Annotated in this window: 42 protein-coding genes and 1 pseudogene (1 of these 43 only partly in view); 16 read left to right on the plus strand and 27 right to left on the minus strand. The window is 70.2% G+C overall.

What is annotated here, in order from left to right:
* Positions 1 to 309, minus strand: partial view of a MurR/RpiR family transcriptional regulator gene (locus ACZ5VQ_RS25740; RefSeq protein WP_469106961.1) — the 5' end (the start) only. The gene continues 576 nt to the left of window position 1, outside the view; 309 of the gene's 885 nt are visible here — the first part of the coding sequence; it begins with the start codon at positions 307 to 309; the stop codon falls past the left edge of the window.
* A gap of 258 nt (positions 310 to 567) precedes the next feature.
* Here ACZ5VQ_RS25740 and ACZ5VQ_RS25745 point away from each other — a divergent pair, with 258 nt between their 5' ends.
* On the plus strand, positions 568 to 1,341 hold the full coding sequence (locus ACZ5VQ_RS25745; RefSeq protein WP_469106921.1) for a sugar isomerase domain-containing protein: 774 nt from the start codon (positions 568 to 570) through the stop codon (positions 1,339 to 1,341).
* 93 nt (positions 1,342 to 1,434) lie between these two features.
* Here ACZ5VQ_RS25745 and ACZ5VQ_RS25750 read toward each other — a convergent pair whose 3' ends face one another.
* The 4 genes from ACZ5VQ_RS25750 to ACZ5VQ_RS25765 are packed head-to-tail and all read right to left on the minus strand — an operon-like array spanning position 1,435 to position 7,119.
* The gene (locus ACZ5VQ_RS25750; RefSeq protein ID WP_469106922.1) at positions 1,435 to 2,436 is read right to left on the minus strand and encodes an ABC transporter ATP-binding protein; all 1,002 of its coding nucleotides are present in this window, start codon (positions 2,434 to 2,436) and stop codon (positions 1,435 to 1,437) included.
* Positions 2,429 to 4,591 carry a dipeptide/oligopeptide/nickel ABC transporter permease/ATP-binding protein gene (locus ACZ5VQ_RS25755; RefSeq protein WP_469106923.1) on the minus strand — a complete coding sequence of 721 codons (2,163 nt, stop codon included), beginning with the start codon at positions 4,589 to 4,591 and terminating at the stop codon, positions 2,429 to 2,431. The genes ACZ5VQ_RS25750 and ACZ5VQ_RS25755 overlap by 8 nt, the downstream gene beginning before the upstream one ends.
* A gap of 14 nt (positions 4,592 to 4,605) precedes the next feature.
* Entirely contained in the window at positions 4,606 to 5,532 is a 927-nt protein-coding gene (locus ACZ5VQ_RS25760) for an ABC transporter permease (protein ID WP_469106924.1), read from the minus strand.
* Positions 5,533 to 5,535: 3 nt separating this feature from the next.
* Entirely contained in the window at positions 5,536 to 7,119 is a 1,584-nt protein-coding gene (locus ACZ5VQ_RS25765) for an ABC transporter substrate-binding protein (protein WP_469106925.1), read from the minus strand.
* Positions 7,120 to 7,342: 223 nt separating this feature from the next.
* Between ACZ5VQ_RS25765 and ACZ5VQ_RS25770 the strand changes: the two genes are divergently transcribed.
* A complete protein-coding gene (locus ACZ5VQ_RS25770) occupies positions 7,343 to 8,281 on the plus strand; it encodes a phosphotransferase (protein ID WP_469106926.1) in 939 nt (312 codons plus the stop codon).
* Positions 8,282 to 8,468: 187 nt separating this feature from the next.
* On the opposite strand, the gene ACZ5VQ_RS25775 is transcribed toward ACZ5VQ_RS25770, so the two are convergent.
* From ACZ5VQ_RS25775 to ACZ5VQ_RS25790, 4 genes are all read right to left on the minus strand, one after another.
* Entirely contained in the window at positions 8,469 to 9,236 is a 768-nt protein-coding gene (locus tag ACZ5VQ_RS25775; protein ID WP_469106927.1) for an NPP1 family protein, read from the minus strand.
* A 31-nt stretch (positions 9,237 to 9,267) separates the two neighbouring features.
* Entirely contained in the window at positions 9,268 to 10,383 is a 1,116-nt protein-coding gene (locus ACZ5VQ_RS25780; protein WP_469106928.1) for a glycoside hydrolase family 19 protein, read from the minus strand.
* Between the two features lie 81 nt (positions 10,384 to 10,464).
* Complete coding sequence (locus ACZ5VQ_RS25785) at positions 10,465 to 12,621, minus strand: RICIN domain-containing protein (RefSeq protein WP_469106962.1); 2,157 nt, start codon at positions 12,619 to 12,621, stop codon at positions 10,465 to 10,467.
* 141 nt (positions 12,622 to 12,762) lie between these two features.
* The gene (locus tag ACZ5VQ_RS25790) at positions 12,763 to 14,121 is read right to left on the minus strand and encodes a lectin (protein WP_469106929.1); all 1,359 of its coding nucleotides are present in this window, start codon (positions 14,119 to 14,121) and stop codon (positions 12,763 to 12,765) included.
* A gap of 366 nt (positions 14,122 to 14,487) precedes the next feature.
* On the opposite strand from ACZ5VQ_RS25790, the gene ACZ5VQ_RS25795 reads away from it, so the two are divergent.
* Positions 14,488 to 15,141 (plus strand): TMEM175 family protein, encoded by a 654-nt coding sequence (locus ACZ5VQ_RS25795; protein WP_469106930.1) that lies wholly within the window; start codon positions 14,488 to 14,490, stop codon positions 15,139 to 15,141.
* Between the two features lie 223 nt (positions 15,142 to 15,364).
* On the opposite strand, the gene exaC is transcribed toward ACZ5VQ_RS25795, so the two are convergent.
* The 6 genes from exaC to xylB all read right to left on the minus strand — a co-directional run bounded on the left by exaC (position 15,365) and on the right by xylB (position 23,569).
* Positions 15,365 to 16,888, minus strand: coding sequence for an acetaldehyde dehydrogenase ExaC (exaC, locus tag ACZ5VQ_RS25800; protein WP_469106931.1), 1,524 nt, complete (start codon positions 16,886 to 16,888; stop codon positions 15,365 to 15,367).
* A gap of 264 nt (positions 16,889 to 17,152) precedes the next feature.
* Positions 17,153 to 18,457 (minus strand): GAF domain-containing protein, encoded by a 1,305-nt coding sequence (locus ACZ5VQ_RS25805; protein WP_469106932.1) that lies wholly within the window; start codon positions 18,455 to 18,457, stop codon positions 17,153 to 17,155.
* Positions 18,458 to 18,629: 172 nt separating this feature from the next.
* Positions 18,630 to 19,241, minus strand: a complete 612-nt coding sequence (locus ACZ5VQ_RS25810) for an N-acetylmuramoyl-L-alanine amidase (protein WP_469106933.1) — start codon at positions 19,239 to 19,241, stop codon at positions 18,630 to 18,632.
* Between the two features lie 119 nt (positions 19,242 to 19,360).
* On the minus strand, positions 19,361 to 20,374 hold the full coding sequence (locus ACZ5VQ_RS25815; protein ID WP_469106934.1) for an acetamidase/formamidase family protein: 1,014 nt from the start codon (positions 20,372 to 20,374) through the stop codon (positions 19,361 to 19,363).
* Between the two features lie 389 nt (positions 20,375 to 20,763).
* The gene (locus tag ACZ5VQ_RS25820) at positions 20,764 to 21,975 is read right to left on the minus strand and encodes an ROK family protein (protein WP_469106935.1); all 1,212 of its coding nucleotides are present in this window, start codon (positions 21,973 to 21,975) and stop codon (positions 20,764 to 20,766) included.
* A 148-nt stretch (positions 21,976 to 22,123) separates the two neighbouring features.
* On the minus strand, positions 22,124 to 23,569 hold the full coding sequence (gene xylB, locus ACZ5VQ_RS25825) for a xylulokinase (RefSeq protein ID WP_469106936.1): 1,446 nt from the start codon (positions 23,567 to 23,569) through the stop codon (positions 22,124 to 22,126).
* Between the two features lie 189 nt (positions 23,570 to 23,758).
* Between xylB and xylA the strand changes: the two genes are divergently transcribed.
* Together xylA and ACZ5VQ_RS25835 are read left to right on the plus strand one after the other, a co-directional pair.
* On the plus strand, positions 23,759 to 24,925 hold the full coding sequence (xylA, locus tag ACZ5VQ_RS25830; RefSeq protein WP_469106937.1) for a xylose isomerase: 1,167 nt from the start codon (positions 23,759 to 23,761) through the stop codon (positions 24,923 to 24,925).
* 441 nt (positions 24,926 to 25,366) lie between these two features.
* Positions 25,367 to 25,981 carry a hypothetical protein gene (locus ACZ5VQ_RS25835; RefSeq protein WP_469106938.1) on the plus strand — a complete coding sequence of 205 codons (615 nt, stop codon included), beginning with the start codon at positions 25,367 to 25,369 and terminating at the stop codon, positions 25,979 to 25,981.
* A gap of 46 nt (positions 25,982 to 26,027) precedes the next feature.
* Here ACZ5VQ_RS25835 and ACZ5VQ_RS25840 read toward each other — a convergent pair whose 3' ends face one another.
* From ACZ5VQ_RS25840 to ACZ5VQ_RS25850, 3 genes are all read right to left on the minus strand, one after another.
* Complete coding sequence (locus ACZ5VQ_RS25840; protein ID WP_469106939.1) at positions 26,028 to 27,368, minus strand: esterase-like activity of phytase family protein; 1,341 nt, start codon at positions 27,366 to 27,368, stop codon at positions 26,028 to 26,030.
* A 194-nt stretch (positions 27,369 to 27,562) separates the two neighbouring features.
* Entirely contained in the window at positions 27,563 to 28,834 is a 1,272-nt protein-coding gene (locus ACZ5VQ_RS25845) for an SWIM zinc finger family protein (RefSeq protein WP_469106940.1), read from the minus strand.
* Positions 28,831 to 31,686: a DEAD/DEAH box helicase gene (locus ACZ5VQ_RS25850; protein ID WP_469106941.1), complete on the minus strand. Its 2,856-nt coding sequence runs from the start codon at positions 31,684 to 31,686 to the stop codon at positions 28,831 to 28,833. The genes ACZ5VQ_RS25845 and ACZ5VQ_RS25850 overlap by 4 nt, the downstream gene beginning before the upstream one ends.
* 294 nt (positions 31,687 to 31,980) lie before the next feature.
* Between ACZ5VQ_RS25850 and ACZ5VQ_RS25855 the strand changes: the two are divergent.
* Together ACZ5VQ_RS25855 and ACZ5VQ_RS25860 are read left to right on the plus strand one after the other, a co-directional pair.
* Positions 31,981 to 33,024, plus strand: a pseudogene (locus ACZ5VQ_RS25855) (acyl-CoA desaturase).
* Between the two features lie 105 nt (positions 33,025 to 33,129).
* Complete coding sequence (locus ACZ5VQ_RS25860) at positions 33,130 to 33,312, plus strand: hypothetical protein (protein ID WP_055611783.1); 183 nt, start codon at positions 33,130 to 33,132, stop codon at positions 33,310 to 33,312.
* A 210-nt stretch (positions 33,313 to 33,522) separates the two neighbouring features.
* On the opposite strand, the gene ACZ5VQ_RS25865 is transcribed toward ACZ5VQ_RS25860, so the two are convergent.
* From ACZ5VQ_RS25865 to ACZ5VQ_RS25875, 3 genes are all read right to left on the minus strand, one after another.
* Positions 33,523 to 34,389, minus strand: a complete 867-nt coding sequence (locus ACZ5VQ_RS25865; RefSeq protein ID WP_362068212.1) for a hypothetical protein — start codon at positions 34,387 to 34,389, stop codon at positions 33,523 to 33,525.
* 215 nt (positions 34,390 to 34,604) lie between these two features.
* Entirely contained in the window at positions 34,605 to 34,922 is a 318-nt protein-coding gene (locus tag ACZ5VQ_RS25870) for a hypothetical protein (RefSeq protein WP_362068215.1), read from the minus strand.
* A 107-nt stretch (positions 34,923 to 35,029) separates the two neighbouring features.
* On the minus strand, positions 35,030 to 35,563 hold the full coding sequence (locus tag ACZ5VQ_RS25875) for a PadR family transcriptional regulator (protein WP_469106942.1): 534 nt from the start codon (positions 35,561 to 35,563) through the stop codon (positions 35,030 to 35,032).
* A gap of 99 nt (positions 35,564 to 35,662) precedes the next feature.
* On the opposite strand from ACZ5VQ_RS25875, the gene ACZ5VQ_RS25880 reads away from it, so the two are divergent.
* On the plus strand, positions 35,663 to 36,418 hold the full coding sequence (locus ACZ5VQ_RS25880) for an alpha/beta fold hydrolase (RefSeq protein ID WP_469106943.1): 756 nt from the start codon (positions 35,663 to 35,665) through the stop codon (positions 36,416 to 36,418).
* An 89-nt stretch (positions 36,419 to 36,507) separates the two neighbouring features.
* On the opposite strand, the gene ACZ5VQ_RS25885 is transcribed toward ACZ5VQ_RS25880, so the two are convergent.
* Entirely contained in the window at positions 36,508 to 37,107 is a 600-nt protein-coding gene (locus ACZ5VQ_RS25885) for a class I SAM-dependent methyltransferase (protein WP_469106944.1), read from the minus strand.
* A gap of 179 nt (positions 37,108 to 37,286) precedes the next feature.
* Here ACZ5VQ_RS25885 and ACZ5VQ_RS25890 point away from each other — a divergent pair, with 179 nt between their 5' ends.
* The 5 genes from ACZ5VQ_RS25890 (at position 37,287) to ACZ5VQ_RS25910 (ending at position 42,231) form a co-directional block, all read left to right on the plus strand.
* A complete protein-coding gene (locus ACZ5VQ_RS25890; RefSeq protein WP_362068227.1) occupies positions 37,287 to 38,060 on the plus strand; it encodes an MHYT domain-containing protein in 774 nt (257 codons plus the stop codon).
* Between the two features lie 62 nt (positions 38,061 to 38,122).
* Positions 38,123 to 40,690: a sensor histidine kinase gene (locus tag ACZ5VQ_RS25895; protein WP_469106945.1), complete on the plus strand. Its 2,568-nt coding sequence runs from the start codon at positions 38,123 to 38,125 to the stop codon at positions 40,688 to 40,690.
* A complete protein-coding gene (locus ACZ5VQ_RS25900; protein ID WP_469106946.1) occupies positions 40,687 to 41,124 on the plus strand; it encodes a roadblock/LC7 domain-containing protein in 438 nt (145 codons plus the stop codon). The genes ACZ5VQ_RS25895 and ACZ5VQ_RS25900 overlap by 4 nt, the downstream gene beginning before the upstream one ends.
* 18 nt (positions 41,125 to 41,142) lie before the next feature.
* Entirely contained in the window at positions 41,143 to 41,556 is a 414-nt protein-coding gene (locus ACZ5VQ_RS25905) for a DUF742 domain-containing protein (protein WP_469106947.1), read from the plus strand.
* Between the two features lie 72 nt (positions 41,557 to 41,628).
* Positions 41,629 to 42,231 carry a GTP-binding protein gene (locus tag ACZ5VQ_RS25910; protein WP_469106948.1) on the plus strand — a complete coding sequence of 201 codons (603 nt, stop codon included), beginning with the start codon at positions 41,629 to 41,631 and terminating at the stop codon, positions 42,229 to 42,231.
* Positions 42,232 to 42,357: 126 nt separating this feature from the next.
* Here ACZ5VQ_RS25910 and ACZ5VQ_RS25915 read toward each other — a convergent pair whose 3' ends face one another.
* On the minus strand, positions 42,358 to 42,786 hold the full coding sequence (locus ACZ5VQ_RS25915; protein WP_469106949.1) for a PPOX class F420-dependent oxidoreductase: 429 nt from the start codon (positions 42,784 to 42,786) through the stop codon (positions 42,358 to 42,360).
* Positions 42,787 to 42,882: 96 nt separating this feature from the next.
* Between ACZ5VQ_RS25915 and ACZ5VQ_RS25920 the strand changes: the two genes are divergently transcribed.
* On the plus strand, positions 42,883 to 43,296 hold the full coding sequence (locus tag ACZ5VQ_RS25920) for a roadblock/LC7 domain-containing protein (RefSeq protein WP_200399907.1): 414 nt from the start codon (positions 42,883 to 42,885) through the stop codon (positions 43,294 to 43,296).
* Between the two features lie 124 nt (positions 43,297 to 43,420).
* On the plus strand, positions 43,421 to 44,443 hold the full coding sequence (locus tag ACZ5VQ_RS25925) for a DUF6397 family protein (protein ID WP_469106950.1): 1,023 nt from the start codon (positions 43,421 to 43,423) through the stop codon (positions 44,441 to 44,443).
* Between the two features lie 15 nt (positions 44,444 to 44,458).
* Here the strand turns inward: ACZ5VQ_RS25925 and ACZ5VQ_RS25930 are convergent, their stop codons facing one another.
* Together ACZ5VQ_RS25930 and ACZ5VQ_RS25935 are read right to left on the minus strand one after the other, a co-directional pair.
* Positions 44,459 to 45,331, minus strand: coding sequence for an acyl-CoA thioesterase (locus ACZ5VQ_RS25930; protein ID WP_143633072.1), 873 nt, complete (start codon positions 45,329 to 45,331; stop codon positions 44,459 to 44,461).
* 19 nt (positions 45,332 to 45,350) lie between these two features.
* The gene (locus tag ACZ5VQ_RS25935; protein WP_469106951.1) at positions 45,351 to 47,864 is read right to left on the minus strand and encodes a DEAD/DEAH box helicase; all 2,514 of its coding nucleotides are present in this window, start codon (positions 47,862 to 47,864) and stop codon (positions 45,351 to 45,353) included.
* 145 nt (positions 47,865 to 48,009) lie between these two features.
* Between ACZ5VQ_RS25935 and ACZ5VQ_RS25940 the strand changes: the two genes are divergently transcribed.
* Positions 48,010 to 48,804, plus strand: coding sequence for a metal-dependent hydrolase (locus ACZ5VQ_RS25940; protein ID WP_362068248.1), 795 nt, complete (start codon positions 48,010 to 48,012; stop codon positions 48,802 to 48,804).
* Positions 48,805 to 48,968: 164 nt separating this feature from the next.
* On the opposite strand, the gene ACZ5VQ_RS25945 is transcribed toward ACZ5VQ_RS25940, so the two are convergent.
* Together ACZ5VQ_RS25945 and ACZ5VQ_RS25950 are read right to left on the minus strand one after the other, a co-directional pair.
* Positions 48,969 to 49,250: a type B 50S ribosomal protein L31 gene (locus ACZ5VQ_RS25945; RefSeq protein ID WP_200400059.1), complete on the minus strand. Its 282-nt coding sequence runs from the start codon at positions 49,248 to 49,250 to the stop codon at positions 48,969 to 48,971.
* A 64-nt stretch (positions 49,251 to 49,314) separates the two neighbouring features.
* Positions 49,315 to 49,785: a DUF5709 domain-containing protein gene (locus ACZ5VQ_RS25950; RefSeq protein WP_328846868.1), complete on the minus strand. Its 471-nt coding sequence runs from the start codon at positions 49,783 to 49,785 to the stop codon at positions 49,315 to 49,317.
* Positions 49,786 to 50,250: the final 465 nt, after the last annotated feature.

Here is a 50,250-nt window from a genome sequence, read left to right on the forward strand (position 1 = left end):
GACGCGTTCGAGATCGTCGTCCGGGGAGATCTCGGGACCGATCTCCGCGCTGCCCCAGTCGGACACCTCGCCGCGACCGCGCTCCTGGGCCAGCTCGATCAGCAGGTGCTGGTACGAGTCGAGGCCGATGGCACGGCAGAACCGGGTCACCGTGGCCTGTGACGTGCCCGTACGGCGGCCCAGCTCGGCGGCGGAGGAGTGGGTGACCGCCGCGGGATCCGCCAGGATCAGCTCGCCCACCTTCCGGAGCGAGCCGGCCAGCCGGGGCAGCTCGGTGCGGATCAGTGAGGTGACGTCCGTCGGGGGCATTCCGTTGCCGGCGCCGGTCCGTTCCATGGGGTACCCGATCTCCTCGGTGGTGCCTGCTGTGCAGCTGAGAATGTATCAGCCACCCACCATCTCGCAGATTGAATCTCAGGACCAAGGGGACCTCCGGTCCGGGTCCGGCCCGGGGCGCGGTGACGGCGCCGGTGGACAGGGCGTTGCCCGCCGCTCGTGACCTATGGTTTATTCATTCAAGTAAGCTCGTAAGGGATGGTGGTTTCATCCACCGGTGGGGAGTGCCGCGTGTCCGTCGACTCTGTGAACGCCAGCGGGTTTGCGCGTGAAGGCCTGGACGCCCTGAACCGCATCGCCGAGTCCGCGGGGTCCGCCCAGGGCGAAGTGCGGCGCGCCGCCGAGCTGATCGCTCACTGTGTGCGGAACGACGGCGTCGTCCAGGCGTTCGGCACCGGGCACTCCCAGGCCCTCGTCCTGGAACTCGCCGGACGCGCCGGGGGGCTCGTGCCCACGAACCGGCTGAGCATCGCCGACCTCGTCCTGTACGGCGGCGACGACCCGAGCGTCCTCGACGACCCGCTCCTGGAGCGCGAGCCGGGCGTCGCCGAGCGCATCTACGACCTCGCCGAACCGCGGCCCGAGGACCTGTTCGTCATCATCTCCAACTCGGGTGTCAACAGCGTGATCGTGGAGATGGCTCTGCGGGCCAAGGAACGCGGCCACCGCGTCCTGGCCATCACCTCGCTGAGCCACACCCGGGCCGTCCCCGCCTCCCACCCCAGCGGCCGGAAGCTCGCCGACATCGCCGACGTCGTCCTGGACAACGCGGCGCCACGGGGGGACGCCCTCCTTCCCCTCCCCGGCGGCGGCTCCGTCTGCGCCCTGTCGACCCTGACCGGCGTGATGCTCGTCCAGATGGCCGTCGCCGAAGCGGCCTCACTGCTGCTCGCGGCGGGGGTGCGACCGCCGGTGTACGTGTCCGCCAACGTGCCGGGCGGATTCGAGGGGAACCTCGACCTTGAGCGGCGGTATGCGGGACGGATTCGGCGTACGGCGAGCTGAAGCTCCGCTTGGTGGGGCTATGAACCTGCGGGTTTGTTGTGGCTGGTCGCGCCCAGGCGGCGGAGCCGCGTATCGATACGCGGCTCCGCGTCCCTAACGGGGCGCGAGCGCCTCCTCCAGTGGGAAGTGGCAGGCCGCTCTGTGATGGGCAGCATCGGGCGTCGGCGTGGGGGAGGTCTCGGCGCAGATGTCCTCGGCGCGCCAGCAGCGGGTCCTGAACCTGCAGCCGGACGGCGGGTCCGCCGGTGAGGGGATCTCGCCGGTGAGCAGGATGCGCTCCCTCTTCGCCCCGCCCCCGGTCGCCAGGGACGGGGCAGCCGACAGAAGTGCTGCCGTATAGGGGTGCCGCGGCTGCTCGAACAACTCCTCCGCCGGCCCCGTCTCCACGATCCTGCCGAGGTACATCACGGCGACCCGGTCGGCGACGTGCCGCACCACGGACAGGTCGTGCGAGATGAACACGTACGACAGCCCCAGCTCGTCCCGCAGATCACCCAGGAGGTTGAGCACCTGCGCCTGCACCGACAGGTCGAGCGCGGAGACGGGCTCGTCGCACACGATGACGTCGGGCTCCAGCGCCAGGGCGCGGGCGATCCCGATCCGCTGCCGCTGCCCTCCGGAGAACTCCTGCGGGTGGCGACGCGCGTCGGACGCGCGCAGCCCGACCATCTCCAGCAGCTCACCCACGCGCGCCGCCCGCTTCGAGGCGGGCACGAGATCGCGGTGGGTGAGCCACGGCTCGCTGATCAGATCCGCCGCACAGAGCCGGGGGTTGAGCGAGCCGAACGGGTCCTGGAAGACCATCTGCACCTTGCGGCGCCAGGCGAGCAGCTTCGCCCCCGACAACGAGAACGGGTCCACTCCGTCGAACCGTACGGTGCCCGCGTCGGGCCGCTCCAACATCAGCAGCACCCTGGCCAGCGTGGTCTTGCCGCACCCGGACTCGCCGACCAGGCCGAGCGTCTCTCCGCGCTCCAGCCGCAGATCGACCCCTTCGAGCGCGCGCAGCCTGGTGCTGCCCTTCGCGGTACGCGGAACCGCGAAGCTCTTCGTCAGGCCGGTGGCCTCAAGCAGTGTCGTCCCGGGCTCAGGCATCGGCCAGTTCCTTCCCGAAGTGGCAGGCGGCGGCGCGGTCGGCTCCCGTCGCGGCCAGCACCGGCCGGTGCGTGGCGCAGAGGTCGCGGGCCATGGGGCACCGCATACGGAAAGCGCAGCCGGAGGGCACGTTGCGGGGATCGGGCGGGCTCCCGGGGATGGAGTTCAGCCGGGTGCCCTTGTGCTGCTCGGCCGGCACCGACTCCAACAGGCCCCGCGTGTACGGGTGGTTGGGCTTGCCGAACACCTCGGCAACCGGGCCGGTCTCCACGACCGTACCCGCGTACATGACGGCGACCCGGTCCGCGTGTTCGGCGACCAGGCCGAGGTCGTGGGTGATGAGGACCAGGGCCATCCGCTGCTCGCTCCGCAGTTCGCGCAGCAGGTCCATGATCTGGGCCTGCACGGTGACGTCGAGCGCTGTGGTGGGCTCGTCGGCGAGCAGGACCTTCGGCCGGAGTGCGACCGCCATCGCGATCAGCAGCCGCTGGCGCATGCCTCCGGAGAACTGGTGTGGGTAGGCGCCCGCGCGGGAGCGCGCCTCCGGGATGCCGACGCGTTCCATCAGCTCGACGGCCTTCGCTCGCGCGGCGCGCCGGGAGATCCGCTCGTGGATACGGAACGGCTCCGCGAGCTGCGCCCCCACCGTCTGGACGGGGTTGAGCGCGCTGAGCGCGTCCTGGAAGACGATGGCGAGGCCCGGTCCGGCGAGCCGACGCCGGGCCCGTGCGCCGAGCCCGAGCAGGTCCTCGCCCTCCAACAGCGCCTGCCCGCCCACGACTTCGGCGGCCGGATCGAGCAGCCCGGCCACCGCGTGTGCCGTCATGCTCTTGCCGCACCCGGACTCGCCCAGCAGGGCCAGCGTCTCGCCCGAACGCACGGAGAAACTCACGCCGCGTACGACGGGGACGGGGCCGGCGGCGGTACGGATGTCGACCGACAGGCTGTCGACGGTCAGGGTGTCGGCTCTGGTCGAGGCATGGTCGGCAGAGGCCTCTACGGCTTTCGACACCGCCGGGGCGGGCTCGGCTGCTGCCTCGGGTGAGACCGGGGCGGGCTCGGGCTTCGCTCCCGACGGGGCCGGACCGGGCTCGGGCTCGGACCCCGCCACGACCGTGGCCGTCTCGGCCGCCGAAACCCGACGGGCCCCCGTCCCCACGGCCGCCGACCGGCGGAGCCGGCCGCGGCGCAGGCCGTGCCGCCACCGCTGGCCCGGGTCGGTCGCCAGGCGGGCCCAGGCTGCGAGGACGGTCGCCGACACAGTGGTGACGACGATGGCGAGCCCGGGGAAGACCGCGATCCACCACGAGCTCTGCAACTCCTGACGCCCCTGAGCCACCATCAGGCCCCAGCTCACGTCCGGTGGTTGGATGCCGATGCCGAGGAAGCTCAGCGACGACTCGGTCAGCATCACGAAGCAGAAGTCGAGCGCGGCGACGGTGAGCAGGGTGGGCAGCACCGTGGGAGCGACATGGCGTCGGATGCTCGCCCAGCTGCTGGTGCCGAAGGTGCGGGCCGCGTCCATGAACAGGCGACTGCGCAGTTCCGCGGACTCGGCCCGCGAGGTGCGCAGGTACACGGGGATCCGGGCAACGGCGAGAACCAGCACGATCCCGGAGGCGCTCGGCGAGAAGACGTACAGCACGACCACGGCCAGCAGAAGAGACGGGAAGCTGAGGATCACGTCGGCGATCCGAAGGGACACGTTCTCGCGCCAACCGCCGTGGTAACCCGCCCACATGCCCCAGAGCGAGCCCACGACGAGCGAACACAGCACGGCGGGCACGGCCACGGACAGGGTGGTCCCGGCCGCGGCTATCAGCCGTGCGGCGACCGGTCGGCCAAGGGAGTCGCTCCCGAGGACGAAGGCCCAGCCGTGGTCGAGACTGAAGGGCGACCGCCCGGGATCGCGCAGATTCTGACGTGTCGCCAGGTCCCCGATGAGCATCGGACCCAGTACGGCGCACAGCGCGACGCCGAGCAGGATCAGGGCTGCCGCGCAGGCGAACCGGTCCTGGAGGAGCAGGGCGAGCCACTTCCGCCGAGCCGTCACCACCTGGTCGACCGCAGGAGTTGCGCCGCTGCCGTCGTCCGCGTCTTCCGGGACGTCGCCGCTCCCGGCGCTGTCGCTCTGACCGTTGTTCTTCTGGAGCATGTCACTTCCTTGACTCACGCCGCCGCCCGCTGCCGGACACGCGGGTCGAGGATCGCGTGGCAGATGTCCACGAGGATGTTGAGCGCGAAGATCACCAGGGCGGTGAGCAGTACAGCGGCCTGCAACACCGCGAAGTCGCGCTGAAGAACCGAGTCGATCATGAGCTTGCCGATGCCGGGCCAGCCGAAGATGGTCTCGACGACGACGGCACCGTTGACCAGTCCGACGGCGAGGTCGCCCGCGACGGTGAGCGCGGGTGCGGCCGCGTTGCGCAGGGCGTGCCCGAAGACCACCCGCACTTCGTTGGCACCCTTGCTGCGCGCCACTTTGACGTACGGGGCGGAGAGCGCGGAGACCATGGCGCCGCGCACCACCTGGACCAGCACCCCGAAGGGGCGGATGAGCAGCGTGGCGACGGGCAGGACCCAGGCCGCCGCGCCGCTCGTGCCGGAGGTGGGCAGCCAGCCCAGGGTCACCGCGAAGATCAGTACGCCCATGATGGCGAACCAGAAGTCGGGGACGCTCGCGGCCGTCGAGGACAGGAAGCTCGCGATCCGGTCGGTCGCCGAGTTGGGCCGGTAGGCCGCCAGGCTGCCGATCACCACGGCACCCACGATGGCGAGCAGCATCGTCCATCCGGCCAGCTGCAGGGTGGCGGGGAAGGCCCGCAGGACCGACTCGCTCGCCGACTGGGCGGTGCGCAGCGACTCGCCGAAGTCGAGGTGGGCGACCTGGACCAGATAGTCGCCGAACTGGTTGACCAGCGGCTGGTCGAAGCCGTTGCGGGCGGAGAACTCGGCCCTCATCTCAGGTGTCGCGCTGAGCGGGAGGTACAGATTGGCGGGGTCTCCGGTGAGCCGGGCCAGGAAGAACACTCCCAGGACCACGACCAGCAGAGGAATGACACTGGAGACCGCGCGGCGACGCAGCATCGTGAACATCGGTCAGCTCCTCCCTCGGTCCGCGCGGCGCATGTCGGAGAGCCGCATCTCGTCGTTGGTGGCCGAGTCCGGCCGGTAGCGGACGTGCGAGGAGAGAGCGAGGATGCCGGTCATGTTGGCCATCACGGCGTCCCGTACGACCTCGTCGTTCTGGTGGGCGAACGCGTCCGCGAAGGCCTTCTGCCGCTTGTCGCCCGACGCGAGCTGCGCCTGCTTCGTCAGCGCGTCGAGTTCGGGGGTGCCGTAGCTGCTCTGGGCGCCCTTGCTGCCGTAGATCTGTGCCATCGTGAACGCGGCGTCTCCCGCCTGGTTGCCGTGTTGTGCCTGGAGGAGGGTGGGGCCGATTCCCTTGGGGAAGGGGCGCAGCAGGTACTCCAGCCAGGCGTTGACGTCCAGCATCTTGATCTTGACCTTCAGTCCCGCCTTGAGCAGGCCGTCCTGCACGACCTCCATCGCCTCGGCGGCCTTCGGGTAGATGCCGGTGCGGCCGATGATCGTGATGGTGGTGTCGGTCGGTACTCCGTCGGCGCGGGCCTCGGCCACCAGGCTCTTGGCGCGCTTCGGGTCGTACGGCCACGGCTTGACGCGCGGGTTGTATCCGGTGACGCCCTTCGACACGAGCTGGCCGCTCGGCCGCCCCGAGAAGACCGCCGTGACCAGACCTTCCCTGTCGATGGCGTAGTTGATGGCCCGTCGGATACGGACGTCGTCGAGAGGCGCCTTGGTCGCGTCCATCCGCACGTACGAGACCTCGTTGGTGGTGAACTCGACCGCACGGTCGCCCGCTCCGTCCTCGGGCGCGAGTCCGATCGCCACATCCGCCTCGTTGTTGGTGACCATGGCCGCACGTACGCTGCCCTCCGCGCGCCAGACGTACTTGGCCGCCGCGTAGTCGGGGGTCTCGCCCCAGTAGCCGGAGAAGCGCTTCAGGCGGAGGAAGCGGCCCTGGCTCCACTCGTCGATCCGGTAGGGACCGGTGCCGATCGGTTCGCGCACCCTGGAATCGGGGTCCGTGCTCGTCGGCACGATCTCGACGAAGGACAGGCGCAGCGGGAGGATCGGGTCTGGTTCGGCCGTGGTGACCTCAAGTGTGGTGTCGTCGACCGCCTTTGCGGTGATCTTGCTGTCGGTGAAGATGTATCCGTCGACGTTGCAGTCGATGTCCGAGTCCGTGGCGCGCTTGATGGAGAACGCGGCGGCCTCGGCCGTGAACGGAGAGTCGTCATGGAACTCGACCCCCTCGCGCAGGGTGAAGGTCCACGAAGTGGGTGAGTCACGCGTCCACTTGGTGGCGAGCGCCTGTTCCAGTTGCCCGGTGGACGGGTCCCGCTCGGTGAGCGCCTCCGTGATGTTGGCGCGCGTCACCCGGCCCGTCGCGGTGAGCGAGGCATCGCACGGCTCAAGGGTCGGAGGCTCTTCGGGCAGTACGACACGCAGGGTGCCAGGGCCTTCCCCGATGGGGTCGCCGCCGGCCACCGAGCATCCCGAGACGGCGAGCAGCACGACAACGGACGCGAGCGCGCCCGCCGTTCGCCCCCGGTGGATGCGGGTGGTCGAACGAGTGCGTACTGGGCCTGGGTCGGTCACTGTTCCTCCGCGCTGTTCTACGACCACAAACGTTGTCCACAAGGAAAAACTCGGTTTAGATATGTGGACGCTCATTATTGAGTCGATGGTGCCGAGGGCGTCAAGAGGTGTGCAGCAAGCCCTTGGCATCCGCAGGGTGGTGCGCCGTTGGAGTCTTCGTATGTGAACGACCGTGTGGGGTGAGGGCGAGACTGGGAACGTGTCCCTGTGAGGAGAACCGGCCGTGGACCGTGAACGGGTTCTTTCCTGGACGAAGGGCGAACGGCTCGGCCTCGCCGACTTTCTCGACCATCTGGAAGGCGCCGACTGGGAAACGCCATCGCTCCGCACCGGCTGGACCGTCCACGACGTGGTGGCCCACCTGACCCTGTCGACGTGCACCACGCTGCCCGGAATGGTCAAGGGGATGGTCCTGGCGCGCGGCGACTGGGAGCGGATGGAGTTCGACGCGGCGCGGCGGCCGGCGGCCGACTTCGGTCCTGCGGAACTCATCGCACAGTTCGCCGCGTATTGCGAGTATCCGTCGCTCCTCATGACGCATTTGGCGGGCCGGACGGTCCTCGACGACGAGGGATTGGAGACGCGCGTCCCTCTGCTGGCCCGCCAACTCGTGGCGATCCACGCTTTGCGACCCGCCGAGCGGCCCCGGGAGTATGTGGCGCTGACGACCGCCGACACTGTCGTGACTCCGAACGGCGCCGACGCGGAGGCATGGGCCGCGGCGATCGACGTGATCCGTAAGCCCACGCCGCCCTACGAAGGGCGGTTCCTGCACCGGGACTTCCACCCTGGCAACGTACTGTTCGACGTGGCGCCCGCACGGCCCGCAGGGGCCCGGATCACCGGTGTCGTCGACTGGGCGGCTACCTCCTGGGGCCCGGTGGATCTCGATGTGGCGCACTGCTCCACCAACCTCGCGCTGCTGCACGGCTCGGCGTGGGGTCCGCGGTTCGCCGAGGCGTACGAGGAGGCCGGCGGGGTGCCGGCCGCGACCGCGAGCGAACGGCTGTACTGGCGGGTGCGGGACGGGCTGGCGTTCTCGGGAGAAGTGCGGTTGGTGTCCCAGGCATGGCGGGAGGCAGGGAGGACAGAGCTGACGACGCGTGTCGTGGAACAGCGGCTGGATGCCTATGTCACCGCCCTGATGGACGCGCCGGGCTGAGCCAAGGCGGTCCGGGGCGCGGGCACGGAGGCGAGCGCCGGACCGCCTGCCACGTCCGGCAGCGCTGCGGATGAGTGCGGTTACACAGACGGAGGCCGATCACACCGCACGCGAAAGGAGCGCCCCCGCAGGCAAGCGCCTGCGGGGGCTTTTCGACGGATCGTTGCCGGCCCCGGAGGGGCGAGGGTCAGGCGTACGGGTCGAAGGGGATTCCGGCCGGGCTCGTGTAGTCGAGAGCCCACTGGAAGTCGCCGTCGTCGATCTTGAAGGTGGCCGAGCCGAAGTCGGCGCTGCTGAGCTTGTCGCGGTAACCGGCCGGGTAGCCCTCCCAGCCGACGAGCCGCGGGTAGAACCAGTTGCCCGTGGCGTTCTCCGCCGGCTCGTCGCTGCTGTTGGCGAAGCGGAAGCAGTGACTGGAGAGGCCGTCCTTGTGGTACACGATCTTCGGGTGGGTGCCGTCGAAGCGGATCTGCGACCGTGCGAGCGTCTGGTAGCTGTTGTGCTGGGACACCGACACGTACTGGACCTCGTTGTTGTTGATCCACACGATGACGTGTTCCCAGTCGTGGGTGTGCCCGATGGCTGCCGGGCCGAGGGTCACCTGGTCCTTCTCGAAGTAGCTGGCGTACATGACCGCGCACCAGCCGTTGTTGCACTTCTCGCGCGAGTAGGTGTTGGCGTTGTTCAGCTGGGCGGGGTCGTGGCACTTGCCGTTGACGTCGCCGCCCAGTTTCAGGCCGGGGTTGATGGTGCCGTCGGCGCCGATGGCGGCGGTGGCGTAGCAGCCGTCACTGTCGTAGTCGTAGGCGGGGGAGTAGGTCTGCTCCAGGCTGTTCGCGTTCTGCGGCAGCAGGGTCAGGACGTTCGCGTGGGCGGTCGCCGGGATCGCGACGACGAGTGTCATCGCGCCGAGTGTGCCGAGAAGGGCGTTGGCGAGGGATCTCAACTTGCGCATGGGGACTCCTACTTGAGCTGAGCGGCCGTCGTCAGCAGTACAGGTTGCTGCCCGGCGAGACGCCGAGGATCGAGGTGAAGCGGTTGTAGGCGTCCACGCGGCTCTGCACCTGCGCCGGGTTCTTGCCGTCGCACTCCAGGGAGCCGTTGATGGAGCGGATCGTCTGGCCGAAACCGGCCTGGTTGACCATGGCGTTGTGCGGGGTCATGGTGCCGGGGCCGTTCTGGGTGTTCCAGTACCAGAGGCCGGTCTTCCAGGCCACGGCGGCGTCGTTCTGCACGAGCCAGGGGTTGTTGAGGAGGTCGATGCCGAGCGCGTCGCCCGCGGCCTTGTAGTTGAAGTTCCAGCTGAGCTGGATCGGCCCGCGGCCGTAGTACGCGGCCTGCCCTGCCGGGCAGCCGTACGGCTGGCCCCAGTCGCAGTAGTGCGGGTAGTTGGCCGTGTTCTGCTCGACGATGTGGACGAGACCGCCGGTCTCGTGGTTGACGTTGGCGAGGAAGGCGGCGGCCTCCTGCTTCTTCACGGTGTCGCTGCCGGTGTTCGCGAAGCCGGGATAGGCGCTCAGCGCGGCGGTCAGGCCGCTGTACGTGTAGAAGGAGTTCCGGCTCGGGAACATCTGGTTGAACTGGCCCTCGGTGACGACGAATCCGGACGGGTTGCCGCCGCCACCGCTCGCGGGCGCGCTCCACTTCTGGTTCGCGCCGCCCGAGCAGGTCCAGATCTGCAGCCGGGTGCCGTTGGCGCTGTTGTTGCCGGTGACGTCCAGGCACTTGTTCGCAGCCGGGTTGACGATGTCGTTCGCGCCGCTGACCACCCACTGCTGGTTGGTGCCGCCGGAGCAGTCCCACAGCTGGACCGCCGCGCCGTCCGCGGTGCTGCGGTCGACGATGTCCAGACACTTGCCGAGCGCACGCAGGGTGCCGTCACCCGGGTTGGACCAGATCTGGGCGCCTGTCCCGTTGCAGTCGTAGAGCTGTACGGCGGTGCCGTTGGCGCTGCTGGCGCCCGCGACGTCGACGCACTTGCCGGCGAGCCCGGTGATCGAGCCGTCGGCGGCCTGGGCGGGCGTCACGGTGAGCAGGGCGGTGAGGACCGCGGACAGCGCGGTGAGGACCGCGAACCGGCCTAGGAAACGTGGTCTGTGCATGGCTGAGGACGCTCCTTGGGTGTAGGGGGTGGAACGGCCGTCCCCTGAGCGAGGGGACGGCCGTCGTCGGAGCTGGTGTGCTTAGGGGTACTGGGTCAGATTGGCCACGTTGGTCGTGGAGTTGGACGGGCCGCCCGTGCCGTTGACCACGTGCCGGATGGTGCCCACTCCGCCGAGGGAGACGGTCACCATGCTGGTGAAGCGCACATTGGAGTTGTTCGGCGCCTCGATGGCCCGTTCGGCGGCCACGCCCGGGTTGACGTTGAAGTAGCAGTAGCTGCCGAAGCCGTACACCTGGTGGCTGGTGACGGAGTTCGCGACCTTGTAGGCGGCGTAGCCCTGCGTGGAGCCGTTCATCCAGGCCGCCTGGTTCGGTGGGTCGTACGGCATCTCGTTCTGGTAGAAGTACGTCCGCCCGCCGTTGCCGTTCCAGATGGTCTGGTACTTCTGGTAGTGCTCGACGAACAGGCCGTACGCGGTGACGTTGTCACCGTTGACGATCAGGCCCGTGTCCCCGGTGTTGGTGGCCCAGCCGACGCCGCTGCCGTGGTCGGCGCGCCAGATCCATGTGTGGTCGGCGATGACGTTGTCGCTGTTGATCACCAGGCTGGTGGTCGCCTTGCCGACGGCGGCGCCGCCGACGCGGAAGTACACGTCGTGCAGGGACGTCGGGTTCGAGGCGTGCGAGGCGGACGAGCCCGTCGGGCCGACCTCCATCAGGGTGGGCGAGTTGGTGGTGCCCGCGTCGAAGAGGATGCCCGCTACCTTCACACCGTCGACGTCGGCCACCTTCATCGCGGTGATGCCGTTGTCCGGGATGAACGTGGCGAGGCCCAGACCGAGGACGACGGTGTCGGCGCGGTTCACCTGGAGCGTCTGGTTGAGGTGGTAGACACCCGGGGTGACCAGGAGGTTCTTGCCCGCCGCCAGCGCCGCGTTGATGTCCCCGGCGGTCGCACCCGGCTTCACGACGTAGAAGGTGTCAAGGGACAGCGAGCTGCCGGACGGGGTTCCGTTCGCCCAGCTGGTGCCTGAGGAGTTGGACCGCACGGACGGCACGAAGACCTGGTAGGCGCCGTTGCCGTCGACGTAAAGGGACGGCTTCTCCCGGCTGACCGGGGTCTGCGCGACCGTGGTGTACGGCGGGCTGGGGAAGCTGGTGGCCGGGACGCCCTGGCTGCCGACGAAGACCATGTTCCAGTTGGAGCCGGTCCAGCTGCCGAGCTGGGAGTTGCGGGTCAGCCACTGCTGCTGGCTGCCGGAGTTGACCTGTCCGTCGATCTTGGTGTCGGCGAGCAGACCGCCGCTGGACCAGCCGTTGTCGTCGAGCGCGACGTTGCCGCGCAGATGCATCCGGCGGTACGAGGCCGCCTGTGAGACCGCCCAACGGTCGGTGCCGCCGGTCGGGTTGACGGACAGGTTCTCGGCGCCGCGCCAGAAGTTCTGCGTCGCGTTGCCCTGGAACCAGTCGGCCTCGGCATGCACCGCGCCGTTGATCGTGACGGCATCCGGGGTCAGACCCAGACCCGCGACCTGGGTGTAGAAGCCGACGTTGACGTCGGCGTTGTAGGAGCCCGGCTTGAACAGGACGGCGTAGCGCTGGGAGCCGAACTGGTTCGTCTCCTGCTGCTGGAAGATCGAGTTCACCCGGGTCTGGATCGTCGACGACGACATCGACGGGTCGAAGACGACGACGTTCGGGCCGAGGTCCGGATTCGTGCCGGACTGGGTCACGGGGACCACCTGGAAGCGCTGGGCGGTGCTGCCGTTGCAGGTGTACTGCACGAACTGCACGCTGTCCGCGGTCGAGGCGCCGGGGTCGTCCAGGCACTTGCCGCTGTTGCGGTTCACGAAGTGGTAGGCGCCGCCGCCCTCGTCGACCGGCAGCCACTGCTGGTTGGTGCCGCCGCCGTAGGCCCACAGATGGACAGGCGCGTTGTCGGCCGTGGACGTGTCGGCGACGTCAACGACCTGGCCGGTGTTGTTGCCGTTGTTGATACGGACGTAGCCGTCGCTGGTGGCGGTGAAGCTCCACTGCTGGGCCGTCGAGCTGTTGCACGCGTACTGCTGAACGACGGTGCCGTTGGCGGTGGCGGCGGACCTTGCGTCCAGACATCTGCCGCTGGCGGCGTTCATGACGGTGGCGAAGCCGGTGGGCAACGCGGCGGCCGCGCTCGCCGCCGCGCTCGCGGGCGCCGGCACGGAGGTGAGCAGGGAGGCGACGGCCGCGGTGACCAGCGCGGCGGCAGTGGATCTGCGGCGGCGCTTGAGCGCGGCGGGCAAGTGGGTGAACACGGATTCTCCTTGCCGAAGGGTTCGGCGGATGGGGGGTGGGGGCCGAAGGGGCCGGCGAATGGGGGGAGTGGGGGTGGGGCTGGATCAGCCGGTGTACGCGGCGAAGACACGGGTGTAGTCCCAGTCGGACTGGCCCACACCGGAGCAGCTGTCGGCGGGGCCGCCGGTGCACGGACGGTCGCGGTTGACGGACCAGAAGGTCAGCCGGGCCAGGTGGTGTTGCTGGGCGTAGGCGAGCATCGTCCGGAAGTCGTTCACCGTGACGGTCTCGTTCTGGTCGGTGATGCCGTTCATCGACGAGATGCCCATGAGCCGGTAGGCCTGGTCGTCGCTGTAGCCGTAGGCGTTCTTCAGCGCGTTCTTGAGGCCTTCGGCGGCCTGCGTACTGAGGTTGCCCATGTTCTGGCCGACGCCGCCGAAGTTGAACGGCATGATCGTCCAGGCGTCCACGGTCAGACCGGAGGCGGCGGCCCGGTTGATCAGGCTGGTGTCGGGCCCGCTCTGGCCGGTGCCGATGGTGACGTAGACCTTCAGGCCGGGGTTGTTGGCCTTCACGGTCTTCAGGGCATCCACGGTCCGCTGCTGCACGGTCGGGCTGTTGTAGGCGTCGGCCTCCAGGTCGATGTCGATGGCCTTGAGCCCGTACGCGCTGACGACCCTCTGGTACGCGGCGGCGAGTTCGCTCGCGGTGGAGCAGGAGCTCTCCAGCTTGTTGCCGCTCCAGCCGCCGAACGACGGGACGACGTCGCCGCCGTTCGTCCGCACGGTGTTGATCGTCTGCTGGTCGACTCCGCCGGTCAGCGCCCGGCCGCCGTCCCACTGGGGGTTGCAGTAGCCGTTGCTGAGCACGAAGGCGAGGGTGAAGTACTTGACGCCGGTCGCGTTGGTGACCGTGGTCGGGTTCGGCGGGCTGCCCCAGCCGTTGTAGAGGTACGGCGCGACGGCCATCGGCGTGGACGGGTTGCCGCCGTCACCGGGAGCGGGCGCGGTCCACTTCTGGTTGGCGCCGCCGCCGCAGCTCCAGATCTGTATGCGGGTGCCGTTGGCGGAGTTGTTGCCGGTGACGTCCAGGCACTTGCCGGCCTGCGGGTTGACGATGTCGTTGCCGGAGGAGACCGTCCACTTCTGGTTGGCGCCGCCGGTGCAGCTCCACAGCTGCACGGTGGCACCGTCGGCAGTCGAATTGCCCGTGACGTCGAGGCACTTGCCGAGGGCGCGGACGGTGCCGTCGCTGCCGACCGTCCACTGCTGGGCGGCGGTGCCGTTGCAGTCGTAGAGCTGGACGGCCGTGCCGTCGGCGGAGTTCGCCCCGGCGACGTCCAGGCACTTCCCGGCGAGGCCGGTGATAGTGCCGGTGGCCGCCTGCGCGGGGGACGCGGTGAGGAGTCCGGTGGCTAGGGAGAGAACAGCGAGGGAGACAACTGCGGAGAGAGGTCTGGGCATGCGCGCAGGGGCCCTTCGTGGGGGGATGAGCAACCGAGGCACCGTTCACCTCGTGAACGCTGGATGTGTCACAGGGTGCGATGCTGAGCCGTGAACCTAAAGGTCTGGACCGCTTTCGTCAAGAAGTGAAGTAAGCTGTGAAGGAAGTGAGTTGCAGCTTCCGGCCAGGCTTCGTTCGCCCAGGGGGTGCGCGTGCCCGCCGTTCGCCCCGCGTTGGTACTCCCGCAATCCAGTGACCCTGCGTGTGCACGGAACAGCCACCTGAGCCACCCCAGTCGCACAGCCCCATGTGGTACTTCTGGCCTTCTTGCTTTCTCGGCTCGACTGCCGGCCCTGCTCGTCGACGATTCCTGTGGTGGCGCAGACGTGAACAACCGCTCCTTCGGCCATCTCCGCCGCGAAGTCTCCGTAGGCCCCGAACGGCTCCTGCTGCTCGGCGACGCCGTGTTCTCGATCGCGATGACACTGCTCGCCCTCGAGATCACCATTCCGGAGGGCCTGCCCGACTCCGAAGTCGCCCACGCCGTGCGGGAGGCGCTCCCGGCCATCGGCGCCTATCTGCTCAGCTTCGCCGTCATCGGCATCATGTGGCTGGCCCAGCACGCCCTGTTCCGGCTGATCGGGTCGCTCGACCGCTGGCTGCTCCACTTCCACTTCGCGCTCCTGGCACTCGTCGCAGCGCTGCCCTTCCCGACCCGGCTGCTCAGCGAGTACGGCGAGACGACCACGGCCACCGCCTTCTACGGGGCGTCGATCGCCGTGGCCGGCGCCCTGCTGTGCGCGATGTACCTCCGCCTGCTGGCGAAGCCCGCGCTGACGGCGACGGACACCTCTCCCGCGGTACTGAAAGAGGCGGTCCGCCGCAGCGTCCTGCTGATCCTGGTCTTCGCGACCTCGGTCCCGGTGGCCTTCTTCTCGCCGTCCCTGGCCAAGTACTGGTGGCTGCTGGCGTTCTCGGCCCGGCTGCTGTTCCGCCGCTCGACCGACACCGCCGAGGTGCGGACCGGGGAGGTCCGCTGAGCCCTCCGCCGGAAGGGCCGTGATGGGCCGTCGATCGGTCCGCGATCGGCCTGCGAATGGCCTGCGAATGGCCTGCGAATGGCCCGGAACGGCTGGTCGGCACTGGGATGCGGGTGGGGGAAACCAGGAGTAAAGACGTGTTTCGGCTCGCTGCTCGGTTCTGCGCGGCGAAGGGCGCCTGACAGGCACTTGTCCTGGTCAGACGCCCTTTTTCCTGTTCTTCCTAGAAGAAGCCCAGCTTCTTCGCCGAGTACGACACGAGGAGGTTCTTGGTCTGCTGGTAGTGCTCCAGCATCATCTTGTGGTTCTCGCGGCCGATGCCGGACTGCTTGTAGCCGCCGAACGCCGCGTGCGCCGGGTACGCGTGGTAGCAGTTGGTCCACACTCGGCCCGCCTGGATCGAACGGCCCGCGCGGTACGCCGTGTTGATGTCCCGCGTCCACACACCGGCCCCGAGCCCGTACAGCGTGTCGTTGGCGATCTTGATGGCGTCGTCGAAGTCCGCGAACGACGTGACCGAAACGACCGGGCCGAAGATCTCCTCCTGGAAGATCCGCATCCGGTTGTCGCCCTGGAAGATCGTCGGCTGGACGTAGTAGCCGCCCGCCAGCTCACCGTCGTACTCGATACGGTGACCGCCCGTCAGGACCTTGGCGCCCTCCTGCTGGCCGATGTCCATGTAGGAAAGGATCTTCTCCAGCTGGTCGTTGGAGGCCTGGGCGCCGATCATCGTCTCGGTGTCGAGCGGATGGCCGGGCTTGATCAGCTCGGTACGGGCGACCGCCGCGTCGAGGAACTCGCTGTAGTGGCCCTCCTGGACGAGCGCCCGGGACGGGCAGGTGCACACCTCGCCCTGGTTCAGCGCGAACATCGTGAAGCCTTCGAGTGCCTTGTCCCGGAAGTCGTCGTCCCGCGCCCATACGTCGTCGAAGAAGATGTTCGGCGACTTGCCGCCGAGTTCGAGCGTGACCGGCTTTATGTTCTCGGAGGCGTACTGCATGATCAGTCGCCCCGTCGTGGTCTCGCCGGTGAAGGCGACCTTCGCCACGCGCGGGCTGGACGCGAGAGGCTTGCCCGCCTCGACCCCGAAGCCGTTGACGATGTTCACCACGCCCGGCGGCAGCAGATCCGAGACCAGGCTCATCAAGTAGTGGATCGACGCCGGGGTCTGCTCGGCGGGCTTGATGACGACCGCGTTGCCCGCGGCGAGCGCCGGGGCCAGCTTCCACACCGCCATCAGGATCGGGAAGTTCCACGGGATGATCTGCGCCACGACGCCCAGCGGCTCGTGGAAGTGGTACGCCACGGTGTCGTCGTCGACCTCGCCGAGCGAGCCCTCCTGGGCGCGGATCGCCCCCGCGAAATAGCGGAAGTGGTCGATGGCGAGGGGGATGTCGGCGGCCAGTGTCTCGCGGATCGGCTTGCCGTTCTCCCAGCTCTCCGCGACCGCGAGCTTCTCCAGGTTCGCCTCCATCCGGTCGGCGACCTTGAGGAGGATGTCGGCGCGTGCGGTCACCGACGTACGGCCCCAGGCGGGAGCAGCCGCGTGCGCCGCGTCGAGCGCGCGGTCCACGTCCTCCGCAGTGCCCCGCGCGATCTCCGTGAACGGCTGCCCGTTCACCGGACTCGGGTTCTCGAAGTACTGCCCGCGGGCCGGCGGCACGTACTCGCCGCCGATGAAGTGGTCGTACCGCGCCTGGTAGGAGACGATCGCGCCCTCGGTGCCGGGCGCCGCGTAACGGGTCATGTGCTCTGCCTCCCGTGGAAGGACCGCCCGCCGTTGGACGGCTCTCGGCGCGAGGGTAGGTGCGGAGAGGTTGCAGGTACGTTGCGCCGCCGGCCTGGCTGCGAGGTCGGGCTCGTGAGCTGAGGCTTGCGGGGCGCGGGGTGCGGGGGGCGGTGCGGGCGTCGGTATGGGGCGTGGGCGTACGGAAATGAGGGTGCCGACCAGGTAGCGCTCCGTTGTTGGCGTCGGCGTGAGCGCGCCTCGTGACTGTGAGCGCGGTGGCCCTCAGCGCGGAGCCCGGTCTCGGCTCGCCGACTGCTCGGCCTCCAACTCCTCCAGGCGTGCCCGCACCGAAGGCGTCGGACGTATCGCCGCCAGCGCCCGCCACGCGTCGAGGTCGTCCTCGCCCCATGGCGCGTGCGCCCAGTCCGCCAGCAGATCCGGGTCGCGGCCGGAGACGAGCGCCGCGCGCATCCCGTCGGCGAGCCGACGGCGCAGCCGCACCACCGCCGGAGCCTGCGAACCGGGCAGCAAGGGGCCGGTATACGCCGCCACCGCCGCCGTGACCGCGCCGACCCCGAGCTTGCGCTCCACCACCTCGACGTCGGACTCGACCGGAACCGTGAGCCGATACGGCCGCGAACCGAGCACCCCCGCCCCGACGAGGCGCCGGAGGCGGGCCAGCTCCGCGCGCAACGTCACCGGCGTCACCGACTCGTCCTCGTACAGCGCGCACAGCAACTCGTCGCCGGTCAGTCCCTCGGGATGCCGGGACAGCAGCACCAGGATCTCGCTGTGCCTGCGGCTCAGGCGCGCCTTGCTGCCGCCCGCCACGAGCAGCGCCTCGTCCCGGCCCAGAGCGGTCAGTTCGAGCACGTCGGTCGTGGTCGGGGCAGGGGTGAGCAGCGCCAGCTGGGACTCTGCGGCACGGGCCACGGCCTGCACGAAACCGAGACTGTGCGGATGGGCCAGTCCGTCCCCGCCGGTGATGTCCACCGCTCCGAGCAGCCGTCCGGTACGCGGATCGTGCACCGGAGCCGCCGCGCACGTCCACGGCTGGACGCGCCGGATGAAGTGCTCCGCCGCGAACACCTGCACCGGCCGGTCGAGCGCCACCGCCGTACCCGGAGCGTTCGTGCCTACCGCCGACTCCGCCCACCGCGCACCCGGCACGAAGTTCATCCCGTCGGCCTTCTGCCGTGTCCCGGGATGGCCCTCGACCCACAGCAGCCTGCCCTGCGCGTCGCACACCGCGAGGAGGTGCTCGCCGTCCGCGGCGAACGTCCCCATGAGCTCACGGAACAGCGGCATCACCCGTGCCAGTGGGTGCTCCGCCCGATACGACCCGAGGTCCCCGTCGGTGAGCTCCACACACGCGGAGCCGTCCGGCCCCACCCCCGCCCGTGCCGAACGCCGCCACGAGTCGGCCACCACGGACCGCACCGGCCGCGGGACCGTGCCCGCCTCCGTGAACGTCTCGTGGGCGCTGCGCAGGACGCGCACTCGCTCGACGGGATCGGCACCCGGTTCCAGGGCAACCCATGGATCGGTCAACTCGGCCTCCCCGGAAGGCTGTGCGGCTGGGGACATCGTTACTCCGGCGGCGGATGCGGACAAGTGCCGCGGCCACTCCGGGTCAGGCCCCACCACAAGCCGTGGTGGCTATCGATGCTCCCTCTTTTCGAACCTCCTTCGGCTCTGTTTCGACTTTCCTCCGGCTTTCCTTCCGGCTTTCTTGGAGCTTCTTTCGACGGATCGCTGGTCAGGCGAAGTTGACGAGTCTCATGTAGCGCGTCCAGTCCCAGTGCGGGCCGGGATCGGTGTGGTCGCTGCCCGGCACCTCGTAGTGCGCGAGGATGTGCGAACGGTCCTTGGGAATCCGGTACTTGGTGCAGATCGCCGCCGTGAGCTTCGCCGACTCCTCGTACATGGCATTGGTGAAGTAAGCGGGCTTGTCCACCCAGCCCTCGTGCTCGATGCCGATGCTGCGGGTGTTGTAGTCCCAGTTGCCCGCGTGCCAGGCGATGTCGCGCTCGCGCACCATCTGTGCGACGTGACCGTCGGCCGACCGGACGACGTAGTGCGCGGACACCTTCTTCTTCGGGTTCTGGAAGATCGCCAGCGTGTCCGAGTACGTCGCCTGCGTCACGTGGATGATCACGAAGTCGACCGGATGGCTCGTCGGGCGGTTGGCGACCGTGTAGTTGGACGTGCTCGCCGGTGACCACTCGGACGGTGGGTAGTCGATCCCCTGGGGCTTCGCGCCAGCCCGGGTGGTGGGCAGTAACGCCGTGGAGAGCGTGGCGAGTGCCGCACTCTGCAGCAGGCGCCGCCGGCTGGGAAGGGCCGTGGGCAGGAACTTGGCTCGGTCCATGAGGGTGCCTCTCGGTGACAACGGAAGTGGGGGTGGAAGTTGTGAGTGGTGCGGATGCGGATGCGAAGTCGCGGTGATGGCAGTGGAGACGGTGGCGGTGTCGGTGGCAGCGGGACGACTCAACGTCCCAGCGCGGCGGCGGTTTCGCGCAGGCGTGCGTGCAGTCCCCGGTGGGTCTCCCGCTCGGGCAGCCATTCCTTGCGGAGCTTGGCGACGCATGTGTAGTTGGTGTCGCAGACATTGGCCAGCGGCGACTCGACGGTCTGGGTCGCGAACTGGTAGGCGTCCAGCTCGCTGAACCCGTAGTCCCGCACCAGCCACTGCACCAGGTCGAGTTGCGATATGCGGAACGCGTCCTCCAGCGGGCGCGCCGAACCGGTCGAGATGATGTGGGTGTCGGACTCGATACGGGGCCACGGGGTGGCGACCCCCTTGAGCAACTCGACGATCACCACGGTGTTCATCGCACACTCGACGGCGACCCCACAGGTTTCGCCCTCGCCCTGCCGCGCGTGTCCGTCACCGAGGCTGAGCAGCGCCCCTTCGACGTTGACTCCGAGATAGCAGGTGACACCGGCCCGCATCTCGGGGGTGTCCATGTTCCCGCCGTGCGCGTCCGGCACGAGAGCCGAGCGCACCTCCAGGTTGGCGGGCGCCACCCCGACGGTGCCGTGCATCGGGTCCATGGGCAGCTCGATCCGGATGTCGCTGTCGCGAGCGCTGAACAGTGCGGTGCGGCGCACCCGGTCGAGCTGCCAGATCCACACGGTCTCGGGCAGGGGAGGCTGCAGCGTGGCCGTGGTGTGCGTGGACGTGAGCGCTCCGAACAGCGGGACCGTCGTCGACGCGGCCCAGTCCCGTGCCGGCTCGATCGACACGAAGTGCACGGCGACCGTGTCGCCCGGCTCCGCGCCCTCCACATGGAACGGACCCGTCTGCGGATTGAGGAACGGGAACTCGCACACCTCGGACACCAGGTCCTTCTCCGACCGCACCCGCCCGGCGAAGCAATCCTCCGTATAGAGGTCGAGGACCGTGCCCGGCGCGATACGCGCCACGGGCGGCGCACCACCGAACGTCCAGGCGTACTCGCCGGGTTCGGGACGCACGGTGAGGATTCGCGGGTCGCTCATGGTGCACAGCTCCGTTCTGCCGAAGGGCGGCGGACAACGTCGCAGCGGCACCACGAGCACCACCACTGCGGCCATCATCCAGGCAGCGGCCACCGAATCCACGGAGGACACCGGTGCCGTCAGCCCGGACACGCCTCCGTCCGGTTCGCCCGACGGTGGCGTCTCGCGTGAATCACGGTACGGCTCTCGCCGGTTGGGGAGGAAGAACGCTCTCAGGTCCGTGGACAACGCTGTGACTGTGGATAACTCCGCCACCCACAAGGGGGATTGAGGCACCGGGACGCAGCGAGGAGAGCGCTGTGACGGAGCTGAAGACCAGACCGACAACCTCCCGAGCCCGGGTGGTCGTCCAGGAGGCCCAGGAGATCCAGGACGTCTTCGGCCGCGCCCTACGCCCCGCCGCCACCCACCGCCGCCGGATCGTCCATCACGGCCCGCACAACGGAGTGCGCGGCGCCCAGCAACGGGCCCTCGGAACCGAGCCGGGAGACGGACACCGCGCAGGCGGGTCCGGCAGTCCTGCGGGCCAACTCCTGCTCCAGCGACGGCAGCAGCCAGGGTGCGAGCCCGGACAGTGCTCCGCCCAGCACGACGGCTTCGGGGTCGAGCAGATTGACGGCGCCGGTCAGCGCGATGCCCAGAGCGGTCCCGGCGTCACGCAGGGCCCGGCGCACGTTCTTGTCGCCCTGGGCCGCCCGCTCGGCCAGCAGGCCGACGCGGTCCTCACCCGGTTCCAGACCGGCCGCGCGCAGGACTGCCTCCTCGCCGGCGTACTGCTCAAGACAGCCGCGCCCGCCGCACGCACACGCAGGCCCCTCGGGACGTACCGGGACATGCCCCAACTCGCCCGCGAAGCCATGCGTTCCGCGCAGCAGCCGCCCGTCGACGACCACCGCCCCGCCGATGCCGATCTCGGCGGAGACGTGCACAAAGTCGCGTGGCGCGGTCTCGTTGAGCCAGAGTTCGGCCAGTCCGCCGAAGTTCGCCTCGTTGTCGACGGTCAGCGGGACCTCGTCCGGGAGCAGAGCGCCGAGGTCCGTGTCGTGCCAGTCGAGATTGGGGGCGCGCACCACGGTCCGGGCGTCACGCGCCACCAGGCCGGGCACGGCGACGGCGAGTCCCGCGGGCCGCAGGCCCTCCTTGGCCGCCTCGGCGACGACCTGCCGTATCAGCCGGGTCAGTTCCCGGAGCACCGGTTCGGGCGACCGGCCGCGGTTGGTACCGTGCCGCACCGCCCGGGCCCGTACCTCGCCGCGCAGATCGACCGCGCACACGGCGAGATGATCGACGCCCACCTCCGCACCGATCCCCGCCGGACCGCGCCCGCTGAGGGCGAGCGCCGAGCCGGGCCGCCCCACCCGCCCCGGCCGCTCAGGACCCAGCTCCTCAAGGAGTCCCGAGCGGATCAGCTCGTCCACGAGGGTGGAGACCGCCGCGCGCGTGAGCCCGATGCGTGAGGCGACGGCGGCACGGGACAGTGGCCCCTCGGCGTTCACGGTGTGCAGCACCCGCGAGAGGTTGCGACGCCGCATGCCCTGTTGGGTATCGGGCAGCCGACGGCCGGGACTGCTGGGATGGGCTTCGTGCAGCGGTGCGGTCATGCCTCCGTCAGTCCTCGTCCGGCCGGTCGCCTCAGGATTGTTCTGTCCGAGCGTGCCGATCTGTCCGTGCGTGCCGATCTGTCCGTGTGCGTCGCCTCCGGAAGGGGCCGCCGGTGCTGATCGGCCCCCGCCTCATCGGGCGCGGGCATCAGCGCTGATCGGCCTCCCGCTCCAGTAGCGGGGCCGCGTCGGAGAGTACCCCGGCGATCCGCGCCAGCGCCGTCTCGTCGCGCTCCACGGCGTCCAGTACCGGCCCACGCGCCGTGTCCCAGCGCCGGGCCACCGCCGCCGGATCCTCGCCGGTCAGCACCCCGGCGGCCTGTGCGGCGGCACCGAGCGCCACCAGTTCCCTGGCCTCGGGCACCTGAACGGGCCGCCCCGACAGCCGTCGTACGGTCTCCTGCCAGGCCGTGCCCCGCGCGCCGCCGCCGATGAGCAGCAGCGGTGCCGAACGGTCCGCGTCCTCGTCGAGCACCAGGTCGAGCGCGCCGAGCAGCGAGTGGACCGCCCCGTCGTACGCGGCCTGGAGCAGCTGCCCGCGTGTCGTGTCGTGCCGCAGCCCGTGCAGCAGGCCCGAGGCGTGCGGCAGGTCAGGAGTGCGCTCGCCGTCCAGGTAGGGGAGCAGCGTCACGCTCGTGCCCGGCTCGACGGCTTCACGGTCGACGCCCAGCAGAGCGGCGACGCGGTCCACGGCGAGCGTGCAGTTGAGGGTGCAGGCCAGCGGCAGCCAGTCGCCGCGCGCGTCGGCGAAACCCGCCACGGTTCCGGTCGGGTCGGCGGGACGGCGCGTGGAGACCGCGTACACGGTTCCGGACGTGCCGAGGCTGAGGACCGGCGTGCCCGGGCGCAGTCCGAGCCCGAGTGCCGCGGCGGCGTTGTCACCGGTGCCGGGCGCGACCAGGGTGCCCTTGGAGAAGGGCAGGTCGCCGCTGTCGCGCACGGTGCCGGCGACCTCACCGGGCCGCACCACCCGGGGCAGCAGGGCGGGGTCGAGCCCCACATGGCGGAGGACCTCCTCGTCGTACGACTCCGTACCGGACGCCCACCAGCCCGTGCCCGAGGCGTCGCCGCGGTCGGTCGTGCCCAGCCCCGTGAGGCGCTCGGTGAGGTAGTCGTGGGGGAGTCGCACAGCGGCGGTCGCGCGCACGGAGTCGGGCTCGTGCTCGGCGAGCCATGCCCACTTGGTGACCGTGAAGGACGGGCCCGGCACACTGCCGGTGCGTTCGGCCCAGGCTTTCGGGCCGCCCAGCTCCTCCACGAGACGGCGGGCCTGCGGCGCCGAACGCACGTCGTTCCACAGCAGGGCCGGACGCACCGGGTCGCCCTGGGCGTCGAGCGTGACGAGCCCGTGCTGCTGGCCGCCCACGGACACCGCGGCGGCCTCGCGTGCCGCGTCCCCGCACTGGTGCAGCGCCTCGCACAGCGCGTCCCACCACTGCCGCGGATCGCTCTCGCGACCCGCCCCGGAGGAGACGGTGTGCGGTGCCTGGCCGCTCGCCACCACTTCGCCGGTGGCCGCGTCCACGACCAGGGCCTTGGTGGACTGGGTGGACGTGTCCACGCCGACGACGAGCGGACCCTCGGCTGCTGACATCGGGCTCTCCCTCTTCCGCGGCTCCGCGGGATCTGACCTGGTGTTTTCGGGGTGGATCCGGGCGCACTCGGCACGGATTCCACTCCTCGTCCCCGTTCGAGGACATCTTGTCTCTTCCCAGAGATGCCTCCGCATACTAATTTGTTAAGTGCCATGACGAAATAGTCGGAGCAAGCAAGGAGCCGCGGCATGAACTACCAGCCCACCCCCGAGGACAGGTTCACCTTCGGCCTGTGGACCGTCGGCTGGCAGGGAAGGGACCCGTTCGGCGACGCCACCCGGGCCGCCCTGGACCCGGTCGAGTCGGTGCAGCGCCTGGCGGAGCTCGGCGCCTATGGAGTGACCTTCCACGACGACGACCTGATCCCCTTCGGGTCCTCGGACACGGAGCGCGAGTCGCACATCAAGCGCTTCCGGCAGGCTCTCGACACGACCGGTATGACCGTGCCGATGGCCACGACGAACCTGTTCACGCACCCCGTCTTCAAGGACGGCGCCTTCACCGCCAACGACCGGGATGTACGCCGCTACGCCCTGCGCAAGACGATCCGCAACATCGACCTGGCCGTGGAACTGGGCGCGCAGATCTACGTCGCCTGGGGCGGCCGTGAGGGCGCCGAGTCCGGCGCCGCCAAGGACGTCCGGGTCGCGCTCGACCGCATGAAGGAGGCCTTCGACCTCCTCGGCGAGTACGTGACCTCCCAGGGCTACGACCTGCGCTTCGCGATCGAGCCGAAGCCGAACGAGCCCCGCGGCGACATCCTCCTGCCGACGGTCGGTCACGCCCTGGCGTTCATCGAGCGCCTGGAGCGGCCGGAGATGTACGGCGTCAACCCGGAGGTGGGCCACGAGCAGATGGCCGGGCTGAACTTCCCGCACGGCATCGCCCAGGCCCTGTGGGCGGGAAAGCTCTTCCATATCGACCTCAACGGCCAGTCCGGCATCAAGTACGACCAGGACCTGCGCTTCGGAACGGGCGATCTGCGGTCCGCGTTCTGGCTCGTCGACCTCCTGGAGTCGGCCGGTTACGCGGGTCCGAGGCACTTCGACTTCAAGCCGCCGAGGACCGAGGACTTCGACGGCGTGTGGGCTTCGGCCGCCGGCTGTATGCGCAACTACCTGATCCTGCGCGAGCGGACGTCCGCCTTCCGGGCCGACCCCGAGGTCCAGGAGGCTCTGCGTGCCTCGCGTCTGGACGAACTGGCGCAGCCCACCGCCGCCGACGGCCTCCAGGCGCTGCTCGCCGACCGCGCGGCCTTCGAGGACTTCGACGCCGAAACGGCCGCCGCGCGCGGGATGGCGTTCGAGCACCTGGACCAGCTGGCCATGGACCACCTGCTGGGCGCCCGGGGCTGATTCCGTTCGGCTCGCGCTCGGTTCCGTTCGGTAGCAATCGGCTTCTGTTCGGCTCCGACCGGTCGGAACCCCGTAGGAGCACGGCCGGGGACTCCTGCGCGGAAACCTCCGGAATCATGCGATCCACGCCATGAGTCCGTATCAAGTTCCGCGCAGGGGTCGCATCGTGACCGGTTCGAGGCGACTCTTGACGGTATGGCCACGCCGCCCTTACCGCCCCAGCCCCCTCGGCCGCCGGACAACACGCCTCCTCCGGGCGGCGGTGGTTTCGGCCCGCTGCCCGAAGGCTTCGGACCTCCCCCAGAGGGTTACGGCCCCCCTCCTGGAGGCCCCCCTCCCGGAGGCAACGGTCCGCCGTGGCAGGGCGGAGGAGGAGGCTGGCAGCCGCCACCGCCACCACCGCCTCCCGGGCGACCGGGCGGTCCTGGACGGCGCCGCCGGGTGCTGTTCCTCGTGCTGGCGGTGATCGTGACCCTCGGCGCCGGCTCCGCGGTCGCCCTGGTGGCCACCAGTGGTGACGGTTCGTCCGACAAGAAGTCGCCGTCGGAGAGCGACTCCCCTACCGGGAGGCTGCCGACGCCTTCGCTGAGCATCCCGTCGGAGCTGCCCAGCGAACTGCCCTCCCTGCCCACCGAGCTGCCGTCCGGCCTGCCCAGCGATGTCCCGACCGACCTGGAGTCGTTCCTGCCGTCCCTCGCGAGCGACGAGGTGCCGTACTACATGCTGCGAACCGGTGACTGTTTCAACATCGACGACACCAAGCCGGGCCAGGCCGCGAAGCGTTCGTGCCGCACGGCGCACGACGCCGAGGTCGTGAAGGTGGCCGAACTGGAAGGCACGTTCACGACCGATGCCGCCCTCAAGAAGGCGGCATCGGCTCTCTGCGCGAAGCCCCTGGACGCCAGGGCTGCCAAGCAGCCCGCAGGCACCGTGCGGGGCACCCTGGTGCAGTATCCCGACCCCACGGGGTTCAAGCTCGGCATAGACAAGGTCGCCTGCAGCCTGGCCGCGGACGTCGGGGCCGGAAAGCGCAAGCTCACCAAACCGCTGACGTGAGGCACGCGCGCGTGGAGGTGCGAAAACGCCGGGCGGGGGCGGGGATTCAGATCCCGCGCGGCAGTCGTACGTATGTCACGGTGGTCTCGATGCCGCTGTCCACCAGCCGTCCCTGGGCGTCGAAAGCCTCCGGTCCGTCCGTCATCCCGAAGTCGTTGTCGTTGATGAGCGCGAGCGTGTCGTGATCCACGCGCGCGACGCCCTCGATCTTCCCGGGAACCCCCTTCACCGCGCCGAGGTCGACGACAAGACGCTTGCGCAGGACCGGAACGCCGGAGGCCGCCGGGTCGTCGAGCTGCTCCAGGGAGGGTGACGTCGTGTCGTCGTCCCACTTGTCCCCGAGGATGTCCGCACCGCGGGTCAGTTTCACAACCTGCAGCCGGGCGGCCTTGTCGGTGCGTTCCTCGACGAGCAGCCGGTCGCGGCCGACGGCCACCACGGAGGAGATCTTCAGCTCGGAGGTGTCGTCCTCGCTCGGGTCGACCACGTTCACCGGATCGAACCGGTACGCGTACTCGGCGGTGACCGCCCGCTTCTTCGTCGAGAAGCGCAGCAGACGTGTCGTCAGCGAGGCCTCGCCCGCATCCGTGTCCGGCAGGGACAGCGGGCTCTGCACGGCCATCACCAGGTCCCCGCCCGGCAGTTGGGCGAGTCCTTCGAAGCCGCGGTTGATCTTCCGGTGCAGCAGGACGGCGGGCAGTGCCTCGACCACCCGGTAGTCCGCACCGGTCAGCGCCAGCCCCTTGGGCACGTACCGGGTGAGTATCTTCCCGTGCGCGGAGACGTGGATCAGTGAGGGCCCGTACTCGTCCACGAGCCAGAAGCTGCCGTCCTCGGCCCGCACGATCCCCTCGGTGTCCAGCCCGTTCGGGTTGTACGACAGCGGTGTCTTCGCGTCGAAGGAGTACGGCGCCTCGTCGCGCCCCTTCTGGTTGGACAGGCCTGTGACGGGCTTGCCCGAGGAGGTGGTGATCGGGATCGCGTCCAGCACCTTCACGGAGTCACCGGACACCCGGATCTTCACGATCGCCGGATCGAAGCCGGGCACGGGGAAGGTACGGCGCTTCTCGCCGGCCACCTTGATCTGGCCGTTGGGGCCCCGGTCGGTGACCGTCCAGAACTCGCCCTTGCGGCCCGCGGGGTAGATGTCGCTGCCGATGCCGCCGAGATCCACGCCCCGGTCGTCGCCCACCGTGCCCGGCAGCAGAGCGTTGCTGAACGTGCCGAGCGGAATGTCGCCGAGCGTCGCGGAACCCGTGACACGCGCCTCCCCGGAGGGCGCACCGACCGCGGTGCCCGCCACCGTGAGAGCGCCCAGCAGGGCGAGCGGCACGCCCGCGGCGACGGAACGGTGGACGCTGCGCCGGCCTGCGGCGTACGGGGACATGGGGCCTCCTGAGGCACGAATTCGGTGACAGCGGCCAGAGTTCGCCCCCGCCCCGAACGCCGTACGGCCGGAGAGTGAACACCGGGCGTCCACCACTCGTCCGGTGCCCGCTTCCGGTGCCGCTGCCGGAAGCCGTTCGGCTGCTCTGCGCGCGCCAAGTGCCCTGCGAGTCCTGCCTGTCCTTCAGCCCGGCGTCACTCCTGACCCTCCGCCAGAGCGAGCGCGGTCGCCGGATCCTGGGACGCGGGACCTACGGGAGCCCAACGCCCCCGTTCCTTGCGATAGGGCCACCAACGGCCGTCCGTCCCCAGACGCAACTGTGTCCGTCCGTCGGCGACGGTCCAGCGGTTGCGGGACGCGCGCAGGACAGGCCGCCGGTCCTCCTCCCAGGCGGACTCCAGGGCGGCACGCGCGCGTGCGAGGGTCTCCGCCTCCGTCGGCCGGTCGGCATCCAGCACGTCGAGTGCGGCCGTGCCCCCGTGTTCCCAGGCGCGGACGGCCAGGGCCAGCCCCTCGCGGTCGCGGCCCGACCCCTCCGCGAGCCGGGCGGCCACCGAAGTGTCGGGAACACCCGAGGCCAGGCGCACGGCATCCTGCGCGAGCGTCAACCCGGCCGCTATCGAGCGTTGTTCGTGGTCCGCCCTGAGTGCCTCGGTGAGCAGCCGGTGCGCCTCGCGGGCGGCCTGCGTCGCCAGGAACTCCAGCGCGGCTGGATCGACCCCGGACGCCGGATCGGTCTCCGTGTCCAGAGAGGGCGGCAGCCCCGGCTCTGCGGGCACGGGAGGCGCGTCGGGCAGTGGGGGCAGGATGTGCCCGTCCGCGTACGCCTCAGCGGCGTCCACGCCCTCGTGCGCCTGCTCATGCTCGGGAGTCTCGGTGTCGGTCCGGGGGACGCTGCGCACCTGCAGTTCGTCCAGCAGTTCGCGCTCGCCGCGACCGCGCAGGAGAAGCAGCACGAACGGGTCCTGATCCAGCAGCCGCGCCACCTGGTAGCACAGCGCCGCGGTGTGACCGCAGTGGTCCCACGCGCCGCAGTCGCACTCCGCCTCCAGATCGCCCAGACCCGGAAGGAGTTCGACACCAGCGGCTGCCGCGTCCTCGACGAGATGCGGCGGCATCTCGCGGTCCAGCAGCGCCGCGATATGCCCGGCCCGCTCGACGGCCATGCCCAGGAGGCGGTCCCACTGCTCCTCGGACAGTTCCTGCAGCAGGACGTCGGCGCGGTGGGAGGTGCGGTCGGGGTCCTGGACCACCGCCGTGATGCGGCCCGGGCGGACCGACACGGCTCCCACGGCTCCCGCCCGGGCCAGTCTCCGTCCCGTCTTCACCTGCTGGGAATCCAGCGCGGCGTCCTCCAGGGCCTTCAGCCAGGCCTGCCCCCACCAGCTCTGCGCGAAGCCCCTCCCGTGCGCGGGAGGCAGGGCGGCGAAGGTGCGCTCCGGGGTGTTGTCGTACGGGTCACTCATCGGGTGCCTCCTCGCAGTTCCACCAGGTCGGCCAGTTCGCTGTCGGTCAGCTCGGTGAGGGCCGACTCCCCGGCCGCGAGCACCGAGTCCGCCAACTCCCGCTTGCGCACCAGCATGTCGGCGATGCGGTCCTCGATCGTTCCCTCGGCGATGAGCCGGTGCACCTGCACCGGCCGCGTCTGTCCGATGCGGTACGCCCGGTCGGTGGCCTGGGCTTCGACGGCCGGGTTCCACCAGCGGTCGTAGTGCACGACATGCTCCGCCCGTGTCAGGTTCAGGCCCGTGCCCGCCGCCTTCAACGACAGCAGGAAGACGGGCACTTCGCCGTCCTGGAAGCGCTGAACCATGGCCTCGCGTTCAGGCACGGGCGTGCCTCCGTGCAGGAACTGCGAGGTGACGCCGCGTGCGCTCAGGTGTCGCTCGATGAGGCGCGCCATCCGTACGTACTGCGTGAAGACCAGAACGCATGCTCCCTCGGAGAGGATCGTGTCGAGCAACTCGTCCAGCAGCTCCAGCTTTCCGGAGCGCCCGGGGATCTTCGGCCTGTCCTCCTTGAGGAACTGCGCCGGGTGGTTGCAGATCTGCTTCAGCCCGGTCAGCAGCTTCACGATCAGTCCGCGCCGCGCCATGTTGTCGGCGCCCGAGATCTCGGCGAGGGTCTCGCGGACCACCGCCTCGTACAGACCCGCCTGCTCCTTGGTGAGAGACACGGCACGGTCGGTCTCGGTCTTCGGCGGCAGCTCGGGTGCGATGCCCGGGTCGGACTTGCGGCGGCGCAGGAGGAACGGCCGCACGAGCTGGGCGAGCCGGTCCGCCGCCCCCGGATCCTGCCCACCCTCGACCGCCTTGGCGTACCGGTTGCGGAAGGTGCCGAGCCGGCCCAGCAGGCCCGGTGTCGTCCAGTCGAGAATCGCCCACAGCTCGGAGAGGTTGTTCTCCACCGGAGTGCCGGTGAGCGCCACGCGCGCGTGGGCGCCGATCGTCCGTAGCTGCTTGGCCGTGTCCGAGTACGGGTTCTTCACATGCTGTGCCTCGTCGGCGACGACCATGCCCCAGGACGCTTCGGCCAGCCGTGGCGCGTCGAGCCGCATCGTGCCGTACGTGGTGAGTACGAACTCGCCGGCGGCCACTCCTTCGAGGCTCCGCCGCGCACCGTGGAAGCGGCGGACAGGAGCGCCCGGGGCGAACCGCTCGATCTCGCGCTGCCAGTTGCCCATCAGGGACGTCGGACAGACGACGAGCGTGGGTCCCGCGGCGGACTCGTCGGTCTGCCGGTGCAGATGGAGCGCGATCAGCGTGATCGTCTTGCCCAGGCCCATGTCGTCCGCGAGACAGCCGCCGAGACCCAACGAGGTCATCCGCGCCAGCCAGTTGAGCCCGCGCAGCTGGTAGTCGCGCAGGGTCGCGTCCAGCGCGGCGGGCTGCCCGACGGGCTCCTGCCCCTCCGGGTCCGACAGGCGGTCCCGCAGCGTCGCCAGCCACCCCGTGGGCCGCACGTCGACCCGCTGGCCGTCCACCTCTGTGGAACCCGTCAGAACGGCGCTCAGCGCGTCGATGGGCGTCACCTTGCGATCCTGCTGGGCGCGGGCGCGACGGACCTCCTGGGGGTCGACGAGCACCCACTGGTCACGCAGCCGCACCATGGGGCGGTTCGCCTCGGCGAGTTGGTCCAGTTCCCGACGTGTCAGTCGCTGGTCGCCCAGGGCGAACCACCAGTCGAAGGCCAGCAGTGCGTCGGCCGACAGGAACGAAGGCGTGTCCGACGACAGCCTTTCGGGACCGCCCTCGTTGTCCGGTGGACCGATGACCGCGCGGGCCGTCAGTTTGTGAGCCAGCTCCTTGGGCCAGTGCACCTCGACACCTGCGGCCGCGAGCGATCGGGCACCCTCGCCGAGGAGCTCCGTGACTTCCTCGTCGGCGAGTTCGATCGAGTCGGGCACGGTCGCCGACAGCAGGGGAGTGAGCGGGGCCCAGGCCCGTGCGGCGCGACGCAACGCGAGCAGGGCGTCCATCCGCGCGCGCGGACCGAAGGACGGGCTCATGCCGCCCCAGACCTCGGAGGCGTCCGCCAGCAGCGCCGGATCGCTGACGCTGTGCAACTGCGGCACCGCGCGGAACGGCAGTCGGGTCTCGTCCGACACGGCCGACGTGAGGCCCGGCACCTCGACGCGCAGCGAGATCCGTACGCCGGCGTCGTGCCCCGCGGCCACGTCGGCGGCCCACGCGCGCTGCTCGGGCACGTGCTGCGGCTCGGGGGCGGCGAAGGCGGGGCCGCCCGCCGCGAGCGTCGCGGCGGGGGAGCGGGGCAGCGTGTCGGCGACCGCGTCGAGGAAGGCACGCAGCAGCCACTCGGGCTCGGGGAGCCGCAGCGGCTCCGCCTCGTCTACCGGCACCGCGTGTGCGTGCGGCGGCATCGCGGCTGCCAGTTCGCGGATCCGCCCCAGGTCGGCCGCCCCCAGCGGCCCGGCACGCCACGCGTCGTGGTCACCGGCGCTCAGACCGGGCAGCAGCAGCCCCCGCGCGGCGAATTGGAGCGCGAGCACGGCCGCGGCACCCCAGAAGGCGGTCGCCCTGTGGGCGTGCGCCGCGGCACGCGCGCGTGTGAGCACCGGCAGAGCGGCCCGTACCGGCAGCACGACGGCCGGAACGGTCACCAGCTCGACACCGTCCTCGCCGGGCAGGGCGACCGTCAGCTCCTTGACAGCACCGGAGTCGACCGCGGGAGGGCCTTCACCGTCGGGCATCCAGAAGGCGACGGAGCCGGTACGGGCCGGATCGGCAGGCATGAAAACGGCACAGCAGCGGGCCAGTTCGGAGATCTCGGAGGGAGTTGCCGCAGGAATCCTCTGCACAGCGATGACGCATTCCTCAAATTTGACTACCTGGGGTCAGGGTCGCTGAGGATACAGCACGAGTGACTCTCGGTGGCCATCGATTGGTGTGACACAGGCCACTCTCTCTTGAGGGTGTTGCCAGGTCCACCCGGTGGCCGAGGTTGTCCCCCGCCCGGGCACGGGGGGTGGCGCCATGGTCGCCCAGGGTCGCTGATCCGTACGTTTCTTGAGGTCGGCGTTCCCGGCGGCCGGTTCGCCGCAGCCCGCTTCTTCCAGCCTGCTCCTCCAGCCTCCAGAGACCGGAGTCCCGCCATGCCCGAAAACGTCTCAGCCGTCGTGGAACGCCCTCCCAGGGTCTCCGTCGGAAGCGAGTTCACACCGCTCCTGCGCACCGTCAAGGGCCAGGGTCTCCTCGACCGCAGGCAGGGCTGGTAGGCGCTGGCCGTCGCCGTCAACGCCCTGGTCCTGGCCGGCATCGTCGCGGGTGTCGTCCTGATCGGCCACTCCTGGTGGGTGCTGCTCCTGGCCCCGCTGCTCGCCGTGATGTCGGCCCGGACCGCTTTCATAGGACACGACGCGGGGCACTCCCAGATCGCGGGCAGCCGCTCGGTGAACCGTCTCATCGGGCTCGTCCACGGCAATCTGCTGCTCGGGATGAGTTACGGATGGTGGAACGACAAGCACAACCGCCACCACGCCAACCCCAACCACATCCACAAGGACCCCGATGTCGTGGCCGACGTCCTGGTCTTCACCAGCGGACAGGCCGCGGACCGCAGTGGCTTCCGGCGCTGGCTCACCCGCAATCAGGCCTGGCTCTTCTTCCCGCTCACCCTCCTCGAAGGCATCGTCCTGAAGATCCACGGCTTTCAGGACCTGCGTCGACAGCCTCCGCGGGAACGCGTGGTCGAGGGCTTCCTGCTGGTGGCGCACGTCGCCGGATACGTGACGCTGCTGCTCGGCTCGATGTCCCTCGGCACGGCCCTCGCCTTCGCCGCGCTCCATCAGGCGCTCTTCGGGCTGCACCTGGGCCTGGCCTTCGCGCCGAACCACAAGGGCATGGAGATGCCCGACCCGGATGGCGAGGGATGGGGGCATCTGCGTCGCCAGGTGCTCACGTCGCGCAACATCCGAGGGGGTGCCGTGACCGACTGGTTCCTGGGCGGCCTCAACTACCAGATCGAGCATCACCTGTTTCCCAGCATGCCCCGCCCTCATCTGAAGCTCGTCCGGCCCCTGGTGCGAGCACACTGCCGAGAGTTGGGTATCCCTTACGCGGAGACGGGACTCGTGGACTCCTACCGCCAGGCCCTGCGGCACATGTACGAGGTCGGGGAGCCGCTCAGGGTCGACTAGGGGACGCGACTCAGGGTTGTATCAGGGTCGCGGCCTGGAACTGCAGGGAACACGGGCCCGTTCTCAAGACAGAGAGCGGCAGTGGCCGCGAAGGAGGCTACGCACATGTCGAAGAACGCGAAGATCGCCGTCGGGGGTGTGGCGGTCGGGCTTCTCCTGCTCATCTGGCTGCCCTGGTGGGCTGCCCTCCTGATCGTCCTGGGAGTTCCGACGGCAGCGTATCTGACGCTGGACCCCTCACAGCGGCGCAGGCTGCGCCGCGTGTCCCGCAAGGAGCTGGGCCGCTGAGGCGGGCGGATCCGGTCGATTCCCTTCCAGAGCGCAGGAGTTGACCCTGTCGCCGCTCACGGGCCTGCCGACGGTACGGCCCGCGGGCGGCCGCGCGCCCCACTGTCCCCACGTCGTGAGCGCGTCTGTACCCATGGCGTGAGCGCGTCGAACGCCGACCGGTGGCACGACAGGAGCGGCCGCCTGCCGCTTCCGGGCGATCCGCCGAGTTCAGCTGGGACGTACGGCGATCTTGTCCAGCGCTTCCAGCAGCCCGGGCAGTTCAGGCCCGCGGCCGACCGGCAGAACCTCTCCGGGCTTCTCGTCGAGGAGCACGAAGGCGATGTCGTCGGTCCTCGCCACCATCGACCAGCCCGGCCCGTCGGCCCGAAGCGTCCTCGCGTCACCCGAGGCGAAGGACGACCGCACTCGGCCGAGGGGAGGTGCCGAGTCCACGTACGAGCGAGCTTCCGCGAGGACGCGCTGGACGCCGGTGAGCGGTGCGTTCCCGCTGTCGCCGGCCTCTGCGCCCTTGCCGGCCTCGTCGCCCTGCGCGTCCTGCTCCGCCGACGCCTCGCCGTTCTGACCGGCGAACTCCTTGTCGTCGATCTGCTCACGCCACGCCGCCCACTGAAGGGCGATCTCGTCGGCGCCCAGACGCCGCTGAGCCGGACCCCACGCGGACGTGTCCGGCGGGGACAGGGGAGCCTGCTCCGCGATGTCGGGCGGCGGGTCGTGCGGGGCGGGCACACCGGGCGCCGCCACGGCCACGGCGAGCGGCCACCCGGGCAGCGCCGCGACCATCGAGCGCTCGTCCGGCGACAGGTCGTACTCCATGCCGCAGTCCCAGGACGCGATGGCGACAGCCACCAGCGAGACGTCGTCGATGACAACCGTCCACCGTGACCCGTCCCCGTCCTGGCCGAGCACCAGGCCGTACCCGTCGGCGAGCGGCGCGAGACCGAGAGCCGCGCACGCCTCCGGGTAGTCGTCGCCCAGCACGCTGGGGAACTGCGGAGGCGTCAAGAGCACCGCCGTCAGCACATACAGTGCGTCGTCGTCCCCGGCGGCGACGGCCTCATCGTTCGTCCCGGCCATCCCTGCCTCCCCATCGCTACGTCCGTCGGCGCACCCTAATGCGCCCCCGCGGCGCTTGTCACGGGCCCCGAATGCGTACGGAGCTGCGGTTGTCCCCCTGGACGGGGGCGAAACGACCACTGGTCGCCGCCCCGTCCGTCCCGCCTGTCCCGCGTCTGTCCCACAACCTGTCCCCGCCCGGGTCCGAGTCGATATCGACCTGGGAGCCGCCGGCGTCAGGCTGTCGGCAGGCCGAGGAGTGTCCGCGCCACCGCCGTGGGCGACTCGTCGCGCTCCCGCGCGAGTGCGATGACAGCCCGGCAGGCCAGCTCGTTGACCCCGAACGACAGTGCCTCCGGTGACACCCAGGTCGCGGCTTCGTCGATGCCGTCCTGGTCGTCCTCGGCGCACGCCGACACGTACGCCGCGGCGGCCTCGAACAGGTTGTGGGTGCGCTTTTCCGGACGCCGCTTCGCCGGAGGCGGATGCTCCGGGGGCTCGATCGGACGCGGGCGTGAAACGAACTTCCAGAGTCTGGCCAATGTGCCGGACATGCGGGCCACCTTCCCCCTGTGCGGTTGCCGTAGCCGATCGCTCATGTGCTGCTACTCAACGTAGAGTTGAAGCTTCGACTTCAGAAGAGGACAGGGGTGTGGAGCGGTCACCGTCCACCCGGGTCGAGTGAGTCGATCATGGACCGCAGCCATGTCAGTTCGGCCCCGCTCGTGGCGCGCGCGATGGTGAGGATCCCGCGCCGGAACGGGTCGTCCAGCTCCTCGGCCCGCAGCGGTCGATCACCTTCGTAGAAGAAGCTCGCCGGTTCCTCGAGGAAGGCGAGCCGTCGCCGTAGAACGGCGGCCTGGGCCGCGGCGTCGTCGAGATGGCGGAGGAAGGCGAGCACCGTGAACCATCGGTTCTCGTCGGTGATGTCGCGCTGTACGGGTTCCGTCAGCCGGCGGCGCAGGTCGCGTCTGCCGTCCTCGGTGAGTGTCAGGACGTGACGCGGGGCGGCCACCGTGCCCGGCTCCGTCGCGCGAGCCAGCAGACCGGCCGTCTCCAGTCTCTTGATCGCCGGATACAGAGTGCTCTCGGCCACGGGCCGCACATGGCCCGCGAGTGCGGTGATGCGCTTGCGCAGCTCATAGCCGTGCAGCGGGGTGTCGTACAGGAAACCGAGGATGGCGAGTTCCAGCATGCCCGTATTCTGCCTCACTCTCGTGGTACATCGAAGTCGCGATACATCGGATCCGATGTATTCTCCTGGAGAAGCACGCGACGGAACAGGGGAGTGGCGATGAAGCAGGCCGAGTTCGACGGCAAGGGGAACTGCGTCCGCTGGACGGAGACGGCCGGTGACGATCCCGCGCGGGTGTACGTGCACGGCCTGGGGGCCTCATCGACCGTCTACCACGCCCACATCGCGGCGCGGCCCGAACTGGCAGGTCGGCGCTCCCTGTTCGTCGACCTGCCCGGACACGGCGTCAGCGACAGACCGACGCACTTCGGCTACACCCTGGACGACCACGCGGACGCGCTGGCGGCGGCGCTGGACGAGGCAGGCGCCACCGGCGCGGAACTGATCGCGCACAGCATGGGCGGCTCCGTCGCCATCGTGCTCGCGCATCGGCGGCCAGACCTCGTCTCACGACTGGTCCTGACCGAGGCCAACCTCGATCCGCGCCCGCCCGCCACCGCGGGCAGCAGCGGAATCGCCTCCTACGAAGAGGACGAGTACGTCAACGGCGGCCACGCGCGCGTGCTGGAGAAGGTCGGCCCGCAATGGGCGGCGACCATGCGGCTCGCCGACCCGCGTGCCCTCCACCGCACCGCGACCGGACTCTTCCGCGGCTCGAACCCCACGATGCGCCGCATGCTCGAAGGCCTGGCGATCGACCGGGTCTATCTGCAGGGTGCCCTCAGCGGTGAACTCAGGGGCAGGGAAGGCCTGGAGGACGCCGGGGTGCGGGTGGTGACGGTGCCCGACGCGGGGCACAACATCATGTTCGACGACCCGGCCGCCTTCGCCGCCGAGGTCGCTGGAGCGGGATGAGGCCGACGCGGCGGTCTGAGGTCGACAGGACGGCCCGAGGCCGACGGGACGGGACGCCCGAGGGCGCAGGAAAGTCCCGCTACGCGGCCTCAGGGGAGGCGTACGGCCAGCGCGAGGAAGCGGGAGTCCTCGTCCACGTACGAGATCAGGCGCCAGCCGGAGCCGGACAGGAGCGGGCGGAGGTTGGCCTCCGCCCGCAGGTCGTCCGCGGTGATCCGTCGGCCCTGGCGCGCCGCGAGGGCCGCCCGGCCGATCGGGTGGAAGAGCGCCAGTGTTCCTGCGGGCCTCACGACCCGCGCCAACTCGCGCAGATTCTCCGAGGGGTTCGGAAGGTGGGCGACGAGGCCGGCCGCGAACACGGCGTCGAGCGACTCCGAGCGCAGCGGCAGCCCCGCCACGTCGGCGAGCAGCAACTGCCCGACCCGGTCGCGGCCCGCCCGTACCGCGGCCTCCAGCATGGCCGGGGTGAGGTCCGCGCCGAGGACCACTCCGGAGGGTCCCACGGCGTCCCTGAGGGGCGGCAGGGCCCGACCCGTACCGCAGCCCGCGTCGAGCACCCGGTCGCCCTCCCGCAGCCCTAGTTCGGTGACGGCTGCCGCGTACACCGGACCGTCGTCGGGGAACCGGGTGTCCCAGTCGGCCGCGCGGGCCCCGAAGAACTCCTGGACATGCGTGTGGTCGTCGCTCATGCACCGCATGATCTCGCACCGATGGGTGAGCGGCGCGATCGAACGCCGACACGGAGCACGGCGCGGCGCGCATGTTCGAGCGTGACGCGATCGTTCCGGTGTACTGCTGCGCCATATTCCACCACCTTTCGAAACGCGCCCCCTACGTGCGCTCCGGGCGGGACTAGCGTCCCGGAGCCATGGGACACCTGGACCACGCCACCTTCGGCTGGCTGACCCCCGTGCTGTCGTACGTGATGGCCTGTATAGGCGCCGCCCTCGGACTGCGCTGCACGGTCCGCGCGCTCGGTGCCTCGGGGCGGTCGCGCCGCAACTGGCTGCTCACCGCGGCCTCCGCCATCGGCACGGGCATCTGGACGATGCACTTCGTCGCGATGCTCGGCTTCAGCGTCAGCGGCACCGACATCCGCTACAACGTGCCACTCACCATGCTCAGCTTGCTCGTCGCCGTGGTCGTCGTCGGTGCGGGCGTGTTCGCCGTCGGATACGGCCGCGACCGCGGCCGTGCGCTGGTGCTCGGCGGGCTCACCACCGGGCTGGGTGTAGCGAGCATGCACTACCTGGGCATGGCCGCACTGCGGCTGCACGGTGACGTCACCTACGACCCGGTGCTCGTCGGCATCTCGGTCCTGATCGCCGTGGTCGCGGCGACCGCGGCCCTGTGGGCGGCGCTGAACATCAAGTCGCCGATCGCCGTCGCCGTCGCCTCCCTCGTCATGGGCGGGGCGGTGAGCAGCATGCACTACACCGGGATGATCGCGGTCGGCGTGCGGGTCTCGCCCTCCGGCGACCTCCTGCCCGGGGCCACGGCGATGCAGTTCATCTTCCCCCTCGCCGTGGGCCTCGGGTCCTATCTCTTCCTGACATCGGCGTTCGTCGCGCTCTCCCCGACAGCGGGGGAGCGCGAGGCCTCCGCCTCGGCCCAGCGGCCCGTCGAGAGCGCCGCCCGCTAACGGAGGGCCCGGACCGGCGACCCGGCGGGCGCGTCCCCCGAACCACTCCGAGCGAGGAGGCCATGCGTACACCCCGTAGGACCCCGACAGACGACTCCCGGACACCGCCGACCCCGGTGCGGGGGCGCCGCGCGCACGCCGGACCGCCGGCCGACGAGGGCTCAGGCCCGGAGGAATCCGCCGACATGGCGCCCAGTGACGCACCCACGCGCGCGGGAGGCTGGAGCCTGCGTCCCCGGACTGTGCGGGCGAAGATCGTCTGCCTGCTGATGGTGCCCGTCGTCTCCCTGCTCGCCCTCTGGGCGTACGCCACCGTCACTACCGCCCAGGACGTCTCCAGGCTGCGGCAGTTGCAGCGCGTGGACTCCCAGGTGCGTGCCCCGGTCGCCGCGGCCGTCGCCGCGCTCCAGGAAGAACGCGCGGCGGCCGTCGGCTACGCGACCAAACCCGCCGCCGACCGGGCGAGCGACCTCAAGAAGCTCACGGCACGCACCGACCGGGCCGTGGCGAAACTCCGGCTCGGCGACCACAGCACCGTCGCCGACAGCGAGGAACTGCCCTCCGGAGTGGCCGAACGCCTCGAAACCTTCGTCACCGGAGCCGAACAGCTCCGCTCCCTGCGGACCGCCGTACTCGACCGGAGGGCCGGCTGGCACGAGACGCACGAGCGGTACACCAGCACCATCGCGACGGCCTTCTCGGTGGGCGGCGCGCTCACCGGCATCCAGGACGCGGAAATCGGATCCGACGCGCGCGTGCTGCTCGAATTCTCACGGGCGGGTGAGGCACTCGCGCAGGAGGACGCGGTACTCACGAGTGCCCGGCTCGCCGGAACACTCGACGGGCAGCGGCTCCGGATGTTCACCGGCACGGTCGACACACGCAGGCTGCTCACCGAGTCGGCCGTCGCCGATCTGCGCGGCTCCGAACGAGTCGCCTGGCAGGGTCTCGTGGAGGGCAGCGCGTACACCGACGTACATGCCGTCGAGAACGACGTGCTCGCGGCCGGTCCGGGCGGCAGGGCGCTCGGGGCCGCGCCCGAGGAGACCTGGAACGCGGCACACGCGCGCGTGCAGGACGGCATGCGAGCGATCGAGGCGGACGCCGGCAGTGGCGTCGCGGACCGGGCCGACCCGCTGCGGCGCGGTCTCCTCGCCCCGGCGGGTGCCGCGGTTCTGCTGGGACTCGTCGCCGTGGCCGCGTCGCTCGTCATCTCCGTACGCATCGGACGCGGCCTCGTCGTCGAGCTGGTGAGCCTGCGCAACACCGCCCTGGAGATCGCCCGGCGCAAACTCCCGCACGCCATGCGGAAACTGCGCGCGGGGGAGGAGATCGACCTCCATGCCGAGGCCCCGCCAGGACCACCCGCGGAGGACGAAGCGGGACAGGTCGCGGAAGCCCTGACCACCGTGCACCGTGCCGCCCTGCGCGCAGCGGTCGAGCGCGCCGAACTCGCCAGTGGCATCTCCGGAGTCTTCGTCAACCTCGCCCGCCGCAGCCAGGTTCTGGTCCACCGCCAACTGAGCCTGCTGGACACCATGGAGCGCCGCTCCGACGATCCGAACGAGTTGAGCGACCTCTTCCGGCTCGACCACCTCACCACGCGCATGCGACGCCACGCGGAGAGCCTGATCATCCTCTCCGGAGCCGCCCCCGGCCGTGCCTGGCGCATGCCGGTCTCCCTGACGAACGTGGTCCGTGCCGCTGTCTCCGAAGTCGAGGACTACGCGCGCGTGGAGGTACGACAGCTCCCGGAGACCTCGGTCGTCGGAGCCGCGGTGGCGGACCTCACGCATCTGCTGGCCGAAATCGTCGAGAACGCCGCCCAGTTCTCACCACCCCACACCCGGGTGCGCGTCACCGGAGAGCCGGTCGGCAACGGCTACGCCGTGGAGGTCGAGGACCGGGGGCTCGGCATGGGCAAGGAGACCCTCGCCGAGGCCAACCGCCGCATCGAGCAGTCCGAGGCACTCGACCTCTTCGACAGCGACCGGCTCGGCCTCTTCGTGGTCAGCAGGCTCGCGGCCCGCCACGGCATCAAGGTCCACCTGCGGACCTCGCCCTACGGAGGCACCACCGCGGTCGTCCTGCTGCCCACGCCACTCCTGCAGGCCGCCGCGGAGGAACGTTCCGGTGGCCGCCGCGCGGACCAGGAAAAGGCCGCGGAACGCACGTACGCGCGCGTGCCCGGCCCTGCCCCGAAACGAGACTCCGTAGAGGCAGGTTCCGTAGAGGCACGTTCCGTAGGGGCACTGAACGAGCGGCCCGCGCTGGTGCCTCCCATACCGATCGAGGCGGAAGCCTCGTCCGAAGGCAAGCGCGAGGACCGTCCGCCGCCGGGCGTCACCACCCTGCGCCTGCACCGACCCGAGGACGACACCGTGGAATCCGACGAACTCCCACGGCGCGTACGACAAGCCAGCCTCGCCCCGCAACTGCGCGAAGGACGACCCGACGAGCCCGCGGAAGCCGCGCCTCACAGGGGCGACGAGCGCACCCCCGAGGCGGTACGGGACCGCATGGCGGCCTACCGCGCGGGGTGGACCCGCGGTGGCGGCCGTGCACCCGGTCCCGGCGTCACCTCCGACCCCATAGCGGGCAGCGACAGCAGTGAAGGAGACCCCGCATGATCCAGGAACCGGGCATGGGGACCGCCCAGCGGTCCGGCGAACTCGACTGGCTGCTGGACGACTTGGCGTTGCGCGTCGCCGAAGTGCGGCATGCCGTCGTGCTGTCCAACGACGGGCTCGCGGTCGGCGCGTCCAGCGACCTCAGGCGCGAGGACGCGGAGCATCTCGCCGCGATCGCCTCGGGTTTCCACAGCCTGGCCAAGGGGGCGGGCCGTCACTTCGGCGCCGGTGGCGTGCGCCAGACCATGGTGGAGATGGACGACGGCTTCCTGTTCGTGGCGGCCGCCGGAGAAGGCTCCTGCCTGGCTGTCCTGAGCGCCGTGACAGCCGACATCGGCCTGGTCGCCTATGAGATGGCGCTCCTGGTCAAACGGGTGGGGGAGCACCTCTACTCAGCGCCCCGCTCCGTCGCTCACCCGCCCGCGGCCGGGTGAGCGACGATGCCGGCGCACATGGCCGAGGATCGGACAGGCCCTCCTGAACAGCCGGGCAGCCAGTGGTACGACAACGACGCCGGGCCGCTCGTCCGCCCCTACGCGATGACGGGCGGTCGCACCAAGTCCGGCCCGACCGGGGTGCGCTTCGACCTGATCGCGCTCGTCTCACTCGACACGGGGGCGCCCGACGTCCGCGACGACACCGGACTCGGCCCGGAACACAGAGCCCTCATCGAACTCTGCCGGATCGAGACCCAGTCGGTCGCCGAACTGGCCGCGGACGCCGACCTGCCCGTGGGCGTGGTGCGCGTGCTCCTCGGCGACCTTCTGGAACTCGGCTGCGTCAAGGTCAGCCGCCCGGTGCCGCCCGCGCAACTGCCGGACGAGCGCATCCTGCGCGAGGTCATCGAAGGACTGAGAGCCCTGTAAATGACGGATCACACCCCCTGCCACACACGTACCGATGCCGACCGCGGTCGGCGCTCCCGAGAGAAGTGATCGATGGTCTCCGAACACTCCGACGCCACGAGCGGTGAGACGGCCCTGGCGTTGAAGATTCTCGTCGCCGGCGGATTCGGCGTGGGCAAGACCACCCTGGTGGGCGCGGTCAGTGAGATCAGGCCGCTGCGCACTGAGGAACTGCTGAGCGAAGCGGGCCAGTCGGTGGACGACACCGACGGAGTGGACCGGAAGGTCACGACGACCGTCGCCATGGACTTCGGCCGCATCACCATCAGGTCGGGCCTGTCGCTCTACCTCTTCGGCACGCCCGGCCAGGACCGATTCTGGTTCCTGTGGGACGAACTGTCGCAAGGGGCACTCGGAGCCGTCGTCCTCGCCGACACCCGGCGACTGGAGGACTGCTTCCCCGCGGTGGACTACTTCGAGCACCGGCACATCCCCTTCGTGGTGGCCGTCAACTGCTTCACGGGCTCACGGACGTACGGCGCTCACGAAGTGTCACGCGCCCTGGACCTCGACAAAGGAACGCCCGTGGTGCTCTGCGACGCCCGTGACCGCGACTCGGGGAAGGAGGTGCTGATACGTCTCGTCGAGTACGCCGGGCGGATGCACACCGCCCGGCTGCTCGACTCGGTCGGCTGACACGAGGAACTTCGCCGTGCCGACACGAAGAACGTCGCTCGGCCGGCACGAGGATCGTCGCTCGGCCGGCACGATGAGCTTCAGTGGGCCGACGCGGTCCCTCGCTCACCCGCCGCGAAGGCCCGCTCAGTTCGCGACGCCGCCTTCCGCGAGGACCTTCTCGATCCGCACGCGTACGAGGAGTTCGCCGGGCACGCCGTTGCGGGCGCCGAACTCCTCGGCCCGCTCCTCGCCCATGTAGCGGCCCCCGATCCGCCCCGCCCACAGCCGGAGTTCGTCGAGGTCCTCCGAGATCCGGGCGCGCCCCTGCAGGACGACGTACGCGAACGGCGGCCGGTCGTCGTCCACACACACGGCGACCCGGCCGTCGCGGGCCAGATTCCGTCCCTTGACGGTGGTCTTCGCCGTGTTGAAGACCAGGTCGTCCCCGTCGAGCACGAACCAGATCGGTGCCACGTGCGGACTCCCGTCGGCCCGGACGGTCGACAACTTGCCCGTGCGGGTGCCGTTCGAGACGAAGGCCCGCCATTCCTCATCGGTCATCTTGTGTGCCATGCCCCTATCCTCCTTGCCCGGACGGCGGTGGTGGGGAAGGCTGGTTGATCAGATCCTCCGGCCAGGGGGAGCCGCATATCCACGGGGAGACGGATCATGGCTGAGAACCAGGGACTTGGCTGGCTGCTGGACGACCTGACCCAGCGTGTGGAGCACGTACGGCACGCGCTGGTGCTGTCGAACGACGGCCTGGTGACCGGGGCGAGCACGGGGCTCAGGCGAGAGGACGCCGAGCATCTCGCCGCCGTCTCCTCGGGCCTGCACAGCCTCGCCAAGGGGTCGGGCCGGCACTTCGGCGCGGGCCGGGTGCGACAGACGATGATCGAGTTCGACGACGCGGTGCTCTTCGTCACGGCGGCCGGCACCGGCAGCTGTCTGTGCGTGCTCAGCGCGGCCGAGGCCGACATCGGCCAGGTCGCGTACGAGATGACGCTGCTCGTCAACCGCGTCGGCGAACACCTCCACGTCGACGCCCGCCAGCCGGAACACTCACCCTCGATCGACCTCTGACCTGTATAAACGCTCTGTCGTCAGAGTTATCCACAGGCTCGGCGGGAGTCGCGGCGAACCGGCTACGGTTTTTCTCGAAGCAAGCGCACGCAAGTGCACACCGCTGCTACGGGGGAGAACCACCATGTCCGGCAACACCATCACGCAGTCCGTCACGCCCGGCGCGAACACCGCTGCCGCTCTTGTGAACGCCACCGGCGTCGGCGCGAATCCGGCCGTCGCCACGGCGGCTAGGCAGACACTCGCACAGAGCCGCGCGTCACGAGAGCTGGGGCTCAAACGAGGCGAGTTCGACCTCGCAGTACGACTCGGTTGCATCCGAACCGTCCCGGACGAAGGCGGCGGAGGCCGCCGCGTGGCCCGCGCGGAGATCGACCGGGTGATGTCCGAGGACGGGTTCCCGGACGGGTTGAAGAAGCGCGTCAGGGCGGTCGGTACGTCGGAGGGCGCGGCTCTCATGGATGTGACGGCAGCCCGGTTCACGAGGTTCGCACGCCTGGGATTCGTCGTGCCCGTCAAGTTTTACCTGAACCGCTACCGGGCCGTCGTCTGGCTGTACTTGGCGGAGGAACTGCGACAGTTCGCCGAGGCCGAGGAGAACGCTCCGCTGTTGAACGGGCGTACACCCGAAGGGCTGCGCGACCAACTGGACGCGGGCCTGGACCTGAGGGCCCGGAACTGGCGAGGGCGCCACGTGGGCTTCCTGCTGCGGCAGACCGAGGATCCCTGGGCCCGTGCCGCGGCAGTGGCCTCACTGCTCGATCCCGCGCAGGTCGCGGAGATCGTCGCCGATCCGTACGAGCGCGCCTACATGAACCGCTTCGGTCCGGAACAGACCACGCACGGCGCGCCCGACTCGCCTGCCGCACACGTCGCCGCACGGATCATGACGGCGGAGGACCCAGACGAGATCGGCTGGCTCCGGTCCGACTTGGCCAACACCCTGCAGGAGGCACGCGCACACCGTCGGGCGCCGCGACCGACACCGAAGCCTCCGACGCCGGCCGTGAGTCGGGAACGGCCACAGTTGATCGAGGAGTGGCGGCAGCCCGGTGCCGCGCGGCAACAGGCCGAAGTACGGCGGACGGTCGACGAGCCGGAACGCTCTCGACGCCTCCTCGGCTGGCTGCGCCGCAGAAACCCCTGAGCTGGGCTATCGGCGTCAGCCCTCGAGCTTGCGGAACAGTCCCTCCTGGACGACGGAGACGAGCAGACGTCCCTCCAGGTCGTAGATCCGGCCCCGGGCCAACCCTCGGCCACCCGTCGCGATCGGCGACTCCTGGTCGTACAGGAACCACTCGTCGGCGCGGAACGGCCGATGGAACCACATCGCGTGGTCCAGGGACGCCATGTCGAAACCGCGCTGGCCCCAGAGGGGTTCCACCGGGATGCGGACGGCGTCCAGAAGCGTCATGTCGCTCGCGTAGGTGAGCGCACAGGTGTGGACCAGCGGGTCGTCGCCGAGGGGACCGACGGCACGCATCCATACGGCGCTGCGCGGTTCGGCGTGCTCGATCTCCTCGGGGGTCCAGCGCAGCCGGTCCGCGTAGCGGATGTCGAAGGGCTGGCGCCTGGCCATGCGCTCCAACGTCTCGGGGAGCGCGCCCAGATGCTCCTTGATCTCCTGAGTGACGGTTGGGAGCGACTCGGGATCAGGGACCTCACGGGCCGGCGGCAGCTGGTGCTCGAAGCTCCCTTCCTCGGGCTTGTGAAAGGAGGCGGTCAGATTGAAGATCGTGCGGCCCTGCTGCACGGCGGTGACGCGGCGCGTGGTGAACGACCGGCCGTCGCGGACCCGTTCGACCTGGTACACGATCGGCACGCCCGGCCGGCCCGGGCGCAGGAAGTACGCGTGCAGCGAGTGCACGGGGCGTTCGCCGTCCGTGGTGCGGCCGGCGGCGACCAGGGCCTGGCCCGCCACCTGCCCGCCGAAGACCCGCTGCAGGGACTCCTGCGGGCTGCGCCCACGGAAGATGTTGACCTCGATCTGCTCCAGGTCGAGCAGATCGACCAGTCGCTCCGCTGGGTTCGTCATGTGTCGCCTTCTCCTGTGCTCACAGCTGGCCGACGTCGGTGACCTTGACGATGGCACGGCCCTCGGCGTCGGAGGCCGCGAGGTCGACCTCCGCGCTGATGCCCCAGTCATGATCGCCGTTCGGGTCGGCGAAGGCCTGGCGAACGCGCCACAGTCCGTTCTGCGGCTCCTCCTCGATGAGCAGCAACTTGGGTCCGCGCGCGTCGGGGCCGGTACCGAGGTCGTCGTACTCGTCCCAGTACTTGTCCATGGCCTCGCCCCAGGCGTCGGCGTCCCAGCCGGACTCGCCGTCCATCTCGCCGAGTTCCCGGACATGATCGAGGGCGGCAAGCTCGACGCGGCGGAACATGGCGTTGCGGACGAGGACCCGGAACGCGCGGGCGTTGGCGGTGACCGGTTTAACCTGGTCGGCCCTCTCCTGGGCCTCCTCGGCCGTCATCACCTCCGGGTTGGCGAGCTGCTCCCACTCGTCGAGGAGGCTGGAGTCGACCTGACGCACCATCTCGCCGAGCCAGGCGATCAGGTCCTCCAGGTCCTCCGACTTCAGGTCGTCCGGGACGGTGTGGTCGAGGGCCTTGTAGGCACTTGCCAGGTACCGGAGGACGATGCCCTCGGTGCGGGCAAGCTCGTAGTAGGACACGAACTCCGTGAAGGACATGGCCCGTTCGTACATGTCACGGATGACGGACTTCGGGGAGAGAGGATGGTCGCCCACCCACGGATGGCTCTTGCGGTAGGTGTCGTACGCGTGGAAGAGCAGCTCTTCCAGCGGCTTGGGGTACGCCACGTCCTGGAGCCGCTCCATGCGGTCCTCGTACTCGACACCGTCCGCCTTCATCGCCGCGACGGCCTCGCCGCGGGCCTTGTTCTGCTGGGCGGCGAGGATCTGCCGCGGATCGTCCAGCGTGGACTCCACGACGGACACCATGTCCAGGGCGTACGAAGGCGACTCGGGATCCAGGAGCTCGAACGAGGCCAGCGCGAAGGTCGACAGCGGCTGGTTGAGAGCGAAGTCCTGCTGGAGGTCGACGGTGAGCCGCACGATGCGCCCCTCGGCGTCCGGCTCGTCGAGCTTCTCCACGACTCCGCCGTCGAGGAGGGAGCGGTAGATGGCGATCGCCCGCCGGATGTGCCGCAGTTGCTGCTTGCGCGGCTCGTGGTTGTCCTCCAGCAGATGCCGCATCGCGGCGAAGGCGTTGCCGGGCCGGGCGATCACCGACAGAAGCATCGTGTGAGTGACCCGGAAGCGCGAGGTCAGCGGCTCGGGATCGGAGGAGATCAGTTTCGCGAACGTGTTCTCCGTCCAGGCGACGAAGCCCTCCGGCGCCTTCTTGCGCACCACCTTGCGACGCTTCTTCGGGTCGTCGCCCGCCTTGGCGAGGGCCTTCTCGTTCTCCACGACATGCTCGGGAGCCTGCGCCACGACGAAGCCGGCCGTGTCGAAGCCCGCCCGTCCGGCACGGCCCGCGATCTGGTGGAACTCCCGCGCGCGCAGCGTCCGCACCCGCGTGCCGTCGTACTTGGTCAGAGCCGTGAACAGCACGGTGCGGATGGGGACGTTGACGCCGACACCAAGGGTGTCGGTGCCGCAGATGACCTTCAGCAGACCGGCCTGCGCGAGCTTCTCCACCAGGCGCCGGTACTTGGGCAGCATGCCGGCGTGGTGCACACCGATGCCGTGCCGTACGTAACGGGAGAGATTGCGGCCGAACTTGGTGGTGAAGCGGAAGTTGCCGATCAGCTCGGCAATCTGGTCCTTCTCCTCGCGCGTGCACATGTTGATGCTCATCAGCGCCTGCGCCCGCTCCACGGCCTGGGCCTGCGTGAAGTGCACGATGTAGACGGGCGCCTGCTTGGTCTCCAGCAGCTCGGTGAGCGTCTCCGTGAGCGGCGTGAGCTTGTACTCGTAGGAGAGGGGCACGGGCCGGGTCGCCGAGCGGACGACCGAGGTGGGACGGCCGGTGCGCCGGGTCAGGTCCTCCTCGAACATCGTGACGTCGCCGAGCGTCGCCGACATCAGGATGAACTGAGCCTGCGGCAGTTCGAGGATCGGGATCTGCCACGCCCAGCCGCGGTCGCCCTCGGCGTAGAAGTGGAACTCGTCCATCACGACCTGGCCGACATCGGCCCGCTTGCCGTCGCGCAGCGCGATGGACGCCAGGACCTCGGCGGTGCAGCAGATGACCGGCGCGTCGGAGTTCACGGACGCGTCGCCGGTCAGCATGCCGACGTTCTCCGTGCCGAACATCTTGCAGAGCTCGAAGAACTTCTCCGAGACGAGCGCCTTGATCGGAGCCGTGTAGAAGGTGACCTCGTCCCGGGCGAGCGCCGCGAAATGCGCACCCGCGGCGATCATGCTCTTCCCGGAACCGGTGGGCGTCGAAACGATCACGTTCGCACCCGAAACCACCTCGATCAGCGCTTCCTCCTGGTGGGGGTAGAGCGTGAGACCGCGTTCCCCGGCCCACGACTCGAAGGCTTCGTAGAGGGCGTCGGGATCTGCGGTCTTCGGCAGCTGATCGATAAGGGTCACGCACCCATCTTGCCTGTGAACGCCCCCGAGGGGGGAATCGGCTGCGGGACGGAAGATCACGAACGCTACGCTGTGGCGCCGACGGAGCGTCAGCGCGCCTGGGCAACTGGCTGTCAGTACAAGTGGAATGGGGCGGGGTACGGCGATGATGGGACCAGCACACTCACTGTCGGGAGCGGCGGCCTGGCTGGGCGTCGGAGCCGCGGCGGCCGCCACGGGACACACGATGCCCTGGCCGGTCCTCCTGGTCGGCGCGCTGATCTGCGCGGGTGCGGCACTCGCCCCGGACCTGGACCACAAGGCGGCGACCATCTCGCGGGCCTTCGGACCCGTCTCGCGAGGGCTGTGCGAGATCGTCGACAAGCTTTCCTACGCCGTCTACAAGGGGACGAAGAAAGCGGGCGACCCGCGTCGATCCGGCGGGCACCGCACCCTGACGCACACCTGGCTGTGGGCTGTGCTGATCGGCGCCGGGGCCTCGGCCATCGCGATCACCGGGGGCCGCTGGGGGGTTCTGGCACTCCTCTTCGTGCACATAGTGCTCGCGATCGAGGGACTGCTGTGGCGGGCGACGCGCGGCTCCAGCGCCGACATCCTCGTGTGGCTGCTGGCCGCCACGAGTGCCTGGATCCTCGCGGGAGTACTGGACAAGCCAGGCAACGGCGCCGACTGGCTGTTCACGGCGCCGGGCCAGGAGTACCTGTGGCTGGGACTGCCGATCCTGCTCGGCGCGCTCGTGCACGACATCGGGGACGCGTTGACGGTGTCGGGCTGCCCGATCCTGTGGCCCATCCCGGTCGGCCGCAAGCGCTGGTACCCGATCGGACCGCCCAAGATGATGCGGTTCCGGGCGGGCAGCTGGGTCGAGCTAAAGGTCCTGATGCCGGCCTTCATGCTGCTCGGCGGAGTGGGCTGCGCGGCGGCTCTCAACTTCATCTGAACGACCGCGCCCGCCGGCGAGCACCGTCCCCCGACTGCGACTGCGACTGCGACTGCGACTGCGACTGCGACTGCGACTGCGACCGTTGGGCGAGCGCTGACCTCCGACGGCGACCGCTGGGCGAGGGCCGTCTCCGGCAGCCCGACGTCCGCCCTGCGGGACGATCAGGCCGCGTCGCCCCCGCCCGGCGCCTGGTCCTGGCTCGCGCTGCCGTACCGCTTCTCGAAGCGGGCGACCCGGCCCTCCGTGTCCACGGTCCTGGCCTTGCCCGTGTAGAAGGGGTGGCTCTCGGAGGAGATCTCCACGTCCACGACGGGGTACGTCTCGCCGTCGTCCCAGTCGATCGTCCGGTCGCTGGTCGCGGTGGACCGGGTGAGGAAGGCGTACCCGGCGGTGCGGTCACGGAAGACCACGGGGTGGTAGTCGGGCTGCTTGTCCTGTTGCATGAGTGCTCCTTGCCTGGGGAGAGGGTGCGCGGACAGGTCGGGGAAGACGACGGGATCGGCCCCGTCAGCCGTACGGGGAGTCCTCGTCGACGATGTGCATGGCCGCCTCTTCCGCCGAGGCCGCTGCGCCGTCGATGCCCACGTCGGTGGCGATCAGACCGCTCTCCCCATCCTCGTGCGCTCCTTCGTTCGGCGCCACGAGACGGCCGGAGCGGAGGTCGCCCACCTCGTTGTCCAGGGGTTCGCCGTCCGAGTCCGGGCAGTCTCCGATGCCGTCACCGTCCGGTGCCGCGAGCTCCGGGACCTCCTCCAGGAGGCGCTCGTCCAGGGTCTCGCCGCGATGGCGCTCGGCAGCGGTCACGTCGTTGCGCTCCACCGCCCACGGTCGCTCCGGCGGTGACCAGCCCCGGTCCAGAGGATCGTTCACGCCGTCGGATTCCAGGGTGTCCTCGGCGTCGAGCAGCCCCGCGTCGTCCTGAACCTCGGATCCGTCGGGCTGGTAGACGTCGTCTCCCCAACCGTCGGCGCTGTCCACGGGTACCTCCAGGTGGTGCGGGCCGGCCTGCTGTCACCGTGTTCGGTGGCGGGTGCGCGGGCCGCTCGGCCCAGGCCTCGCCTGTACGGCGTACGGAGCGCTCGGAACCAGGCGGTTCCCGGGCGTTCCCCGAGCCGGTGCCGACATCCACCCTTCCACCCCTCTTCGACACCGCGCAACGGCACGGGGCTCGGCGGCAGACTCCGGCCCTCTCACCAGCGGTGGGAACGGGCAGGGGCGGGGAGCACGCCGTTGCCCGACCACGCCCCGCTCATGTGTGGACCTCGGAGCGGCCCCGGGGGGGGGGGGGGGGGGGGGGAGGAGGGGGGGGGGGGGGGGGAGGAGGGGGGGGGGGGGGAGGGGGAGGGGGAGGGGAGGGGGAGGGGGGGGGGGGGGGAGGGGGTGCTGTCAGCCGTGCCCGTCCCGGACACCGAGGCCAGTGAGCACCGGGAGCGGATGATTCTC

This window comes from Streptomyces sp. NPDC033178 (genome assembly GCF_055577685.1).

Excerpts from the sequence above, each read along its gene's own strand:
- ACZ5VQ_RS25895 (WP_469106945.1), top strand. The coding sequence starts at position 38,123 with ATGCGTACACCCCGTAGGACCCCGACAGACGACTCCCGGACACCGCCG.
- ACZ5VQ_RS25940 (WP_362068248.1), top strand. The coding sequence starts at position 48,010 with ATGATGGGACCAGCACACTCACTGTCGGGAGCGGCGGCCTGGCTGGGC.
- ACZ5VQ_RS25900 (WP_469106946.1), top strand. The coding sequence starts at position 40,687 with ATGATCCAGGAACCGGGCATGGGGACCGCCCAGCGGTCCGGCGAACTC.
- xylA (WP_469106937.1), top strand. The coding sequence starts at position 23,759 with ATGAACTACCAGCCCACCCCCGAGGACAGGTTCACCTTCGGCCTGTGG.
- xylB (WP_469106936.1), bottom strand. The coding sequence starts at position 23,569 with ATGTCAGCAGCCGAGGGTCCGCTCGTCGTCGGCGTGGACACGTCCACC.
- ACZ5VQ_RS25805 (WP_469106932.1), bottom strand. The coding sequence starts at position 18,457 with ATGTCCCCAGCCGCACAGCCTTCCGGGGAGGCCGAGTTGACCGATCCA.
- ACZ5VQ_RS25870 (WP_362068215.1), bottom strand. The coding sequence starts at position 34,922 with ATGTCCGGCACATTGGCCAGACTCTGGAAGTTCGTTTCACGCCCGCGT.
- ACZ5VQ_RS25750 (WP_469106922.1), bottom strand. The coding sequence starts at position 2,436 with ATGCCTGAGCCCGGGACGACACTGCTTGAGGCCACCGGCCTGACGAAG.
- ACZ5VQ_RS25925 (WP_469106950.1), top strand. The coding sequence starts at position 43,421 with ATGTCCGGCAACACCATCACGCAGTCCGTCACGCCCGGCGCGAACACC.
- ACZ5VQ_RS25885 (WP_469106944.1), bottom strand. The coding sequence starts at position 37,107 with ATGAGCGACGACCACACGCATGTCCAGGAGTTCTTCGGGGCCCGCGCG.
- ACZ5VQ_RS25840 (WP_469106939.1), bottom strand. The coding sequence starts at position 27,368 with ATGTCCCCGTACGCCGCAGGCCGGCGCAGCGTCCACCGTTCCGTCGCC.
- ACZ5VQ_RS25930 (WP_143633072.1), bottom strand. The coding sequence starts at position 45,331 with ATGACGAACCCAGCGGAGCGACTGGTCGATCTGCTCGACCTGGAGCAG.
- exaC (WP_469106931.1), bottom strand. The coding sequence starts at position 16,888 with ATGACCCGTTACGCGGCGCCCGGCACCGAGGGCGCGATCGTCTCCTAC.
- ACZ5VQ_RS25915 (WP_469106949.1), bottom strand. The coding sequence starts at position 42,786 with ATGGCACACAAGATGACCGATGAGGAATGGCGGGCCTTCGTCTCGAAC.
- ACZ5VQ_RS25920 (WP_200399907.1), top strand. The coding sequence starts at position 42,883 with ATGGCTGAGAACCAGGGACTTGGCTGGCTGCTGGACGACCTGACCCAG.
- ACZ5VQ_RS25815 (WP_469106934.1), bottom strand. The coding sequence starts at position 20,374 with ATGAGCGACCCGCGAATCCTCACCGTGCGTCCCGAACCCGGCGAGTAC.
- ACZ5VQ_RS25810 (WP_469106933.1), bottom strand. The coding sequence starts at position 19,241 with ATGGACCGAGCCAAGTTCCTGCCCACGGCCCTTCCCAGCCGGCGGCGC.
- ACZ5VQ_RS25910 (WP_469106948.1), top strand. The coding sequence starts at position 41,629 with ATGGTCTCCGAACACTCCGACGCCACGAGCGGTGAGACGGCCCTGGCG.
- ACZ5VQ_RS25755 (WP_469106923.1), bottom strand. The coding sequence starts at position 4,591 with ATGCTCCAGAAGAACAACGGTCAGAGCGACAGCGCCGGGAGCGGCGAC.
- ACZ5VQ_RS25945 (WP_200400059.1), bottom strand. The coding sequence starts at position 49,250 with ATGCAACAGGACAAGCAGCCCGACTACCACCCCGTGGTCTTCCGTGAC.
- ACZ5VQ_RS25775 (WP_469106927.1), bottom strand. The coding sequence starts at position 9,236 with ATGCGCAAGTTGAGATCCCTCGCCAACGCCCTTCTCGGCACACTCGGC.
- ACZ5VQ_RS25845 (WP_469106940.1), bottom strand. The coding sequence starts at position 28,834 with ATGAGTGACCCGTACGACAACACCCCGGAGCGCACCTTCGCCGCCCTG.
- ACZ5VQ_RS25875 (WP_469106942.1), bottom strand. The coding sequence starts at position 35,563 with ATGCTGGAACTCGCCATCCTCGGTTTCCTGTACGACACCCCGCTGCAC.
- ACZ5VQ_RS25790 (WP_469106929.1), bottom strand. The coding sequence starts at position 14,121 with ATGCCCAGACCTCTCTCCGCAGTTGTCTCCCTCGCTGTTCTCTCCCTA.
- ACZ5VQ_RS25890 (WP_362068227.1), top strand. The coding sequence starts at position 37,287 with ATGGGACACCTGGACCACGCCACCTTCGGCTGGCTGACCCCCGTGCTG.
- ACZ5VQ_RS25860 (WP_055611783.1), top strand. The coding sequence starts at position 33,130 with ATGTCGAAGAACGCGAAGATCGCCGTCGGGGGTGTGGCGGTCGGGCTT.
- ACZ5VQ_RS25780 (WP_469106928.1), bottom strand. The coding sequence starts at position 10,383 with ATGCACAGACCACGTTTCCTAGGCCGGTTCGCGGTCCTCACCGCGCTG.
- ACZ5VQ_RS25760 (WP_469106924.1), bottom strand. The coding sequence starts at position 5,532 with ATGTTCACGATGCTGCGTCGCCGCGCGGTCTCCAGTGTCATTCCTCTG.
- ACZ5VQ_RS25820 (WP_469106935.1), bottom strand. The coding sequence starts at position 21,975 with ATGACCGCACCGCTGCACGAAGCCCATCCCAGCAGTCCCGGCCGTCGG.
- ACZ5VQ_RS25905 (WP_469106947.1), top strand. The coding sequence starts at position 41,143 with ATGGCCGAGGATCGGACAGGCCCTCCTGAACAGCCGGGCAGCCAGTGG.
- ACZ5VQ_RS25880 (WP_469106943.1), top strand. The coding sequence starts at position 35,663 with ATGAAGCAGGCCGAGTTCGACGGCAAGGGGAACTGCGTCCGCTGGACG.
- ACZ5VQ_RS25865 (WP_362068212.1), bottom strand. The coding sequence starts at position 34,389 with ATGGCCGGGACGAACGATGAGGCCGTCGCCGCCGGGGACGACGACGCA.